General features: G+C 65.6%; 53 protein-coding genes and 6 pseudogenes (2 of these 59 running past the window's edge). 21 read left to right on the top strand and 38 right to left on the bottom strand.

The features are described 5' to 3' along the window. On the top strand, positions 1 to 255 hold the end of the coding sequence (gene acs / locus JN280_RS06795) for an acetate--CoA ligase (protein ID WP_202310954.1). 1710 nt of this gene lie to the left of the window's left edge; 255 of the gene's 1965 nt are visible here — the last part of the coding sequence; its start codon lies beyond the left edge, outside the window; its stop codon occupies positions 253 to 255. A 47-nt stretch (positions 256 to 302) separates the two neighbouring features. On the opposite strand, the pseudogene JN280_RS06790 reads toward acs, so the two are convergent. After that, a pseudogene (locus tag JN280_RS06790) lies at positions 303 to 1158 on the bottom strand (LysR family transcriptional regulator). Positions 1159 to 1245: 87 nt separating this feature from the next. Here JN280_RS06790 and JN280_RS06785 point away from each other — a divergent pair. Next, the gene (locus JN280_RS06785; protein ID WP_202310953.1) at positions 1246 to 1821 is read left to right on the top strand and encodes a DUF4865 family protein; all 576 of its coding nucleotides are present in this window, start codon (positions 1246 to 1248) and stop codon (positions 1819 to 1821) included. A 369-nt stretch (positions 1822 to 2190) separates the two neighbouring features. On the opposite strand, the gene JN280_RS06780 is transcribed toward JN280_RS06785, so the two are convergent. After that, positions 2191 to 2655 carry a thermonuclease family protein gene (locus tag JN280_RS06780; RefSeq protein WP_202310952.1) on the bottom strand — a complete coding sequence of 155 codons (465 nt, stop codon included), beginning with the start codon at positions 2653 to 2655 and terminating at the stop codon, positions 2191 to 2193. Between the two features lie 223 nt (positions 2656 to 2878). Next, the gene (gene purH / locus JN280_RS06775) at positions 2879 to 4495 is read right to left on the bottom strand and encodes a bifunctional phosphoribosylaminoimidazolecarboxamide formyltransferase/IMP cyclohydrolase (protein WP_202310951.1); all 1617 of its coding nucleotides are present in this window, start codon (positions 4493 to 4495) and stop codon (positions 2879 to 2881) included. 381 nt (positions 4496 to 4876) lie between these two features. Between purH and JN280_RS06770 the strand changes: the two genes are divergently transcribed. After that, entirely contained in the window at positions 4877 to 5035 is a 159-nt protein-coding gene (locus JN280_RS06770; protein ID WP_202310950.1) for a hypothetical protein, read from the top strand. Positions 5036 to 5142: 107 nt separating this feature from the next. Here the strand turns inward: JN280_RS06770 and JN280_RS06765 are convergent, their stop codons facing one another. The 6 genes from JN280_RS06765 to pdxR all read right to left on the bottom strand — a co-directional run bounded on the left by JN280_RS06765 (position 5143) and on the right by pdxR (position 9067). Beyond that, a complete protein-coding gene (locus JN280_RS06765) occupies positions 5143 to 5853 on the bottom strand; it encodes a helix-turn-helix transcriptional regulator (RefSeq protein WP_202310949.1) in 711 nt (236 codons plus the stop codon). Next, positions 5850 to 6257: a hypothetical protein gene (locus JN280_RS06760; RefSeq protein WP_202310948.1), complete on the bottom strand. Its 408-nt coding sequence runs from the start codon at positions 6255 to 6257 to the stop codon at positions 5850 to 5852. The genes JN280_RS06765 and JN280_RS06760 overlap by 4 nt, the downstream gene beginning before the upstream one ends. Positions 6258 to 6299: 42 nt before the next feature. Further along, complete coding sequence (locus JN280_RS06755) at positions 6300 to 6668, bottom strand: VOC family protein (protein WP_202310947.1); 369 nt, start codon at positions 6666 to 6668, stop codon at positions 6300 to 6302. A 56-nt stretch (positions 6669 to 6724) separates the two neighbouring features. Continuing rightward, entirely contained in the window at positions 6725 to 7366 is a 642-nt protein-coding gene (locus JN280_RS06750; protein ID WP_244743058.1) for a DJ-1/PfpI family protein, read from the bottom strand. Further along, on the bottom strand, positions 7338 to 7505 hold the full coding sequence (locus JN280_RS06745; RefSeq protein ID WP_202310946.1) for a hypothetical protein: 168 nt from the start codon (positions 7503 to 7505) through the stop codon (positions 7338 to 7340). Before JN280_RS06745 ends, JN280_RS06750 begins: the two co-directional genes overlap by 29 nt. 128 nt (positions 7506 to 7633) lie before the next feature. After that, complete coding sequence (pdxR, locus tag JN280_RS06740) at positions 7634 to 9067, bottom strand: MocR-like pyridoxine biosynthesis transcription factor PdxR (RefSeq protein ID WP_202310945.1); 1434 nt, start codon at positions 9065 to 9067, stop codon at positions 7634 to 7636. A 113-nt stretch (positions 9068 to 9180) separates the two neighbouring features. On the opposite strand from pdxR, the gene JN280_RS06735 reads away from it, so the two are divergent. Genes JN280_RS06735 through JN280_RS06725 form a run of 3 tightly spaced genes read left to right on the top strand, consistent with a single transcriptional unit; the run spans position 9181 to position 10913 of the window. Beyond that, complete coding sequence (locus tag JN280_RS06735) at positions 9181 to 9417, top strand: thioredoxin family protein (protein ID WP_202310944.1); 237 nt, start codon at positions 9181 to 9183, stop codon at positions 9415 to 9417. A gap of 15 nt (positions 9418 to 9432) precedes the next feature. After that, on the top strand, positions 9433 to 10134 hold the full coding sequence (locus JN280_RS06730) for a glutamine amidotransferase (protein ID WP_202310943.1): 702 nt from the start codon (positions 9433 to 9435) through the stop codon (positions 10132 to 10134). A gap of 35 nt (positions 10135 to 10169) precedes the next feature. Continuing rightward, positions 10170 to 10913, top strand: a complete 744-nt coding sequence (locus tag JN280_RS06725; protein ID WP_244743055.1) for a YggS family pyridoxal phosphate-dependent enzyme — start codon at positions 10170 to 10172, stop codon at positions 10911 to 10913. 275 nt (positions 10914 to 11188) lie between these two features. Here JN280_RS06725 and JN280_RS06720 read toward each other — a convergent pair. Then, positions 11189 to 11400 (bottom strand): annotated as a pseudogene (locus JN280_RS06720) (ATP-binding protein); the annotation flags it as partial. Between the two features lie 240 nt (positions 11401 to 11640). Here JN280_RS06720 and JN280_RS06715 point away from each other — a divergent pair. The 3 genes from JN280_RS06715 (at position 11641) to JN280_RS06705 (ending at position 12963) form a co-directional block, all read left to right on the top strand. Then, complete coding sequence (locus JN280_RS06715; protein ID WP_202310941.1) at positions 11641 to 11958, top strand: ArsR/SmtB family transcription factor; 318 nt, start codon at positions 11641 to 11643, stop codon at positions 11956 to 11958. Then, on the top strand, positions 11955 to 12431 hold the full coding sequence (locus JN280_RS06710; RefSeq protein ID WP_202310940.1) for an SRPBCC family protein: 477 nt from the start codon (positions 11955 to 11957) through the stop codon (positions 12429 to 12431). The genes JN280_RS06715 and JN280_RS06710 overlap by 4 nt, the downstream gene beginning before the upstream one ends. 298 nt (positions 12432 to 12729) lie before the next feature. Beyond that, the gene (locus tag JN280_RS06705; RefSeq protein WP_202310939.1) at positions 12730 to 12963 is read left to right on the top strand and encodes a DUF6429 family protein; all 234 of its coding nucleotides are present in this window, start codon (positions 12730 to 12732) and stop codon (positions 12961 to 12963) included. Positions 12964 to 13648: 685 nt separating this feature from the next. Here the strand turns inward: JN280_RS06705 and JN280_RS06700 are convergent. The 8 genes from JN280_RS06700 to JN280_RS06665 all read right to left on the bottom strand — a co-directional run bounded on the left by JN280_RS06700 (position 13649) and on the right by JN280_RS06665 (position 22407). After that, positions 13649 to 14662 (bottom strand): NADP-dependent oxidoreductase, encoded by a 1014-nt coding sequence (locus JN280_RS06700; RefSeq protein WP_202310938.1) that lies wholly within the window; start codon positions 14660 to 14662, stop codon positions 13649 to 13651. 3 nt (positions 14663 to 14665) lie between these two features. Next, positions 14666 to 16282, bottom strand: coding sequence for a class I adenylate-forming enzyme family protein (locus tag JN280_RS06695; RefSeq protein ID WP_202310936.1), 1617 nt, complete (start codon positions 16280 to 16282; stop codon positions 14666 to 14668). 14 nt (positions 16283 to 16296) lie between these two features. Then, positions 16297 to 17478 carry an acetyl-CoA C-acyltransferase gene (locus JN280_RS06690; RefSeq protein WP_202310934.1) on the bottom strand — a complete coding sequence of 394 codons (1182 nt, stop codon included), beginning with the start codon at positions 17476 to 17478 and terminating at the stop codon, positions 16297 to 16299. 12 nt (positions 17479 to 17490) lie between these two features. Continuing rightward, complete coding sequence (locus JN280_RS06685; protein ID WP_202310932.1) at positions 17491 to 18552, bottom strand: phosphotransferase; 1062 nt, start codon at positions 18550 to 18552, stop codon at positions 17491 to 17493. A 16-nt stretch (positions 18553 to 18568) separates the two neighbouring features. Then, positions 18569 to 19786 carry an acyl-CoA dehydrogenase family protein gene (locus JN280_RS06680; RefSeq protein ID WP_202310930.1) on the bottom strand — a complete coding sequence of 406 codons (1218 nt, stop codon included), beginning with the start codon at positions 19784 to 19786 and terminating at the stop codon, positions 18569 to 18571. Positions 19787 to 19878: 92 nt separating this feature from the next. Further along, a complete protein-coding gene (locus JN280_RS06675) occupies positions 19879 to 20607 on the bottom strand; it encodes an SDR family oxidoreductase (protein ID WP_202310928.1) in 729 nt (242 codons plus the stop codon). A gap of 1 nt (position 20608) precedes the next feature. Then, positions 20609 to 21721 (bottom strand): IS630 family transposase, encoded by a 1113-nt coding sequence (locus JN280_RS06670; protein WP_202310926.1) that lies wholly within the window; start codon positions 21719 to 21721, stop codon positions 20609 to 20611. A 56-nt stretch (positions 21722 to 21777) separates the two neighbouring features. Then, complete coding sequence (locus JN280_RS06665; RefSeq protein ID WP_202310924.1) at positions 21778 to 22407, bottom strand: TetR/AcrR family transcriptional regulator; 630 nt, start codon at positions 22405 to 22407, stop codon at positions 21778 to 21780. Positions 22408 to 22666: 259 nt separating this feature from the next. Here JN280_RS06665 and JN280_RS06660 point away from each other — a divergent pair, with 259 nt between their 5' ends. The 3 genes from JN280_RS06660 (at position 22667) to JN280_RS06650 (ending at position 25170) form a co-directional block, all read left to right on the top strand. Then, a complete protein-coding gene (locus JN280_RS06660; protein WP_202310922.1) occupies positions 22667 to 23467 on the top strand; it encodes an enoyl-CoA hydratase/isomerase family protein in 801 nt (266 codons plus the stop codon). Positions 23468 to 23529: 62 nt separating this feature from the next. Further along, positions 23530 to 24333 carry a glucose 1-dehydrogenase gene (locus tag JN280_RS06655; protein ID WP_202310920.1) on the top strand — a complete coding sequence of 268 codons (804 nt, stop codon included), beginning with the start codon at positions 23530 to 23532 and terminating at the stop codon, positions 24331 to 24333. A gap of 42 nt (positions 24334 to 24375) precedes the next feature. Next, a complete protein-coding gene (locus tag JN280_RS06650) occupies positions 24376 to 25170 on the top strand; it encodes an enoyl-CoA hydratase/isomerase family protein (RefSeq protein WP_202310918.1) in 795 nt (264 codons plus the stop codon). 4 nt (positions 25171 to 25174) lie between these two features. Here JN280_RS06650 and JN280_RS06645 read toward each other — a convergent pair whose 3' ends face one another. Beyond that, a complete protein-coding gene (locus JN280_RS06645) occupies positions 25175 to 26263 on the bottom strand; it encodes an acyl-CoA dehydrogenase family protein (protein ID WP_202310916.1) in 1089 nt (362 codons plus the stop codon). A gap of 4 nt (positions 26264 to 26267) precedes the next feature. Next, positions 26268 to 27452 (bottom strand): acyl-CoA dehydrogenase family protein, encoded by a 1185-nt coding sequence (locus JN280_RS06640; RefSeq protein ID WP_202310915.1) that lies wholly within the window; start codon positions 27450 to 27452, stop codon positions 26268 to 26270. A gap of 163 nt (positions 27453 to 27615) precedes the next feature. Here JN280_RS06640 and JN280_RS06635 point away from each other — a divergent pair, with 163 nt between their 5' ends. From JN280_RS06635 to JN280_RS06625, 3 genes are read left to right on the top strand one after another with little or no spacing between them, the layout of a single operon-like run. Beyond that, on the top strand, positions 27616 to 28485 hold the full coding sequence (locus JN280_RS06635) for a CoA transferase subunit A (RefSeq protein ID WP_202310914.1): 870 nt from the start codon (positions 27616 to 27618) through the stop codon (positions 28483 to 28485). After that, positions 28482 to 29276 (top strand): hypothetical protein, encoded by a 795-nt coding sequence (locus JN280_RS06630; protein ID WP_202310913.1) that lies wholly within the window; start codon positions 28482 to 28484, stop codon positions 29274 to 29276. Before JN280_RS06635 ends, JN280_RS06630 begins: the two co-directional genes overlap by 4 nt. 22 nt (positions 29277 to 29298) lie before the next feature. Then, positions 29299 to 29784: a nuclear transport factor 2 family protein gene (locus tag JN280_RS06625; protein ID WP_202310912.1), complete on the top strand. Its 486-nt coding sequence runs from the start codon at positions 29299 to 29301 to the stop codon at positions 29782 to 29784. A 2-nt stretch (positions 29785 to 29786) separates the two neighbouring features. On the opposite strand, the gene JN280_RS06620 is transcribed toward JN280_RS06625, so the two are convergent. From JN280_RS06620 to JN280_RS06595, 6 genes are all read right to left on the bottom strand, one after another. Continuing rightward, entirely contained in the window at positions 29787 to 30557 is a 771-nt protein-coding gene (locus tag JN280_RS06620) for an SDR family NAD(P)-dependent oxidoreductase (RefSeq protein WP_202310911.1), read from the bottom strand. Then, the gene (locus tag JN280_RS06615) at positions 30547 to 31428 is read right to left on the bottom strand and encodes an SDR family NAD(P)-dependent oxidoreductase (protein WP_202310910.1); all 882 of its coding nucleotides are present in this window, start codon (positions 31426 to 31428) and stop codon (positions 30547 to 30549) included. Before JN280_RS06615 ends, JN280_RS06620 begins: the two co-directional genes overlap by 11 nt. 39 nt (positions 31429 to 31467) lie before the next feature. Beyond that, the gene (locus tag JN280_RS06610) at positions 31468 to 32799 is read right to left on the bottom strand and encodes an FAD-dependent oxidoreductase (RefSeq protein ID WP_202310908.1); all 1332 of its coding nucleotides are present in this window, start codon (positions 32797 to 32799) and stop codon (positions 31468 to 31470) included. Continuing rightward, positions 32796 to 35342 carry a branched-chain amino acid ABC transporter ATP-binding protein/permease gene (locus JN280_RS06605; RefSeq protein ID WP_202310906.1) on the bottom strand — a complete coding sequence of 849 codons (2547 nt, stop codon included), beginning with the start codon at positions 35340 to 35342 and terminating at the stop codon, positions 32796 to 32798. The genes JN280_RS06610 and JN280_RS06605 overlap by 4 nt, the downstream gene beginning before the upstream one ends. After that, positions 35342 to 36217 (bottom strand): branched-chain amino acid ABC transporter permease, encoded by an 876-nt coding sequence (locus tag JN280_RS06600; RefSeq protein ID WP_202310904.1) that lies wholly within the window; start codon positions 36215 to 36217, stop codon positions 35342 to 35344. The genes JN280_RS06605 and JN280_RS06600 overlap by 1 nt, the downstream gene beginning before the upstream one ends. A gap of 131 nt (positions 36218 to 36348) precedes the next feature. Then, positions 36349 to 37545 carry an ABC transporter substrate-binding protein gene (locus tag JN280_RS06595; protein WP_202310902.1) on the bottom strand — a complete coding sequence of 399 codons (1197 nt, stop codon included), beginning with the start codon at positions 37543 to 37545 and terminating at the stop codon, positions 36349 to 36351. A 214-nt stretch (positions 37546 to 37759) separates the two neighbouring features. Here JN280_RS06595 and JN280_RS06590 point away from each other — a divergent pair, with 214 nt between their 5' ends. The 5 genes and pseudogenes from JN280_RS06590 (at position 37760) to JN280_RS06565 (ending at position 40598) form a co-directional block, all read left to right on the top strand. Continuing rightward, complete coding sequence (locus tag JN280_RS06590; RefSeq protein WP_202310900.1) at positions 37760 to 38068, top strand: YciI family protein; 309 nt, start codon at positions 37760 to 37762, stop codon at positions 38066 to 38068. A 76-nt stretch (positions 38069 to 38144) separates the two neighbouring features. Beyond that, a pseudogene (locus tag JN280_RS39335) lies at positions 38145 to 38825 on the top strand (IS630 family transposase); the annotation flags it as partial. Positions 38826 to 39163: 338 nt separating this feature from the next. Further along, a pseudogene (locus tag JN280_RS06575) lies at positions 39164 to 39535 on the top strand (hypothetical protein); the annotation flags it as partial. A 154-nt stretch (positions 39536 to 39689) separates the two neighbouring features. Then, a pseudogene (locus JN280_RS06570) lies at positions 39690 to 39869 on the top strand (ISL3 family transposase); the annotation flags it as partial. Positions 39870 to 39885: 16 nt separating this feature from the next. Next, positions 39886 to 40598 (top strand): IS5 family transposase gene (locus JN280_RS06565; RefSeq protein ID WP_446720715.1). Its coding sequence is split into 2 segments (ribosomal slippage): positions 39886 to 40174 and positions 40174 to 40598, totalling 714 coding nucleotides; the frame shifts between segments, so codons are not numbered across the junction. 110 nt (positions 40599 to 40708) lie between these two features. Here JN280_RS06565 and JN280_RS06560 read toward each other — a convergent pair. The 3 genes from JN280_RS06560 to dctP are packed head-to-tail and all read right to left on the bottom strand — an operon-like array spanning position 40709 to position 43532. Continuing rightward, positions 40709 to 42022, bottom strand: a complete 1314-nt coding sequence (locus JN280_RS06560) for a TRAP transporter large permease (RefSeq protein WP_202310894.1) — start codon at positions 42020 to 42022, stop codon at positions 40709 to 40711. Next, the gene (locus JN280_RS06555; protein ID WP_202310892.1) at positions 42022 to 42519 is read right to left on the bottom strand and encodes a TRAP transporter small permease; all 498 of its coding nucleotides are present in this window, start codon (positions 42517 to 42519) and stop codon (positions 42022 to 42024) included. Before JN280_RS06555 ends, JN280_RS06560 begins: the two co-directional genes overlap by 1 nt. 56 nt (positions 42520 to 42575) lie before the next feature. Continuing rightward, positions 42576 to 43532: a TRAP transporter substrate-binding protein DctP gene (gene dctP / locus JN280_RS06550; RefSeq protein ID WP_202310890.1), complete on the bottom strand. Its 957-nt coding sequence runs from the start codon at positions 43530 to 43532 to the stop codon at positions 42576 to 42578. A gap of 182 nt (positions 43533 to 43714) precedes the next feature. Between dctP and JN280_RS06545 the strand changes: the two genes are divergently transcribed. Then, the gene (locus JN280_RS06545) at positions 43715 to 44707 is read left to right on the top strand and encodes a LysR family transcriptional regulator (protein WP_202310888.1); all 993 of its coding nucleotides are present in this window, start codon (positions 43715 to 43717) and stop codon (positions 44705 to 44707) included. 54 nt (positions 44708 to 44761) lie between these two features. Here the strand turns inward: JN280_RS06545 and JN280_RS06540 are convergent, their stop codons facing one another. From JN280_RS06540 to JN280_RS40250, 9 genes and pseudogenes are all read right to left on the bottom strand, one after another. Beyond that, positions 44762 to 46216 (bottom strand): aldehyde dehydrogenase family protein, encoded by a 1455-nt coding sequence (locus tag JN280_RS06540; protein WP_202310886.1) that lies wholly within the window; start codon positions 46214 to 46216, stop codon positions 44762 to 44764. Between the two features lie 36 nt (positions 46217 to 46252). Continuing rightward, the gene (locus tag JN280_RS06535) at positions 46253 to 47017 is read right to left on the bottom strand and encodes an SDR family NAD(P)-dependent oxidoreductase (protein ID WP_202310884.1); all 765 of its coding nucleotides are present in this window, start codon (positions 47015 to 47017) and stop codon (positions 46253 to 46255) included. Between the two features lie 15 nt (positions 47018 to 47032). Continuing rightward, the gene (locus JN280_RS06530) at positions 47033 to 49144 is read right to left on the bottom strand and encodes a hydantoinase B/oxoprolinase family protein (protein ID WP_202310882.1); all 2112 of its coding nucleotides are present in this window, start codon (positions 49142 to 49144) and stop codon (positions 47033 to 47035) included. Between the two features lies 1 nt (position 49145). After that, a complete protein-coding gene (locus JN280_RS06525; protein ID WP_202310880.1) occupies positions 49146 to 51251 on the bottom strand; it encodes a hydantoinase/oxoprolinase family protein in 2106 nt (701 codons plus the stop codon). Positions 51252 to 51267: 16 nt separating this feature from the next. Next, entirely contained in the window at positions 51268 to 52242 is a 975-nt protein-coding gene (locus tag JN280_RS06520) for an ABC transporter permease (protein WP_202310878.1), read from the bottom strand. Further along, the gene (locus JN280_RS06515; protein WP_202310876.1) at positions 52239 to 53762 is read right to left on the bottom strand and encodes a sugar ABC transporter ATP-binding protein; all 1524 of its coding nucleotides are present in this window, start codon (positions 53760 to 53762) and stop codon (positions 52239 to 52241) included. Before JN280_RS06515 ends, JN280_RS06520 begins: the two co-directional genes overlap by 4 nt. A 1-nt stretch (position 53763) precedes the next feature. Then, a complete protein-coding gene (locus tag JN280_RS06510) occupies positions 53764 to 54813 on the bottom strand; it encodes a sugar ABC transporter substrate-binding protein (RefSeq protein WP_202310874.1) in 1050 nt (349 codons plus the stop codon). Between the two features lie 313 nt (positions 54814 to 55126). After that, positions 55127 to 56026: a LysR family transcriptional regulator gene (locus tag JN280_RS06505; protein WP_202310872.1), complete on the bottom strand. Its 900-nt coding sequence runs from the start codon at positions 56024 to 56026 to the stop codon at positions 55127 to 55129. A 180-nt stretch (positions 56027 to 56206) separates the two neighbouring features. After that, positions 56207 to 56349 (bottom strand): annotated as a pseudogene (locus JN280_RS40250) (flavin reductase family protein); it runs 409 nt beyond the window's last position.

The raw sequence follows: 56349 nt of genomic DNA, 5'->3' as shown, positions 1-56349 counted from the left end.
AAATGGTCGGAAGAATTGCGCAAGGAGCTGATCGCCCATGTCCGCAAGGAGATCGGCGCGATCGCCGCGCCCGACAAGATCCAGTTCGCGCCCGGCCTGCCGAAGACACGCTCGGGCAAGATCATGCGCCGCATCCTGAGAAAGATCGCCGAGGACGATTTCGGCTCGCTGGGCGACACCTCGACCCTCGCCGATCCGGCCGTGGTCGACGACCTCGTCGCCAACCGTCAGAACAAGAAGGCGGCCGCCGCCTGACGACATCCGCCGGCCGGCTGCCTATCGGCGCCGGCCGGTTGTTGCTTTCATGCCGCAAGGCTCCGGAAGGCGGCCGACAGCGTCTTCACCATGTCGCGCGATCGTCGGTCGGCCAGTCGGGCATGCAGCATGATGTCGACTTCAGGCAAAAGCGGCAGGCCGAATTCGGCTCCCACCTCAACCGATCCTGGCGGCGCGACCCGCCGCGCCAAAGCGGCCACGGCGAGGCCGGCCGTGACGGCCGCCCCCAGTGCCAGCACACCGCCGCCGACGAAGACCTCCGTCCAGGCGAGGCCGGCGCCGTCGAGGGCGTTCAGTGCCATCGCCCTTATGCCGCAGGGCGCCGCCAGCGACGCAAGCCGCAGGGGCTCGCCCGGCATGTGCCGGAACGCCGGCGAGGCATACCAGCCGAACGGCTCGGCGAGCAGCTTCTCGCCGTCCGCCCGTCCGTCGCCGCGCCTGACGATGACGGCGTCGAGATCGCCGCGGTCGTGAAGGCCGATGAGCTCGTTCGACGCAGCCACCCTGATCTCCAGGACCAACGTCGGATCATGGGCGTTCATCCGGCCGAGCAGAGAAGGCAGTTCCGGCCCGGCGACATGGTCGCTGATCCCGAGCTTCAGCCTTGCCGGCGGCCTGCCGGCAAGGCCCGTCAGGGCGCGGTCATGCGTGTCAAGCAGTTGCCGCGCGGCCGAGGAACACGCCGCCATGGCCGGAGAGGCGGACCTGGCGCGGCGTACGTTCAAGCAGCCGGCAGTCGAGCCGCTCCTCCAGCCGCTTGAGCTTCAGGCTGACCGCGGCCTGCGACGTCTCCATGGCTTCGGCCGCGCGCGTGAAGCTGCGGAGATCGGCGACCAGGACGAATGCACGGACGGTATCGATGTCGAGCGCCGGGCCAATCATTCCAATTTCTTATTTCTGATATATCCAGTCATATGCTTTCATAATTCATGGCACTCGGCAATGCTTCGTCCAGCGATGGAGGTTCCGATGTTCATGATGCAATACACCCACCGGCTGCCTGCCGATTACGAGATGGGCCGCATCCGCGAACGTGCCGGTCTGCTCGGCAAGACGTGGGACGATACGAAAGGCCTGGGCTTCAAGGTGTTCCTCGCACAGGAGCGCGGCAATCGTGGCGCGGTCGGCAACAGTTATGCCTCGCTTTATCTCTGGCTCGAGGACGAGGCCGCGGTCGACTTCATCGCCGACGATCGTTTCAAGGCGGTGACCGGGACGTTCGGGCGCCCCGCGATCGAGACCTGGCTTCCGTTCGCCCTGCATCTCGGCCGCGCTTGCGAGGCTTCGGCGCTGCACCGCGAGGACCTGCCGATCGATGCCGGAGCGGATATTGCCGCCGTCAGGCACGCCGAAGGCGAGCGTAACATGGCCCTTGCGCGTCGCGCCGGCACATTCGCCGCCATCACCGCGATCGATTTCTCGTCATGGCGGCTGTCACGTTTCCTGCTGTCGGCCCAGGCCGTCGATCGGCCGGGAAACGGCCTTGTCCATGAGGTCCTGCATCTGGCGAAGCCGGGCATGCCGGCTTTGCTTGCGGCCGCGTGAACGAAATCGATCCGACGTTCCACCCGAACAATGGAAGGGTCACCGTTGCAGCCGTGTCTTTTGGTCTTGCGCAAGACGCTCGGACATCCCAAGTTGCTGGTGTGTCCAACAGATCGAAAGGAGGTGATCCGATGTCGAGTGATTTCGTTTTCCAGAACGTGGCCTCAGCGGATTGCCCTTTCGGGAAGCAGCCTTCCTGAAACAGAGCATGACGCGCGGTCAGTGATCGAGGCAGATCACGGCTGACGGCCGCGCCACGGACGAAAACACGGAAAGGCCGCCGGCTTCGGGAATGAAGCGGCGGCCTTTCTCTTTCCCGGGATCGAACCGGCGACATATCGGGCACGCGACCCGCAGCAGCAATCGCGGTCAGCGGCACCAGCCGCCGCGCTTGCCGCCGCTATAGGGGCGCACCAGCGCCCGGGCGAGCAGGGCCGGGCCGACGGAGAGACCATCCTGCGTCGCGACGTCCGCCAGAACGCGCCCGTAATATTTGGCGCCGCCGATATTGCTGAGCCGGATCGATGCGCCAGTGATCAGAGCGTCGAGTTCGTCGCGGGCCAGCAGTGCCGCCTCACGTTCCTTGCTGCAGCGGGCCTTCATCTCCGGCGCGTCGATGCCGCGGATGCGGATATTCACCGTCACGGAATGGCCCGGCCAGACATGCGCTTCCGCCAGGAAGGTGTCACCGTCGATGACCTCGATGACGGTGGCCTCGACCGGTCCCGGGAACGGCCTGCGCCGCGCAGCCTCGGCCGGGACGTGCAACGCGACGAGGGCGGCCGCCGCAGCGACCATTCTTCTCGTCTCCAGCCGCCGCGTGTTCGCCGCCATTCAAGGATTTTGTTCCTATATGACGGATCAGGCAATGCTGCGAGTGGAACCGCAGCTCACCATCCCGCAGCGACCATTCCGCGGTGCTTCAAAGCGCGTTGCGAATGTCGGGCGGCCCGCTGCTCAAAGAGCTCCGTCAGGAACGGGATTCACGCGACCCGGCGCGGGTTCTGGATTGAGCTCTTCATCATCAAACGGCTGCGCGCTCCGAAGAGCCATGCCTTCAATGCCGGAAGTGGCGGACTCCGGTGAAGACCATGGCGATGCCGTGTTCGTCCGCTGCCGCGATCACCTCGTCGTCGCGCATCGAGCCGCCGGGCTGGATGACTGCCGTCGCGCCGGCCTCGATCGCCGACAACAGCCCGTCGGCGAAGGGGAAGAAGGCGTCGGAAGCGACGACGGATTCCTTTGCGAGGGACTCGCCGAGACCCGCCGCCTTGGTGGCGTCGTCCGCCTTGCGCGCTGCGATGCGCGAGGAATCGACGCGGCTCATCTGACCGGCGCCGATGCCGACGGTCGCGCCGCCTTTGGCGTAGACGATGGCGTTCGACTTGACATGCTTGGCCACGCGGAAGGCGAACTTCAGGTCGGCCATCTCGGCCGCAGTCGGTGCCCGGCGCGTAACCACCTTGAGGTCGATACCATCGACCACGGCATTGTCGCGCGACTGCACGAGGAGCCCGCCGGCCACCGACTTCACCGTCATGCCGGGAGCGCGCGGATCGGGCAGGCCGCCGGTGAGGAGGAGGCGCAGGTTCTTCTTCGCGGCGATGATCGCCTGCGCTTCCTCGCTCGCCTCCGGCGCGATGATGACTTCGGTGAAGACCTTCACGATCTCTTCGGCAGCCTCGGCGTCGAGCAGGCGGTTGACGGCGACGATGCCCCCGAAGGCCGAGACCGGGTCGCAGCGCAGCGCCTTCCGGTAGGCCTCCACCAGCGATTCGCCTTCGGCGACGCCGCAGGGATTGGCATGCTTGATGATCGCGACCGCGGCGGCCGCCGAGGGATCGAACTCACCCACGAGTTCGTAGGCGGCGTCGGTGTCGTTGATGTTGTTGTAGGAGAGTTGCTTGCCCTGCAATTGCCTGGCCGTGGCAACGCCCGGCCGCTTCTCGCCCGTGACATAGAAACCCGCCTGCTGGTGCGGGTTCTCACCATAACGCATGACATTGTCCAGCTTGCCCGCGAAGGCCCGCCAGGTCGGGTGCTCGACGTCGAGCGCCTCGGCGAACCAGCCCGATATCGCCGCGTCATAAGCGGCGGTGCGGGCAAAGGCCTTGGCCGCCAGCCTCTTGCGGAAGTCGAGCGACAGGCTGCCGAAGTTCATCTCCAGCGCGTTGACGACGGACGCATAGTCCTCGGGATCGGTGACGACCGCGACATAGGCATGGTTCTTGGCGGCGGCGCGCAGCATGGCCGGCCCGCCGATATCGATGTTTTCGACGACCGAGGCATAGTCGGCGCCCGAATGGCGCACCTCCTCGAAGGGATAGAGATTGACGATCACGAGGTCGATCGGCGCGATGCCGTGCTCGTTCATGGCCGCGACATGGTCGGGGTCGCCCCGTACCCCGAGCAAAGCGCCATGGACGGAAGGATGCAGCGTCTTGACCCTGCCGTCCATGATCTCCGGAAAACCCGTCAGTTCCGACACGTCGCTCACCGCAATGCCGGCCGCGGCGATCGCCTTCGCCGTGCCGCCGGTGGAGACCAACTCGACGCCGGCATGAGAAAGAGCGGCAGCAAATTCGACGAGGCCGGTCTTGTCGGAGACCGACAGAAGCGCACGGCGGACCGGAACGAGATCGGGCGCGGGAATGTTCTTCGATGCGACCGCCATGGCGGAGTTCCCCTATATACCGTATCGGCCCGAGAACCAGGGTTCGGAAGGCGCGATGCGTGGCTTCAAACCGCTGGAGCGCCCATTGTGCTCTCCGATGAACACGCCACGCTCCAGCCTTCGCGCGCGGCCTAACACATGAACGGCCGAAGCGAAACGGAGAAAGCCAAGGGCATTTTGAATGCGCCGCCAGATTGAGCCTTTCCAACGCCACCGCATCGTGTTCGGATCGCTTTCCCCGTGGTTCACCACGGCGCATTCATGCCTCGTCTTAAAGACGCGATAATGCGATACCCGGACTGACAGACCCGCGTCGTCCTGTAAAAAACTGGGAATTTACAGGACAAGCCTGTTTTTCGGCGGCGCGCGAGCCATCGACGAATGATGATACTCGTCGCCGTCAAACGAACTTCAACGGACTGGCCGGACGCACTTTTCGAAGTTGAAATGATCCGTCAGAAAATCGGCGAGGCCGGCCCTGTCGTCAATGGAAAAGCAGGCGGGGCAGCAAGAAGTGATGCGATAGGTTCCAACCTTTGACCGTCGTGCCGCCCCTCACACCAACGGCCGGAGGTCGTGTCGACTGTGCGCTTCTCTCCCGACCGGCGAAGGGTCGCCCGGCCTCGCAGGATAGGAAGGGCGCAACGCTAGGTGCGGCGCTGCGCCTGATCAGGCCCCTCGCCCCGCTCTAGGCTGCGATAATAGTCCGCGAGCATCTTGCCGCGCTCCGGGCGGAAGGTGCGTCCGGCGCATTTGACCGAACCGATGCGGTCGATGCGGAAGGCCCGGAAATCATTACGCATTTCGCACCAGGCGATCAGCGTCCAGACCTTACCCCAGAACCACAGGCCGAGCGGCCGCACCTCGCGGGCCGTGCCGCGCCCTGCCTCGTCGCTGTAGTCGAGTTCCAGCACGTCGCGTTTCTCGACGGCCCGTTCGATCAGGTCGATGGCCTCGCGATCGGCGTCGGTCACCACCCACATCGGCGTGTGGATCTCGGTGCGGGCGATACGGTCCTTCTCGGCGTCCGGCAGGACCGCGCCGATCTTGACCAGCGCCTCCTCGGCGGCGCGCGCCATTGCAGCCCCTCCGAAAGCGCGCACCATGCGGGCGCCGGCGACCAGGGCGACGATCTCATCCCTTGTGAACATAAGCGGCGGAAGGTCGAAACCCTCCCTCATCATGTAGCCTACGCCCGCTTCGCCATCGATCGGCACTCCGGTGGATTGGAGATCGGCGATGTCGCGATAGATCGTGCGTTCGGAAACCTCCAACCACACACCGAGCTTCTGCGCAGTGACGAGGCGCCCGCCACGCAGATGCTGGACGATCTGGAACAGCCGGTCGGCGCGTCTCATGCGGGCAGGCCCTCTTCACGGCGTCTCTGATGCACGAACTCGGCACCGAAGGAGAGACGCCCGGTTGTCGGTGTGGCGGCGTCGAGCACGCGCCAGAATGGCGTGATATCTTCGAGAGGCGCGCCGCGCTCAAGAGCCTCATGCGCGGCCTCCGCGACGGTCCGCAGATGGTAGCCGGTGTAGATCGGGCAGGTCACCTCGGTATCGTGACGCTCGGCCAGCATCTTGCGCATGGCCTTGACGTCGACATGGCTACCCCGCGGAATGGAGCGCATGAACTCGTCGACCAGTTTCGGCGTGGGCACGAGCATGATCTCGCCCGCCTTCATGCCGGCGATGCTCATCGGCGCCGGCTTGATCTCTACACGGGCCGGCGCGTTGAACTTTTCGGTCCAGCTCTTCATGGTCAAAAGCCTTCGACTTCGGCCGGAATCCGGCTCCGCCGCTCAGACGAACAACCCGAAGCTGTTGCCGTCGGGGTCGATACAATAGACGAAACTGCCTGAAGGCACAGCAAGGATCGGCGAAACCACCTGGCCGCCATTCTCCTTCACGCGTTCCATGGCGCTCTCGAGCGGCGCGGCGACGAAAAGGTGGACCGTGGGCCCCGTCCCGTCCCCGGCCGGCTTGCCCGGATAGAGATGACCGGCCAGTTTCTCGTCCTCGCTCGGAAAGATGGCGATCGGATTGGGATCACCCTCGATGACGGGGATCTCGGTCTGCAGCACGGCGCCGTAGAACGCGCGCGCCCGATCGAGGTCGCGCACCGGTATCTCGAACCAGGCCGATGCGCGGGCGGGCACGTATGACGTCATCGCATGGTCTCCTCTTCGGACTGCATCTGTCGCATGATCCTCCTGACAGCATTCTGTCAGGAGGATTGGCGGGAGACGTACTCCCTGGCAAAGATGGTCGGCATGTGCGCGAGCTGCGCTTCTTCTTCCGGAAACAGCGTCTCAAGATATCGATGCGCAAAGGTTCCAGGTGCGGAACCGGGCGCAGACACCACGTTCCTGTCGGCGACGGCATGCGGCACGTCCTGGTATAGCGCGGCGCCCGCATAGCCCGGTAGCTTCTCCAGTAGCCAGGAACGACCGTTGCTGGTGTGGCGGGCCGCGGCGAACAGGCCGGCGCGCGCCAGCGGCAGGGTGCCGGCACAGATACCGCCGACGACTCCGCCGCGCGCGACGACGGCCTTGATAAGCGCCGATATGTCGGGCGCCTCGGCGGTCGGCCACAGTTCGGAGCCCACCACCGCGATTGCGTCGAGATCGCGATTCTCGCCGGCATCGAGACACAGGTCCGGGACGAGGCGGAAACCGCTCGCCGACACCACCTGCTCTCCGGAAGGCGAAAGCGAAAGGGTGCTGGCGCCGAACCACTCGACCGCGGACGCGGCCAGCAGACCGTATTCCCAATCGGCGAAGCGATCGATGAAGACGAAGCCGATTGTCTTCGACGCCATGGCCGGCATCCCGTTCCGCTCAGGCGCGCCGTGCGCGACGGGCGGCATAGGCGTCTGGCCAGCCGATGTCTTTGCGGATTTCCCTGGGCAGCGAGCTGATGAGCTGCTCGGTGCGAATCTCCTCGCGCATCCGCCTTATCCGGTGGAAATAGTCGCGGGCGATCCCGATCGGATTCAAAGCGTTCATGACAAGTCTCCCTGACGTTACGGCAGCACTATCGCACACCGCTCCTGACAGCAGTCTGTCAGGAGCTGACAGGCCCCGCGCGCCCATGTCATTTCCCGGAACCGCTGCACTCCTTCGGGAGACGCGGCTCAGGGACAGGCGCTTGCGAGCAGCTCGACGGCGTGCTTCAGCTCAGTTGCGTTCAGGCTGCCGAAACCGACGCGGAAGGCTTCCGGCGGATTGGCCGGATCGAGAGCGAAGCGGATGCCCGGCATGACGGAGAGGCCGAGCGCTGCAGCCTTGCCCGCCCAGCTCTCGGCGCTCAGGCCTTGCTCCAGCCGCAGCCAGAGCGCCAGACCGCCGGCGGGAACTGTGAAGGACACCTTGTCGCCGAGCGCCTCCGTCAGCAGCCCGGCCAGACAGGCCCGCCGCTCGGCATAGATGCGCCGCGCCTTGCGCGCATGCCGGCGCATCGTTCCATCCTCGATCAGCGCGGCGAGCGCCTGTTCCAGCGGCTGGTCGCCCTGCCGGTCGATCGCCTCGCGCCGATCCGCCATGCGCTGCAGGAGGGCACCGCTCGCCACCGCGTAGCCGACCCTTATGCCTGGTGCGAGCAATTTGGAAAGCGAGCCGACATAGACCACGCGAAGCTCCTGGTCCGCACGTGCGGCGAGCGGCAGGACGGGACGACCGTCGAAGCGGTATTCGTGGTCATAGTCGTCCTCGATGACGGTGAGGCCATGGCGACGGGCGATCTCCATCAGCTTCAGCCGACGGCCGGCGCCGAGCGTCACCGTGGTCGGATACTGGTGATGCGGCGTGGCGTAGACGGCCTTCAGCCCCGGCTCACTCAGCGCAAGCTCCGACAGCCGCCCGATATCGAGGCCGCCGCCGTCGACCGGAATTCCGACGATCCGTGCCCCGGCGGCGCGGAATGCCGCCCAGGCCAGCGGATAGCCCGGGACTTCGACGGCGATCGTCTGCCCGGGCTCCAGGGCGGCACTGGCCGCGAGAAAGAGCGCCATCTGGCTGCCGCGCGTGACCAGCACCTCGTCGGCCGAGATGACGAGCCCGCGCTCATCCCCAAGATAGCCGGCCAGGGCCTGCCGGAGCGCAGGGCTGCCCCTGACATCGCCATAGGACCCGGCTGCGAGGAAAGCCGGTGCGGCGAGCGCCCGACGAAACGCCCGGGCGAGATCCGCCGATGGAAGCAGCCTCGGATCGGGCGACCCGTCGCAGAAGTTGATCGTCGGCCTCGGCGTCGTGGCCCTTGTTTCCACTGGGACCGCGCGGCGCCCGCGCCCCGCAGCCGCGCTCAGCTCGGGCAGGTCATGCGCGACGAAGGTGCCACGCGACGGTTCGGCGACCAGCCAACCTTGCATGAGAAGCTCGTGATAGGCGGCGTCCACCGTATTGCGATTGAGACCAAGGCTTCTCGCCAGCCCACGCGTCCCGGGGAGCGGATCGCCCGGCTTCAGCCGGCCCCGCTCGATTTCGGTCACGATCGCGGCGGCGAGCTCGAGGAACACGGCCTGCCTGCCGTCTCCCTTCAGCTCGATCGCGATGGCATTGCCCCTGATCAAACCGGCCTACCTCGTTTGGCGAAACCGGACCTTTTGGACCAGCCGGCGAAGGGCTATCGCATGTTGCCTGTGCCGCGGCAAGCCCGCCGCGGAAAACCCAAGGAGGATTTGAAATGGCCGAGAAAGCCGTCTTCCACCATGCTGGTTGTGCCGTCTGCGTCGATGCGGAACGCCGTTTTGCCACCGCACTGGACAGCAAATTCTACGATGTCGATGTGGTCCATCTCGGGCAGGACAAGACACGCATCGCCGAGGCGCAGGCGGCCGGCGTCAGGTCGGTTCCGGCCTTCGTGATCGACGGCAATTTCTATCACATCAATCACGGGGCGGACCTGTCGGCGCTGCGCTGACGGCAGGGGCGAGCGATGAAGACGGCGGTAGCGATCAGGCACGTCCATTTCGAGGATCTCGGCACGCTTGAGGCGGTCCTGGCCGGGGCAGGCTACAAGCTTCTTTATCACGACGTCGGCGTGGTCGATCTGTCGGCCATCGATCCGCTGAGGCCGGACCTGCTCGTGGTGCTTGGCGGCCCGGTCGGGGTCTATGACGCCGACGCCTATCCTTTCCTCGACCTCGAGAAGGACATGCTGGCAATGCGGCTCGCCGCCGGACGCCCGACCTTCGGCATCTGCCTGGGCGCCCAGCTGATCGCCGCGGCGCTCGGCGCCCGGGTGGCGCCCACCAGCCTCAAGGAAATCGGCTTTTCGGAGCTTGCCCTGACGGCGGCGGGTAGCGCCGGTCCGCTTCGGCATCTCGAAGGCACCGCGGTGCTGCACTGGCACGGCGATGCCTTCGCCATCCCCGACGGAGCGTCTCATCTCGCGGCGACGGCTGCCTGTGCGAACCAGGCCTTCGCGCTGGGCCCAAACGTACTTGCCCTGCAGTTCCATGCCGAGGCGCAGGCTTGCACGGGCCTGGAGCGCTGGCTGATCGGCCACGCGGCCGAGCTTGCGGCATCAGGCATCGACCCACGCACCATCCGCGCCGATGCGGCCCGTTTCGGTCCCGCGCTGCGCAAGGCGGCGCGCGCCATGTTCACGGAATGGCTCGAAGGGCTGGATGCCTGAAACGGGCGATGCGGAAGGACGACGGAAATAAAGCCATGAGCAGCATTGCCGACAATCTGACCAGGCTGCGTGGCCGGATCGGCGATGCGGCGGCGCGCTCAGGCCGCACTCCCGACGCGGTGCGGCTGGTCCTCGTGACCAAGACCGTGCCGCCCGAGCGGGTGCGCGAAGCGATTGCCGCCGGCCAGCGGGATCTCGGCGAGAACAAGGTCCAGGAAGGATGGGGCAAGGCCGAAGCGCTCGCCGGCGAGCGCGTCCGCTGGAGCATGATCGGCCATCTGCAGAGCAACAAGGTCAAGGACGTGCTGCGTTTTTCCGACGAGGTACAGTCGCTCGACCGGCTGTCGCTCGCCGTGGCGCTGGAGAAGCGCCTGCAGCATCTCGGCCGCGGGCTCGACGTTCTGGTTCAGGTGAACACGTCCGGCGAGGCCAGCAAATACGGCCTCGCGCCGGAAGAGGTACCGGGCTTCCTTTCCGATCTCGCCCGCTTCGACGCGCTTCGCCCACACGGCTTCATGACGCTGGCGCGCTTCACGCCTGACTTGGATGAGGTGCGCCGCTGTTTTCGTGTGCTGCGCGCCGTCCGCGACCGGGCCCGGCAGGACGCGCCGCAGAGTGGGGCGCTCGCCGAACTCTCCATGGGCATGTCCGGGGATTTCGAGATTGCCATCGAGGAGGGCGCGACGACCGTGCGTGTGGGCCAGGCGGTGTTCGGGGCGAGGCAGCTGCCGGACTCCCACTACTGGCCCGATGCCTTTCCGGCGGTCGTCAAGGCCTGACGGACCGGGGCAGGTGCGCGGCGCGGTCAGAACGGACGAGCGGCCCAGCCTGCGCGGGGCGCGCGATCACGGCTCATTGGCCATTCCGGCGGGTGCCCGGCTCCACCGCTCCTTCTGCTTCCTTTGATCGGCTTGGACGCTGTCCACTGACTGGAAATAGAAAGCCTTGGGCTGAGCGCGTATTCCAGTGATGCTGGACGGTGATTCCGATCTGAAGCCGGACAGTCGGCGTGCCTATGGGCCGTTTGGAGTTTTGGCCGGAACGCAGTTCGCGGTCAAGCCAGGGTCGTTTCCGCAGTGGTCGCGGAGCGCCGCTTTCGCATGCCCTCGCCGCTGAGTTCGATGCGGTAAGCGTTGTGCACGAGGCGGTCGAGAATGGCATCGGCAATGGTCGGATGTCGATCATGTCGTACCAGTGATCGACGGGCACCTGGCTGGTGACGATGGTGGACCGCCTCTCGTACCGGTCCTCGATGATTTCCAGGAGGTGCGCGGCGCTCGACATGACGCGTCCCTTCGAGGCCGTGGCGGCCAAAAGATCGCAAAAGAGTCGAGCAGGGAAGGAAGCCGCGATAGGGCGGAAGCGCCCCGCGTCGGGCGAGGATATGCGGCCCGGTTCTGATATATCAATCCCCTGGCTCGGTATATTTCCGCGCGGGAACCATACATATATCAGGACTCTCATATACGCCTTGCGCACATAATAAGTATGTGCTTATCATAAGCTATGAATTATGATTATGCAGGCATGGTGGCGCTGGCCGACCCCACAAGGCGCAGGGTTTTTGAACTGCTCGCAGAGAGACCGCGTTCGGTCGCGGAACTGACCCACCTGCTGCCGGTGTCGCAGCCGGCAGTCTCGCAGCACCTCAAGGTGCTCCGGGAAGCCACCCTCGTTCGGGCCGAGGCGCGCGGGGCCAGCAATATCTATCACCTCGACCCGCATGGACTTGGGCTGATGCGTGCATGGATCGACCGCATGTGGGGCGATGCCCTGGAAGCCTTCCAACGGGAAATCAACCTGACTCAGGAGGAGAAGCCATGACTGTCGTGATCAAGCCGGCGCCTGTGAAGAAATCCGTGACGGTCGACGCGCCGATCGCGCGCGCCTTCGATGTGTTCACCGCAGGGTTCGGCCGATGGTGGCCGGCCACGCATTCGATCGGAAAGTCGCCGATCAAGAACGCGATCATGGAGCAGAGGACCGGCGGGCGCTGGTATGAGATCGGCGAGGACGGCAGCGAGTGCCAGTGGGGCGAGGTGCTGGCATGGGAGCCTCCGACGCGGGTGCTTCTTGCCTGGCGGATCGGCATGAACTGGCAGTTCGATCCCAATCTGTTGACGGAGGTCGATGTTCGCTTCACCGCGCTCGGCGGCGAGAGCACTCGGGTCGACCTCGAGCACCGGCTCCTCGAAAACATGGGCGAGGAGGCCGGGACGGCGCGCGAAGTCTTCGAGTCCGAACGCGGCTGGGGCAACCTGCTGGCGGCTTACCATGCAGCGGCAGAAAACAGTTGATCGACAGGGATGACGCGAGGACGCTGAGCTGACATGCCGCGTCCAGGACCAGGCTTGGCCTATCCGGCCGCGCCCGGATGATGCTCAGCGCTCGTTCCGGGACATGTGGCCCATCCTGCCTGCCCGGCTTTCGAGCCAAAGGGGCGCGAACGCACCTTCGTCGCCTCCGGCGGCCGATTTCATCGACCGCTGGTATGGCCTGGGCTGCTGGAATATTCTGCGCTGCCGAGTTGCCAGGATTTGGGCGAACATCCGGCGAGGGCTGCGGGCGGCACCGCTTTTCGCGTAGAGGGTTTGCATGGAGATCGACAACGACAGAATCGATGATGCGGCCCTGGGTCTGCTTTGGTTGACGTTGCATGATGACAGGCGCGCCTGGAGGGGGCTGGATTGGGACGTCCTGGATCGCTTGTACGAGAAGGGGTTGATCATGAATCCGGCAAACAAGGCGAAGTCGGTGGTTCTGACCGACGAAGGCCTGCGGCGTTCGGAGGAGTTGTTCCGTATGCTGTTCACGCGGCCGGCGCCATAAGCGCTTGGCGGGCAGCGTCGCAGGCAGGACCTGTGCCTTGCCGTGCCATGCTTCCCGTCCGATCGGGACCGGGTGCGCTACACCTTTTCCGCGATTCCAATCCGCTGCGAAACCGTCGACGGGACGATGGTGCGACGTTCCGCGAGCGCGCCACCGTAGGCTTACCGCAGGAACACCTATCGACCAGTTCAAACGCAAACGGCCCGCCGGGAAGGCGGGCCGTTTGCGATCGGTTTGGTTGCGGGGACTCGCAACACCCGATTCCTGCGATTGGTTGAGGTGGCTGTTCCGCGGTTAGCGGCCTAGCTTTTCGACGTAAGTCCAGTTCGAATCCCTCCCGCTCCGCCATTTCAGACCAGAAATGGGCACTGATACCTCACTCGTGCCCGTCAATCCTCAGCAGCTCATACCCCCTTGTGCGGCGAGTGCCCGCGGTTGTGGTAAAACCCACCCATCGCGCCTATGGGACGCTGCTTGGGATCGTCGATCCTCGCGGATAGCCACCTGGAAGACGAAGGACTTCGAGGGCTTGTTCGACCGCGCGCGGCCCATCGTGGGCCATGGGGGTTTGTGGCATCCAGACGCGGCCGCAGGGCTTCTCTGCCTTGCCTGACCTTCTTCTCGCACGCGACCCTGCGTTTGCTCTTGCCAAACAACGAACTCTCGAAGCCGTGAGATATGTGACTCAGATCTTGACCATCGCCTTGCCGAAATGGCGCCCGGCCAACATGTCGATGAAGGCTTGGGGAGCGTTCTCGATCCCCTCGGTGATATGTTCGCAGTGCGTGAACAGGCCAGCTTGCGACCATTCCAGCGCCTTGCACACGAACTCCGGAATCCGGTCGAAATAGCGGGAAGCCCGGAAGCCTTCGATCCGCAGCGATTTGTAGACGGCGGGCCAGAGGCTGGGACCAGGCAGGAAGCCGTCGTCGCGGCTGTATTCCGAGACCAGACCGCAGACGATCACGCGCCCGTCCTGATTCATGCGGTCGTAGACGGCGCGCAGGATGTCGCCGCCCACATTCTCGAAGCCGACATCTACCCCGTCAGGACATGCGGCATCGAGCTGCTCCAGGAAATCCGCCGCCTTGTAGTCGACGCATGCATCGAAACCATAGGCATCGACGACGGCGCGACATTTTGCGGCTCCCCCGGCTATACCGACCGCACGAGCGCCCAGGATCTTTGCGATCTGGCCAACCGCGGCCCCGGTCGCGCCGGCCGCGGCCGAAACCACCACTGTCTCGCCCGGCTTTGGGCGGCCCAGTTCGACCAGGCCGACATAGGCGGTGAAGGATGATAGACCGAGCAGACTCAGCCACCGCGGCAGCGCCGCGCGTTCCGGATCGATGCGCCGCGCCTCCGAACCCTGCACGGTGGCATGGCTCTGCCAGCCGAACATGCCGAACACATGGTCGCCGGGCCGGTGCAGCGGACTGCGCGATTCCAGCACCACACCCAAGGCCGGCGACGGGATAGTGGCGTTGAGCGGAACGGCCCCGGCGTAGGCCGAGACCTCGTTCATGCGAGGCCGCAACGCCGGATCGAGCGAAAGATAGGTCGTCTCCACAAGGATCTCGCCCTCGTTTGGAATAGCGATAGGGGCTGTGGCGATATGAAAATCCTCGCGCCTCGGCTGACCCAGAGGCCTCGCGGCAAGCCTGACGTGCGTCGCAGATCGCACGGCCGCGATATTCATCGGTCAGTCTTTCTCGGCCACAAGGCGGGACCGCGCCTCGGCGGCTAGGTCGGCACGGCGCACTTTTAGCGACGGCGTGCGCGGGAAAGCTTCGAACAGCAGCAGGAACTCCGGCCACTGATAGCGTGGCAGGCCAGCTCTCTGCAGATGCGCGCGAATTTCCTCTAGATCGAGCGCATGGCCGGGCTTCAGCCGCGCGCAGGCGCAGACCCGCTCGCCCAGCCGGTCGTCCGGGACGCCGACGACGGAGAGTTCCGCGATCGCCGGATGCGTGCCCAGCGCCAGTTCGATCTCCGCCGGCTGGATCATGATGCCACCGCGCCGGATCATCTCGGACGCGCGCGCGACGAAGGTCAGGAAGCCGCCCCCGTCGAGCCGGCCGCGGTCGCCGGTCGCGAACCAGCCCTCCGGATCGATTGCCCGCGCCGTGAGATCGGGTCGCGCCTGATATCGCCGCAGGCGGTTGGGCCCCCGCAGGAAGACGTTGCCGACCTCGCCCGGCCCAACCGGCCGGCCATGTTCGTCGAGCACTTTCATCTCGGTTCCCGGCAGCGTGCGGCCGTCCGAGCCGAACAGGCCGGAGTCGGCGTCGCCGGGTGCGCACGTGCAATGTCCCATCGATTCCGACATGCCGTACATCGGGAGCGGCACGCCGCAGAACAGGCCTGCCGCCTTGCGCCGCTGATCGGCGCTTGCGCCCGCCAGGATCGCGCGGCTGAGCGAGCTGAGATCGAAGCTGTCGAGGTCGTCCCGGATCAGCGCGTCGTAGCAGTGTGTCGGCATCAGCAGCGTGTAGGTGATGCGTTCGCGCTCGATGATGGAGAGGCAGGTTTCGACATCCCATTTGCGCATGAGCACGGTGGAAGCCCCGGCGAGGAAGGCCAGCATCGCGCCCAGCACGGTGCCGCCGACGAAGCCGAACTCCAGGGCGACGAGCACCCGGTCCGAAGGGCCGACCTTGTGGAACCTGGCCAGTGCCTCGGCCGCGAAGCGCAGCGAATTCCCGCTGTGGACGACGCCCTTCGGCGCCCCGGTCGAACCCGAGGAGTAGAGCACGATCGCGTCCGCGTCGGGCGACGGCGGATTTGCGGCCAGGGGCGCAGCGGCGAGACAGTTCGTCCACGGACGAACTTTGGCATGATCGCCCGCGCTATCGGCATCCACGACGAAGGCCGCTTTCACCGTTGGCGAATTGGCGAGCACGTGCGTGATCGTCGGGCCGGTGTTGTCCTCAAGCAGGATCAGCGCCTCCGCCGCAGCGCTGTCGGCCACGGCGCAGATCTGCGCGGGCGAGAACATCGGCGGCAGCGGAATCGAGACGAAGCCTTGGGAATAGCAGGCAAGCAGCGAGGCAAAGGCATCGATCGAATTGCGCGCTTGGACGATGACGGCGGCACCCGGCCGGACGCCTGCCGCAGCAAGGCCTCCGGCTATGCGCTGCGCACGCGCCAGGAGTTCGGGCAATGTCAGGACATGGTCGCCTTCCCGCACCGTGGCGGCTCGGCCCGGCCCCTGCGCGGCGGAGACAAAGCTCGCCCACAATGGTTCGGAACGCCATGAGCCCTCCGCGTACCAGTCGGGCTCGCCTGAGAGTTCGGTCGTGTCGGCCTGCGTGGTCATCGCTGCGCCTCTCGCTACAATATCTCGAACAGACCGGCAGCCCCCATTCCGCCGCCGATGCACATGGTGACGACGCCGTAGCGCGCCCCGCGGCGCTTGCCTTCGATCAGCACATGACCCGCCATCCGGGCGCCGCTCATGCCGTACGGATGGCCGATCGAGATCGCGCCGCCGTCGACATTGAGCAGTTCGTCGGGAATGCCGAGCCGGTCGCGACAGTAGAGGACCTGCACCGCAAACGCCTCGTTCAGCTCCCAGATGCCGATGTCATCGATCGTCAGGCCATGCCGTTCGAGCAGGCGCGGTACGGCGAAGACCGGCCCGATGCCCATCTCGTCCGGCTCGCAGCCGGCGACCGCCAGACCGCGGAAGACGCCGAGCGGCTCGGCGCCGCGGCGCTCCGCCTCCGCCTCGCTCATCAGCACGCAGGCGCTGGCGCCGTCCGACAGCTGGCTGGCATTGCCCGCCGTGATGGTGCCGTCCTGGCGCACCGTCTTGAGCCCGGCAAGGCTCTCGGCCGTGGTGTCAGGGCGGTTGCCTTCATCCTTCGACAGAACGGTCTCGCGCTGGCTCACGGCTCCTGTCGCCTTGTCGGCGACCGACATCGTCGCCTGCATCGGGACAATCTCGGCGTCGAAACGGCCAGCCGCCTGCGCATCGGCCGTGCGCTTCTGGCTGGCGAGGCTGTAGGCGTCCTGTCGTTCGCGCGAGATCCCGTAGCGCGCCGCGACGGTCTCGGCGGTGTCGATCATTTGCATGTAGAGCGCGGGCTTGTCGCGCAGGATGTCCTCATCATTCCAGCGGAAGAGATTGTAGTGCTCGTTCTGCACCAGGCTGATCGATTCCACGCCGCCGGCGACCGCGATGGGAACGCCGTCGAGCGCAATGGCACGCGCGGCGTTTGCGATCGCCTGCAGCCCCGACCCGCACTGGCGATCGACGGTCGTACCGGCCACCTGGACCGGCCATCCCGCCCGGATCAATGCCTGCCGGGCGACGTTGAAGCCGCTGGTACCCTGCTGCTGCGCACAGCCGAGGACGACGTCCTCCACCTCGTCCGGCGCTATCCCCGCGCGTTGGATTGCATGGCCGATCGCATGCGCCGCAAGCGAGGGCGCTGAGGTAGCGTTGAAGGCTCCGCGATAGGCGCGGCCGATAGGAGTGCGGGCGGTGGATACGATGACGGCGGCTGGCATGATTCAAGTCCCTTAGTTGCGCCCGTCGAGACGGGTCTGTTCCCAGGCCATGTCCGCCGCCTGCGCGGCGAGCTTGCCGACCTCGAGCGCATTGGCGTTCGAGGCGGTCCCCTGAAGCGCCCTGCTGTAGACGCCCTGCAGGATGGCCGCCGTGCGAAACAGCGAGAAGGCCAGATAGTAGTGCCAATGGTCGATGCCCTTGCGCCCAGCCGCGGCACAATAGGTGGCGACATAGTCGGCTTCGCTCGGGATGCCCGTCGCCACATAGTCCAGGTCGCGCAGGCCGCCGATACCGGGGAAATCCGGATCGACGCGGTACGGCAGGCAATTGTAGGCTAGGTCGGGCAGCGGGTGGCCGATCGTCGCCAGTTCCCAGTCGAGCACTGCCAGCACCTTGGGCTCGGTTGGGTGCAGGATCATGTTCTCCAGCCGGAAGTCGCCATGCGCGATCGCCGCCTCGTCGCCTTCGGGGATGTTGCGGGCGAGCCACGGCATCACCTTGTCCATCGAGGCGATCTCGTGGGTCCGCGTCACCTCGTACTGCTTGGTCCAGCGCGCGACCTGGCGGGAGACGTAACCGGTCGGTTTGCCGAAGCCCTCGAGGCCGACGGCCCGCCAGTCGACCGTGTGCAGTCTGGCCAGGGTCTCGGCCTGGACGTCGTAGACGGCGCGGCGTTGGCCCGGCGACAGACCGGGCAGCGTCAGGTCGCGGATCACCCGGCCTTCGATGCCTTCCATCACGTAGAAGGGTGTGCCTATGACGGACGCGTCCTCGCACAGGACGATCATGCGCGGCACGGGAACGTCCGTTCCGGCCAGCGCCTTCATCACCTGGTACTCGCGCTCGACCTGGTGCGCCGATGGCAGCAGCACGCCCGGCGGCTTCTTGCGCAGCACCCAGACGCGGTCATCCGACTGGATCAGGAAGGTCGGATTCGACTGGCCGCCGCGAAACTGTGTGACGCTCGCTGCGCCCTGCTGTTGGGGAATGTGCGGCGCCAGGTAGTCGAGCAGACGCGCGACCTCGAACTCATGGCCGCTGCGGATTGGAGTCGTTTCGTCGGCGAGGCTCATCTTGCGTGCCGCCCGTTCACCACGGCTTTGCCGGAAGGTCACGCCCGAGTTCCATTTTGGCGATCGCGGCGAGATGCACCTCGTCCGGACCGTCGGTCAGCCGGACCGCGCGGGCAAACGTCCACGCGTCGGCGAGACCGAAATCCTCGCTGACGCCGGCGGCGCCATGCACCTGTATCGCGCGGTCGAGCACGCGGAAGGCCATGTTCGGCGCCGCGACCTTGATCTGGGCGATCTCGCTGCGGGCGGCCTTGTTGCCAACCTTGTCCATCATGTTCGCCGCGTGCAGCGTGAGCAGACGCACCTGGTCGATCTCGATGCGCGACAGGCCGATCGCCTCGCGCACCATTCCCTGGTCCGCCAGCGGCTTGCCGAAGGCGACACGCTGGCGGGCGCGGGCGATCATTGATTCGAGTCCCCGCTCGGCCACGCCGATCATCCGCATGCAGTGGTGGATGCGGCCGGGGCCGAGACGGCCCTGCGCGATTTCGAAGCCCCGTCCCTCGCCGAGCAGCATGTTCCCGACAGGCACCCGCACGTCCTTGTACTCGATCTCGAAATGGCCGCAGGGAATGTGCTCGTATCCGAACACTTTCAGCGAGCGGATCAGGCGCACGCCCGGAGTGTCCTTCGGCACCAGGATCACGGAATGCTGCTGGTGGCGCGCGGCGTCCGGGTTGGACTTGCACATGACGATGAGGATCTTGGTGCGGTTGTCGCCGGCGCCGGACGTCCACCACTTGCGCCCGTTGAGCACGTAGTGATCGCCATCGCGAACGCAGGAAAGGCTGATGTTCGTGGCGTCGGAAGACGCGACGGCGGGCTCGGTCATCGAGAAGGCGGAACGAATCTCGCCGTCCAGCAGCGGCTTGAGCCACCGCTCCTTGTGCTCGTCCGTGCCGTAGCGCTCCAGCACTTCCATGTTGCCGGTGTCAGGCGCCGAGCAGTTGAAGACCTCCGGGCCGATGTAGGAACGCCCCATGATCTCGCACAGCGGCGCATATTCCAGGTTGGTCAGGCCGGCGCCGTCATGGCTCTCCGGCAGGAACAGGTTCCACAACCCTTCTTCCTTCGCGCGCCGCTTGAGCTCGTCCATGATGGCGGGACTGTCCCAGCGGTCCGCGAGTTCCGCCTGCTGCGCCTTGTAGACGCTCTCGGCCGGATAGACGTGCTCCTCCATAAACGCCTTGACGCGCCTTTGCAGGTCTAGGGACCGTTCGGAGAACTCGAACATCGACTGGGCCTCCCCCGTAATCGCAACCAATGATCGGGGAGATTCCTACGCAATAAAAAGGCAACCGTCTAGTCGGTTGTTTATAATTTATGTCAGATGGCCGTCAGTCCGCCGTCGCTGACCAGCTCACTACCGGTGACGAAACCGGACAGTGAAGACAGCAGGAAGACCGCCGCGCCCGCCACTTCTGACGTCAGCGCCAGCCGGCGCATGGGGTTGCGGGCCGCCGCGACGCTCTCCGCCGTCAGGGCCGGGTTTCTGATGTCTGCAACGATCGTGTCGGCCATGTTGCCGGCCATCAGGCTGGGGTGAAGCGAGTTGCACCGGATCACCGGGTCGAAGCGGGCTCCGTGCAAGGCGACCGATTTGGACAGGATCCTGACGGCACCCTTCGACGCCGTGTAGGCGATGTGGTCGGCACTTCCGACCAGCCCGCCCGTCGAACTGACATTGACGATCGACGCGGCGGTGCTCTTGCGCAGGAGCGGCCAGGCCAGCTTGCAGCCGAGAAACAGGCCGTCGACATTGACCGACATCACATTGCGGAACGCGGCAAGGTCCGTCGTCTCGACATTGCCGACATGAATGATGCCGGCATTGTTGACGAGTCCGTCGAGCCGGCCGTGCCGCCTGTCGATCTCAGCGCATACCTCGCTCCAGCTGGCTTCGGACGTGACGTCGTGCGCGGCGTCGATCGAGCCGTCCGGTTTGAGATCGGTGGCGAACGGCGTCCCACCCTGTTCCCGCACCGCCGCCACGATCGCGCTGCCCAGGGCGCCCGAGGCGCCTGTCACGAGTACGATCTTGTCCTTGAGCAGCATGCTAGTGTTCCGACTCCAACGCTTGGTTCCTGCTCTTGGCGGCGTCAAGAGTAGCGCGGGCGCGGTGGACTTTGGCGAGGATGACATCGGCGCTCTTGGTCCACACGAAGGGCTTCGGGTCGGCGTTGTGCGCGTCGAGATAGTCGCAGATAGCGGTCTCGAGCTGGGCGACGCTCGTGAAGACGCCGCGCCGGATGCGCTTCCTCGTGATCTCGGCGAAGAAGCGCTCCACCTGGTTGAGCCAGGACGACGACGTGGGGATGAAGTGCAGCTTGAAGCGCGGATGCTTGGCGAGCCAGTCCTTCACCGCCTGGGTCTTGTGGGTGGAGTAGTTGTCGACGATCAGGTGCACGTCCAAGGACTTCGGTGTGTTGCGGTCGATGGTTCTGAGGAAACGGATGAACTCCTTGGCCCGATGCTTGGGCTGGCATTCTCCGATCACCGCGCCAGTCTTCACGTCGAGCGCGGCGAACAGCGTGGTCGTGCCGTGGCGCTTGTAGTCGTGGGTCATCGTGCCGGCGCGGCCTTTCTTCATCGGCAGGCCGGGCTGGGTGCGGTCGAGCGCCTGGATCTGGCTCTTCTCGTCCACGCAGAACACCAGCGCCTTGTCCGGCGGGTTGAGATAGAGGCCGACGACGTCGGTCACCTTTTCGGCGAACTTCGGATCATTCGACAGCTTGAACGTGGTCACCAGGTGCGGCTTCAAGCCCGCCTCCGCCCAGATGCGCTGCACGCTCCTGTGGCTGATGCCGACCGTCCTGGCCATCGTCCGCGCGCTCCAGTGCGTGCCGCCGCCCGGCGGCCGCTCCTGCGCCGTCTTGGTCAGCACGGCGAGCTTCACCTCCACCGAGAGCGGCTTCTTGCGCGCCGGCCGCGTCTTGTCGCGCAACAGCCCGTCGACGCCGGCCTCGATGTAACGCTCTTGCCAGCGCCACACGGCGGGCTTCGACTTCCCCGTGCGCCGCATGATCGCCATCGTGCCGAGCCCGTCCGCCGTCGCCAGCACGATCTCGGCCCGCCAGGCCGCCTTGCGCGACGTGTTGCGATTCGCCACAAGCCGCTCGAGCCGAGCCCGGTCCGCCGGGCTCACGTAAATGCAGATGTCGTTCCTCATGGCCGCACACTGACTGATTTGCGGCCCGAAGGGAATCATTTGTTAGCGCCTGAACACTAGCGCTGCACCGCGATGCCGCGCGCGAAGATCTCGAAGCACTGCCTCGCCACGAGTTCCGGATCGGGGTCCCGCGACGGCCGATACCACTGGTAAGCCCAGTTGCAGATGCCGAAGAAGCACAGGGCGGTCAGCCGCACATCACCGCGAACAAGCACACCGGCGTCCATTCCATCGGACAGGACCTTCATCACGAGTGCGGTATAGTCCTGCCTTTCCTTGCGGATCTTGGCCTGCTGTTCCTCGCTCATTTCGCGCTGATGCTCGAAGAACGAGCGCACCGTGCCCGGGGAGTCCCGCATCTGGGTGAATATGTCCTCGTAAACGCCCCGCAGGATCGCCAGGCAGTCCTGCCCCTCGCGCACGCGTTCGGCCATGTTCTCGCGCATGCGCACGATCATGGACTCCTGCATGTTGAACAGGATCTCGTCCTTGCCCGTGACATAGTGGTAGAGTGTCGGCTTCTTCAGGCCGGCCGCTTCCGCGATCATCTCCATGTTGACGCCGTGATAGCCGACCCGGTCGAAAAGATGCGCTGCTTCGCGCACGATGTCGCTCCGCCTCTGGCGGGTGAGTTCGATGTCGACCTTGGGCCCACGTTTTCGCGGCGCCGGCTTTTCGGTCATCATCGTCCCGTCCCGATCTTGGCTTGAATCGTTCACCGACACTGCCTTCCCTTCTTTTCACCCCGACAGATAACAGGGAAATTATAAACCGTCCAGAAAGTCGAATTAATCCGGGCGTGTCTCCGTACGTATCATTGCCGTCCTGCGCACTTGACAACCAGTCTCTTTGTCGGCATTCATAGACCGACTAGTCAGTCGATCATATAACTCCGCCTAATTCGGACCCTCGAAGCAGGCGCCAAGGAACGCACAGGAGAGGAAAATGAACCAGATTGTTACCGAGGATGTCGTCCAGTATGAGGTGAAAGGTCCTGTCGCCACGATCTGGATCAACCGCCCGCATGTGAAGAATTGCGTGAGCCCCCGCGTGCTCGACCTGCTTGGCGAGTTCGGCCGCCGGGCCGAAGCGGACAAGAGCGTCAGGGTCGTCGTCTTCCGCGGACGCGGCAACACCTTTTGCGCTGGTGCCGACCTGGGCCAGCTGGTCGGCCCCGCCCTGCACACCACCGTCGACTCGCTCGATCTCGCGCAGCAGTCGGCCCGCACTTACAATCACTTCTTCAACATGAAGAAGCCGACCATCGCCGCGGTCGAGGGCTACGCCGTCGCCGGCGGATTCGAGCTTATGATCTCGTGCGATTTCGCACTTGCCACCACCACGGCGCGCATCGGCGATTTCCATATTCGCCGTGCGCTGTTCGGCGGCGCCGGCCCGATCTATCGCCTGCCGCGCTATATCGGTCTGCGCAAGTCCAAGGAGCTGATGCTGACCGGCAAGCTGCTCAGCGGAACCGAGGCGATCGAATGGGGCCTGGTCAACGATGTTTCGGAGCCGGATCAATTCGACGCGCTGATCGAGAAGTTCTGCGAACCGCTGATCGACAAGAGCCCGTTCTGCATGTGGATGACCAAGGAAGCGATCAACCGCGGCCTCGACGCCGATACGGAATCGCTGATTACGCTCGAGACCATGACCTGCAACGTCGTCCACCAGTCGGCGGACGCCAAGGAAGGCGTGAGCGCGTTCCTGGAGAAGCGTCAGCCGACGTGGATCGGCAGGTAGAACCCTTCCTCCCGTAGGCCCCGCGCCATATCTGCGCGGGGCCGCTTTTTCGAGGAACGGCAATGGCGGACGGTGACGAATTCAGGCCCGGCTTCTTGGCGGGCCTTGCCTCGCTGAAGGGGCGCACGGCGCTCATCCTTGGCGGACACGGAGAACTTGCCCGCGCGATGGCGGCGGCGCTTGCGGACCAGGGTGCCAGCATCGTCCTGGCGGCCCGCAAACTGAACCAGTGCCAGGCTCTGGCGGACGACATCGCGGCGACGTTCGGAGTCGAGACCGTCGCGCTCGCCTGCGACATCTCCGACGAAGCGCAGGTCAAGGCCGCGGTCGCGGCGGTGCAGGAGCGCTTCGGACGGCTGGACATCCTGGTCAACAATGCCGGCGCCTCATGGTCCGGCGCACCCGAGACGATTCCGCTCTCCGGCTGGAACAAAATCGTCGACGTGAACCTGACCGGCGCCTTCATCGCGGCCCGCGAGGCAGCCAGGCTGATGATCCAGCAGGGCAAGGGCGCGATCATCTTTGTCGCCTCGACCGGGGGACTGACATCATTCACGCCCGAGCGGGCCCAGATCGTGCCCTACACGACGACAAAGGCGGCGCTCATCCACCTGACGCGGGACCTCGCCGCGCAATGGGCGCACCGCGGCATACGCGTTAACGCCATCGCGCCGGGCCAGATGCGCTCGGGTCTGACGTTGACCGTGCCGGACGACATCGTGGAGCAGATGCGCACCGACATTCCGATGAAGCGGCTGGGCGATCCGAGCGAGCTCGCCGCCGCGGTGGCCTTCCTGGCCTCGGATGGCGCAAGCTACGTGACTGGCCAGACGCTCGTCATCGACGGCGGCCTGACACTCACCTGAACAGGTCGGCCACCCGCCGGCGGAACATGACCGGGAGGGATCATGAACTACGACCGATACGAGGCCATCGAAGTGAGCCGCGAAGGGCGCAAGCTGACCCTGACACTGAGCAATCCCGCAGCGCTCAACGCAGTCACCGCCAGGATGCATGCCGAGTTGTCGACCATTTTCATCGATGTCGGCCAGGACGACGAGACCGATGTCGTGGTGCTGACCGGCGCCGGCAAGGCCTTCTGCGCCGGAGGCGACATCAACTGGATGCAGACACTGCTCGACACGCCGGGCGGCATGGCCGGCATCGGCATAGAGGGCCGGCGGATCATCCATTCGCTGCTCGATCTCGACAAGCCCATCATCTGCCGGATGAACGGCGACGCGATCGGCCTCGGTGCGACCCTTGCCCTGTTCTGCGACGTGGTGATCGCCGACAGGAATGCACGCATCGGCGACCCGCACGTCCGCGTCGGACTGGTGGCCGGCGATGGCGGCGCGGTAATCTGGCCTCAACTCGTCGGCTATTCCCGCGCCAAGCAGTTTCTCATGACCGGCGACCTGATCGGCGCCGAGCGGGCGGAGGCGATCGGCCTCGTCAACATCGTCGTGCCGTCCGACAAGCTCGACGAGGAAGTGGCCCGCTTCGCGGATAAGCTTCTCCGTGGCGCGCAGCACGCGATCCGCTGGACGAAGATGTCGGTCAACATCGGTCTCAGGCAGCTCGCCGATTCCGTCCTCGAAGCTTCACTCGGCTATGAGGTCGCCTCCAGCATGCTGCCCGACCATCGCGAGGCGGTCGCCGCCTTCCGCGAGGGGCGGCGTCCTGCCTTTGGTCGCCGATAGATCCTCAGTTCGCCAGTCGCTCGAGGTGCCTGTGGCGGTCGCCGCCCTCCTGGCGCAGCGCCCACAGGCGCCTGTACCAGTGGCTCACGACCAACTCGTCGGTCATGCCGATGCCGCCGTGTATCTGGATCGCTTCGTTGCCGACCCGATGCGCCGCGTCGCAGGCAGTGATCATGGCCGCCGACACCGTGCGCGCACGCCCTGGTTCGCCTGAAGCGCAGGCCAGCGCCGCCGCCGCTGCCAGCGAGCGGGCCTCCTCGCAGGCGATCCACATATCGGCCATGCGGTGCTGGATCGCCTGGAAGCTGCCGATCGCCACGCCGAACTGTTTGCGGGTGCGGGCATAGTCGACGGTCGCGGCGATCAGGGCATCCATCAGGCCGACCATCTCGGCAATCTGCGCCGCCGTGGCGAGGTCGGCGGCGCGTTCCAGCGCAGGGAGCACGGGAGCGTTCTGCAGACGCGACGCAGAGGGCACTGCACAACCCGACAGCACGATGTCGACCGCCGGCATAGCGTCGATCCGCGGCCGTGGCGATCGCGTGACCCCATCGCTCCTCGGATCGACAAGAAACAGGGCCGGTTCGCCGTCGACGATGGCGCTGACGACAAGCACATCCGCCTCGGCCCCGAACGGCACCATCGGCTTGACGCCGTCCAGCAGGTAGGAGCCGTCTTTGGCGACGGCCGTCATCGTGATTGCCGCCCGATCGTAGCGCGCCGCAGCTTCCAAGTCAGCGACGGCAGCGACGGCTTGTCCCTCGGCAATGCGTTGCAGCAGGGGCGCCGCTAAGTCGGAAGGAGCCGCTTCGGCGATGAGTGCCGCGGCGTGAATCGAACTTGCAACGATCGGTTCGGGCGCAAGGGACGGAGCCAGCGCCGCCAGTGCGACCATCGCCTCGACCGCTCCTCCGATGCCCCCCATTTCCTCCGGAATGGCGAGCGACAGGACGCCGAGTTCGCCCAGCCGGCGCAGCCGCGCACGGTCGAATGCCAGCCGGTGCGGCGACGGGCCGATACCATATTCCTGCTCGGCGAAGCGCTTGACCGACCCGCCGAAAATGTCCTGTTCGCTCGAGATCAGACCCTGCACGTCGTCATACTCCCAGCAGGCTGCGGCCAATGATGCCGCGCTGGACCTCGTTAGAGCCGCCATAGATGGTAGCCGCCCGTGCCGCGAGCAGCCGCGCGACCACCCCGTTGCGTCTCACCTCCGCCGGGTCGGCGTCCCCCGCCTTCATATGCGGGTCGTAGCGCGGGCCGGCGGGGCCCAGCACGTCCATCGCAAATTCGGTCAATGCCTGTTCCAGTTCGGAGCCGCGTATCTTCAGCATACTGACGGAAGCCGGCGTCGGGCCGCCGTCGGCGGTGCGCACGATGCGCAGCGCCGTCCACTCCAGCGCCATCAGCCGCGCTTCGAGTTCGGCCAGTCGCTCGCGCACCCAGGTCCTGCCGGACAGCGGCGCACCGCTTTCGCGCAGATGGTCGAGCCCCTCGCGGATCAGCCGCAGCGTGCGTTTCTGCTTGCCGATCTCGGCCACCAGCAACCGCTCGTTGCCGAGCAGGAATTTCGCGATTGTCCAGCCGGCATTCTCCTCGCCGACGCGGTCCGCGACAGGCACGCGCACCTCCTCGAAAATGACTTCGTTCAGGTGATGGCGTCCCTCCATCGACACGATTGGCCGCACGGTGACGCCCGGCGCCTTCATGTCGATCAGCAGGAAGGAGATACCCGCCTGAGGCTTGCCTTCGGCCCGCGTGCGCACGAGGCAGAAGATACGGTCGGCCCAATGCGCCATCGTCGTCCAGATCTTGCGCCCGTTGACGACATAGTGGTCGCCGTCGCGCACCGCGCGGGTCTTCAGGGAGGCGAGATCGGAGCCCGCATCGGGTTCGGAATAGCCCTGGCACCAGAAGGTGCTGGCGTCGAGGATACCGGGAAGGTAGCGCCGCTTCTGCTCCTCATTGCCGAATTCGCACAGCACCGGCCCGAGATAGTTGACGCCGAAGGGTAGCAGCCAGGGCGCCCCGGCCAGCGAGCATTCCTCGTCGAAGAGATAGGACTGGAGCGCGCTCCAACCCTTGCCGCCGTGGGATTTCGGCCAGGCACCGCACAGCAAACCGCCCGCCGCGAGTGTCTGCTGCCAGCCGACATAGTCGGCGCGATCGAGATCGACGCCCGCCTCGACCCTTTCCTTGAGCGAACGGGGCAGAGCCCGCGCGCAGAAATCGCTCACGCTTGCGCGGAACGCCTCTTCATCGTCTGTCAGTGGAAAGCGCACTCCGTCCTCCCGTCGCAGCACCTCGATCCTATTCGAATAATATTCAACCGTCCAGTCGGTTGCATTATCTTTACGAGTGACGGATTTGTCCCTAAGAGTATTCGACACGGCAGCGGCAAAGGCGCAAAGAGACCGTGGGCGAGGAAACCATCCGGAGCATTGCGTGGCGGACGACACCGGCAACCTGACAAAAGACCGTGCGGCGCTCGGCAAGCTGACCGACGCCTCGAGCGCGCTGCGCCCGTTTCTGCGGGACGGCATGTGCATCGGACTCGGCGGCTTCGGCCTGGATCGCAAGCCGATGGCGCTGGTGCGCGAAATCGCCGCCTCGCCGGTGCGCGGGCTGACGCTCGAAACCTTCGCCGGTGGGCTGGACGTCGAAGTACTGCTGGCGGCCGGCAAGGTGGCGCGGATCTGCGCTTGTCATGTCGGGCTCGACCATTTCGGCCTTGCGCCCCTGTTCCGGACGGCGCGGCAATCCGGCGGCGTCGACTTCGAGGAATGGTCGGAGTGGACGCAGCTCGCGGCCTGGCGTGCCGCCGCCGAAAAGGCCCCCTATGCAGTCGTTCCCCTGGATCCGGCGACCGACCTGCTCAGGGTCAATCCCCATATTGCCCCCGCCCCCGCCCTTTTCGGCACGGAACAGGCCTTCGCCGTCCGCGCACCGGCCTTCGATCTCGCCATCCTGCATGCCGAAGCGGTCCATCCCGAAGGCTGGGCGATCGCCGAAGGCGACATCTATCTCGATCCCATCCTCGCGCGGGCGGCGAAACGGGTTGTCGTATCCGCCGAACGGTTGATCGACGACGCGGAACTTGAACGTCGCCATCGCGACGTGCACCTGATCGGCGCGGTCGTCGACGCGGTCGTCCTCGCGCCCGGAGGCGCGCTGCCGGGAAGCTGCCTGCCGAACTACATGCTCGATTTTCCGACAATGCGACGCTACGTCGAAGCATCCGCCGCCGGCGCAAGCGCGGCCGATTTGTCGGCCATCGCCTTGTCCCGGCTCGAACGTGCGGGAGATGAACCATGAGCCGCGCCGACCGCCTGTCCTGGACGATCGCCCGTCACGCCAGGCACCTTCCGGCAGGGACCGCATTCACGGCCTCCTCGTCGGCGACGCTCGGCGTGCGTCTCGCCCAGCAGCTTCTGGGCTGCCGCCTCAGCCTGTGGGGGCATGGCGGCGCCTACGACCCGGCAGGCATTCTGTCCCTGAATGCCCGCCCCTGGCTGTTCAACAAGAGGCCCCACGCCCGCGTGACGCTTCCCGGCGTGTTCGACACGCAGTCCGAACCGCATGCGCTCCTCGCCACGCCGGCGCAGGTCGACGGCCGGGCCAACGCCAATCTTTCCGGCCTCGGCGATCCATCCCTGCCAAAGGTGGCTTTCGGCGGCACCCGCGGCTTGCCTGACGCGCGTGCGGTCCATTTCGTCCTGCCGGTCCATTCGGCGCGGCAGTTGGTCGAGAAGGTCGATTTCGTCTCAACCTGCGCGGCTACCCGCGACACGCCCTCGCTCCTGTTCACCGAACTCTGCGTGATGCGCTGGTCGCACGAAGCCGGCGCCTGGACGCTGGAAGAGATCGCAGCTGAGATCGATATCGACGGCCTGCGCGAAAGAACCGGTTTCGACTTCATCGTCTCGGACGGACTGATGCCGATCGAGGACATGCCCGACGCGGCGCGCGCGCTTCTACCCGACATTGACCCGCTTGGCCTGCGCGACCTCGATTTCATCAGCGACCGCCCCCAGTTGCTCGACGCATTCCAGCGCATCTACGAGGCCGAAGCCGATCTGGTCGGCCGCGATCGCGTACCGCGCTGATATCGCCTCAGGAGAGGACACGATGGACGATCTCAATCGGATGCTGGCCGAGCGCGCCTGCGAGAAGCTGACCTATTCATACGCAAACCTGCTCGACGCCTACGAGCACGAGAGCTTCCTCGCAATGTGGACGGAAGATGCCGTGCTCAACATGCTCGGCCGCGCTTATGAGGGGCCAAAGAGCATTCTCGCCTGGCTCGAGGCGCGCGAGCAGGATCTGGTCTGCCGGCATCTGGTGACCAATGTCATCGTCCAGGCGCTCGACGAGGGGAGGGCGACCGGCTTCTGCTACACGATCGCCTACCGCGCCCGCGGCTGGCGTGACCGCGAGCCTGGCCCGCTGGAAGCCCCTCCGTTCCTCGTCCAGTACCAATCCGAATTCCGCAGGCATCCCGTCCGGGGCTGGCTCTTTTCCCGGCGCGACGTCTCCGCCGCTCTCGTCGGTGCCGAGCAGCTGGCCGCGCTGCAGGCCGGCCATGGTCTGCAAGCGCACAGGACGAAGACTTGAGGTCAGACGGCGGTGAAGCCGCCGTCGATGACCAGTTCAGTCCCGTTGACATAGCTTGCGGCATCGGAGGCGAGGAACAGGATGCCGGCTGCGATTTCCTCCGGCTCGGCCAGCCGCCCCTGCGGCACGGTGCTACGACGTGCGTTGCGCGCCTCCTCGCCGGTCTGCTTCGACAGCGGCGTGTCAACGAAGCCGGGATGGATCGAATTGGCCCGCACCGGCTTGCCGGCTGCCGCGCATTCGATCGCGGTCGCTTTCGTCAGCAGGTGCACGCCGGCCTTGGCAGCGCTGTAGGGTCCGGAGCCGACGCCGGCCACCAGGCCGCGGATCGAGGACATGTTGACGATCGAACCCTTGCCCGACTTCTCGAGCAGCGGCATGGCGTTACGGGTTCCGAGAAAGACGCTGTCGAGGTTGATCGCGATCACCCTGCGCCATTGTTCGAAACTCGTGTCGAACAGGCTGCGCAACTCGCCCCAGCCGGCATTGTTCACCAGCACGTCGAGCTTGCCGAACGCGCTCTCGACCTCGCTCAGCGCGGCGATCCAGTCCGCCTCGGAGGTCACGTCGAGCCGTATCCCGCAGTGGCCGCTTCCGGCCAGGGCATCGACGGTGTCCTTCAACGCAGCCTCGTCGATGTCGCACAGCACGACGGTCGCGCCCTCGCTTGCGAAAGCGCGCGCTGTGGCGGCGCCAATCCCCTTTGCGGCGCCCGTCACGAGCACGATCCGGCCACCAAACCGCCCACACGGCATGATCTCGTCACCGGCCATTCACGTCGCCCGTGGCAAGCGCCAGCAGATCCACCGGCGTCGGGTTTCGGCGCTCCAGCATGTCTTCCATGCGGACGCGGATTGCGCAGTCGAACGCCGTTGTCGTGACCAGATAGAACTGCCGACGGATCATCGCCTCGATGACCATCGCGGCGACGGCATCGGGATCGAGCCCTCTGGCGGTGACGGCGTCGGACGCCGCCTGCATCGCCGCGATCTCGTCCGACCGCTCGCTCTTCGGCCGTAAGCCGGCCGGGCGATTACGCTCCGACGTGCCGATAGCGGTTCTGACCACACCGGGACAGAGCGCGGTCACGCCGATGGGCGAGCCCTCCTCCGCCAGCGATGAATACAGGGCCTCCGTCGCCCGCAACGCGGCGTGCTTCGACGCCCCGTAGACCGGCGAACCGGCCCCGCCATAGAGCCCGGCCACCGAGATCGTGTTGACGATGTGGCCCCACCCGCCCGCCGCACGCATGCGCGGCACGAAGCTGCGGATGCCGTGGACGACGCCCATCAGGTTGACGTCGATTGCCCACCGCCAGTCCTCGACCGAGAACTCCCACACAGGCCGATAGCGGCCCGCCGGAACGATGCCGGCATTGTTGCAGACGACATGTGCGGCGCCGAACGCGTCATAGGCGCGGACCGCGAGCGCTTCCACCGCCTCGCCGCTGGAGACGTCGGTCACCAGCGTCTCGACCTCGTTGCCGTCCGCACGCAGCTTTTCGGCCAGTGTTTCCAGGGGTGCTTTTTCGATGTCGGCCAGCACAAGCCGCATCCCTTCCCGGGCGAAGCGCAGAGCGAGCCCGCGCCCGATACCGCTGGCCGCACCGGTCACGACCGCGACCTTGCCTTGAAACTCTATCATCGCCGATCTCCTGAAGGCCGAGGCGTGGAGGCTTGCGCCTTAGTACCCGGCCGTGCGCATTGCGCGAAATGCGAATGTCGAGGCAAGTGCCAGTCCGCCGCTGTAGCCGCGGCGGAAAACGTTGCCGACATCCGCGCCCGCAACGTAGAGACCCCCGATCGGCTCGCCGAACGGATCGAGCACACGCGCCTTGGCGTCCGCCAGCAGGCCGCCGAAGGTGAAGGTGATCGCCGACACGACCTCCAGCACGTAGTAGGGCGCACGGTCGAGCGGACGGTCGTGCGCCTCGCGCGGCGGCACGGCGCGCTCGGGCTCGGCACTCATCTGCCGGTTGAAGGCGCTGAGCCCCGCGACGCAGGCCGCGCCGTCGAAGCCGAGCCTGTCGGCGATGCCGGCGATCTCCTCGAGCGTCACCGCCCTGCCGCCGCGCGCGCCGGCGTCGATGGCGATCTGGAAGCGGTCGAGCGGCTCCGCGCCCGCGACGGGCGGCACGACCGCATGATCATCCTGCACGCGCTGATCCCAGACCAACAGCGCGCTGGCGCCCGGCTGGCGCAGCGTCAGCTGCGAACTGGCGTGGTCGTCATCGCTTTCGTCGACGAAGCGTTTCCCGGCGCAGTTGAGCAGCACGCCGTGGATCGAATGGTACTGCGTGTATTTGACGAAATCGGAATCGGTTCGGAACGGCACCGGAGTTGCGACCAGATGGCCGTAATAGCCCGTATTGGGTCCGGCCCACGCGCCGCCGGCGGCGATGCCAAGCGACAGGCCGGCTCCGCTGCTCGTGAGGTTGGAGCGGAGGCCCATGACCCGCGCGGCCGGGTGTATGTGCCGGGCGCGCAGCTCCGGATCCCCCTGAAATCCGCCGGTCGCAATGAGAACGCTGGCGGCGCGCAGTTCGGTCTCGCCGTCGGCATGGACGGTAACGACGCCGGCAACGCCACCGTTTTCGCGAAGGATTTCGCGCGTGCCCGTGTCGCGCACGACGATGCCGCCGGCCGCCTCAACCTCGGTGACCGCCTTGCGCAGATGATCCTGCATGTCGATCTGACAGCCGCGGCCGTAGAGCACCTTCTGGGGCGGCCGCATGGAGATGCCCCGCGCGCGCATCCAGGCAAGCACTTCCGGATATTCCTCGATGATCACGGCGTGAAGTCGCGGGTCCCCATCGTCGTGCAGGTTCATCTGCGCCAGCGACGTGGCGGTCCAGACGTAGCCGCCGGACAAGGCGGCCGAACCGCCGATGTCCGCCGCCTTCTCGACGACGACGACCTTCGCACCCTTGCCCGCAGCGCGGGCGGCAGCCGTCATGCCCGCCATCCCGCCGCCGACCACGACGAGGTCGCAGTCCAGGCATTCGCGCGTATTCAATGCGCTTCCTTTCCGATGTAGCCGCTGACCAGCGCAGCATTGGCCTCGTCACCCGTCGGCGGGCCGGAATAGACGACCCGGCCACGGTCGAGAATGATCATGCGGTCTGAATGGCGCACCGCATTCGTCGCCATCTGCTCCATCAGCAGGATGGTCACGCCCTTGCCGTGCAGTTCGGCCAGCTGCTCGTAGACCTGCTTGATCAGGATTGGAGCAAGACCCATGGAGGGCTCGTCGATGATCAGCGTCTGCGGCTCGGCCATCAGCGCCCGCCCGATGGCGAGCATCTGCTGCTCTCCGCCCGACAGCGTGGCGGCCGCGCGGCCGAGATCGTCGCGCACCGCCTTCGGCAGGCCCTCGGCCACGGCCTTCACGCGGGTGGCGATCTCCTCGCGCGAGGCACCCGCCGCATAGCCGCCCAGCAGCAGGTTCTCGCGCACCGACAGTTGCCCGAAGAGCCGGCGGCCCTCCGGGACCAGGCTGATGCGCTGTTCGCGCGCGCTGCCGTTGAGCGGCGCGCCATTGGCGGCGACCTTGCCGGCACTGGGATGGATCAAGCCTGACAGGATCATTGCCAGCGTCGACTTGCCGGCACCGTTCGCCCCGAGGACGGAGACGAAACTGCCCCTGCCGATGTCGACCGAAACCTTGTCGAGCGCCAACACGCCGCCGTAGCGGTGCAGTACGTCCTGCGCCGACAGGACCGGTAGCGCCGCAGGGACTTCGACGCGCGCGGCCTTGTCGAGGGGAACGCCCGCTGTCTCGGTCAGGCCGAAATAGGCTTCGCGCACCTTCGGATCGTTGCGGATGTCCTCCGGTTTGCCGCGCGCGATGACGCATCCGAAGTCGAGCACGACGATGTTGTCGGCCAAGTCAAAGATCTCGTGCACCGCGTGATCGATGATCAGGATCGTAAGCCCCGCTGCCTTCAGCTCGCGCAGCATCCGACGCAGCTTGGTGCTCTCTTCGGTGTCGAGGCCGGAGAACGGTTCGTCCATGGCGAGGAACCCGGCGCCACCGGCTATCGCACGCGCAATATCGGAGACTTTTTGGATGCCGAACGGCAACTCGCGCGGATAGCTGTCGGCGACCTGCTCAAGTCCGAGGCCGGAGATGATGCGCTCGGCGACCACGTCCGGATCGACGAGCTTCGCGCCCGCATTGCGCCGCGCCGACACCCCCTGTCTGGCGACGACGCGCAGCATGTCGCCGATGGTCAGTTCGGAGAAGAGTTCGGCGTGTTGGAAGGTCCGGCCGAAGCCGGCCTGCATCCGCTGCCACGGAGACAGCGCCAGGAGGTCGCTCTCCCCGAGCTTGATGCCGCGCACCGTCGTGGCGGTATAGAAACCCGAGAGCACGTTAAGCAAGGTGGTCTTGCCCGACCCGTTCGGGCCGATCAGACCGACGACGTTGCCGGACGGAACCTCAAGCGAGACGTCCTGCAGGGCCTTCACGCCGCCGAACTGCACGCTCAGGCCATCGACCGAAAGCGCCAGGCCCGAGACCGGAAGGACGTCCGCGACGAGCGCGGCCAGGTCGTGCGCCTGCCCGATCGACAGTTCGAGCTCCCGGTCGCCGCGGCGCTGGCGGGGGGCGATCATCTCGATCAGCGATGGCACGACGCCCCGGCGCAGGAAGAGGAGGACGCCCACCATGGTAATCCCATAGACGAAGGGGGCGACATTGTTGGTGCCGCGGGCGAATTCGGGAACCAGCACGATGAAGGCCGCGCCGAACACCGCCCCGATCAGCGAACCGGTACCGCCCACCACGGTCGAAACCAGCATCTGCACGCCGGCATTGAGCGAGAAGGCCTCTGGGTCGAGATAGCTCATCGCCACAGCCATCGACACACCCGAGACCGCCCCAAGCGCAGCGCTGATGGCGAAGGCGATGGCATTCTCGCGCGGCGGAACGAAGCCGACGGCCATCGCGGCGGTGCGCTGGCTCTTCACGGCCAGCCAGCGGCGTCCGATCGGACCCTGGACTATCAGATCGACGGCGAAGAAGGCGAGCGTGGCGATGATGATGCAGAAGCCGGCAGCCTGGGACAGCCCGATATTGCCCTGATAAAGGATCGATGGGATGGGCGGCACAGCGATGCCCTGCTCACCCCCGGTGAACTGGTTCCAGTGGCCGATCAGTTCGAAGGCCGTCAGGCTTAGCGCCAGGGTCAAGAGCCCGAAATAAAGGACGGAGAAACGGCCCGCCGCCATGCCGAGCACGTATCCGACTGCACCGGCGACGATGATCGAGATGACGATGATCGCTTCCATCGGCACGCCTTCGATGCCGAGATTGACCGCCATATAGGCACCGATCGCGGTGAAGGCGGTGTGGCCGATCGGCCAGATGCCGCAGAAGCCGGCCAGCATCGACACTGCCATCGTCACGACGGCGAGATAACTGATCGCGACGATGAGGAAGGTATAGTATTCGCCCGTGAGCTTCAGCGGGCCGGTCGCCGCCCAGGCGGCGATGCCGACGAGAAAGATCGCAGCGAGGCGCAGGAGCCGGCTCGACCTAGTCGCTTTGCCGGCCATCACACACGCTCCTTGCGCAGCACCCCCATGAAGCCGGCCGGCCGGATGAACAGCACGGCGACGATCACGGCGAACACGATCGTGTCGCGGTAGTTGGCCGAAATGTATGTGCCGGCCACGTTGTCGAGCACCCCGATGATGAAGCCGCCCAGCACCGCTCCCGGCATGCTGGTCATGCCGCCGAGGAAGACCCCGGCGAAGGCGCGGAACAGGGGGGCATGGGCGATATAGGGATTGAGCGAGGATTCGGCCGCCAGGAACAGCATGGCGATTGCGGCGAGTGCGCAGCCAAGGAACCAGGCGATCGTGGCGATCCGCCCCGTCTTGAAACCGAGCATGCGCGCGGCAAGCGGATCCTCCGCGCTGGCGCGCATGGCGATGCCGAACGGCATGTAGCCGAAAAACCAGGCGACGAAGCCCATCGCGATCAGCGCGACCACGGACGCCGCTATCTTGTTGAGCGAGATCGGGACGCTGAACACGTTGATCCAGCCGTCGACCAGCGGCGGGAAGGCACGCGCCTCATGGCCCCAGAATGCCCCCATGGCAGCCTGCAGTACGAGCCCCAGCCCGATCGTGACCACCAGCGCGACGAACAGAACATGATGCCCATGGCCGAGCGGCCTGATCAGCACGCGCTCCGACACCGTGCCGAGCACGCCGGCAACGACGATGGCGAGCAGGAAGGCCAGCGCTACCGGAACGCCGGCCGTGATGGCTGACAGCGCCACGAACACGGACACCGTGCCCATGTCGCCAATGGCAAAGTTCACCGTATCGGTAGAGCGAAAGATGATGACGATGCCGAGCGCAAGAAGCGCATAGGCCGAACCGTTCGCCATCCCCGACACGACTACAGAGATCAGGTCGCCCAAAGAACCCTCCAGGGAAATTGTCTCAGCCGGAGCTTATGTGGTGGTGACCGTACTGGCGACCGCGTTTCGCCGCCGCCAGATTTCCGTCCGGAACCGCCGGGCCCGATGCCCGGCGTCCTCCGCCGTTGCGCCTATTTGAACGAGTCCGTGTCGATTGCATCGCCCGCAGATTCCCACTTGCCCGCCTTGATGGTCATCGGGTTGAGGAAATGCCCGCCGAGCGGCTTGTCGGACGAAAAGGTCACCGGCGGGAACACGCCAGAGTCATACGCCTTGAGCTCATGGAAACCTTCGATGAGGGATGCACGCGTCAAGGGCTCCTTGGCCTTCGACAGCCCCTCGACGAAGATCTTCGCCGCGCCATAGCCGAGGAAGGAGACGAAATCCGGCTTCTGGTCGGGGAAATATTTCGCCAGGCGGTCGCGATATTCCTGCGCCGCAGGCGTGTCGGCGAAGGGAGACGTCGTCAGCGAGGCCGCTTTCAGGCCTTCGACATACTCGCCGCCGAGTTCGATCGTGGCGTTGGCGACATTCGGTGCGTAGGTGTAGAGTTGAACGTTCGATCCGGCCTGGCGCAACGCCTTCGAGAGCAAGGCGACTTCCTGAAGCAGCTGGATCGAGACGATCGCTTCCGGATTCTTGTTGATGATGCCGCGCGCGATCGGGCCGTAGTCCGTGGTGCCGATCTTGACGGCAAGCTTTTCCACGGTCGCGCCGGCGTCAACCGCCTTCGCACCCGGCTCGACATTGTTGACGACGTTCTCGAACGCGGCCGCGGCGCCGAAGACTCCCAGGATCTTCTTGTGACCGTCCTGGACCGCCCAGCGGCCCAGCGCGTTGGCCTGATCCTCGTAGAGGACGTGCAGACCCAGGAGGCCCGGTGTCGGTGTCGGCTGATACCAGTCGAGCGCGCCGCCATAAGGCAACAGCATGGGCAGTTTGTGCTCTGCGACTGCGAACGGGAACGTTGCGGCGGTCTGCGCCGTGCCGTGCGGAATGACGGCGGCAAGAATGTTGTCGCTGGTGATCAGCTTGCGGGCTATGGCGATGGTCTGCTGTGGATTGTAGGCGCTGTCCTCGACGAGCCATTCGATCTTCCGCCCGCCGACGCCGCCGGCATCGTTGACGGCGTTGATGAGGGCATCCGCGCCGGCGCGGATCGGCACTCCGTAGACCGCAACCGGGCCTGTCAGCGCGATCCAGCTGCCGACCTTCACACTGTCGGCGGTGACGCCGGGCGCCTCCTCGGCCGCGGCCGGGCTCATCGAAATGCCGAGGCCAAGCGCCGTGGCAAGCGCGAGCGACCTGAAGGAATTCAGGTATGTCATCAAATCCTCCCCTGTGGTTGTTATTAGACCAACCAGACGGTCTATTAATTATTCCAGTCCGGTGCGGGCGTCAAGCTCGGACGCTCGATAAATATATGACCGACTGGACGGACGGCTTTTTATACAGTAAGGCTCTCGAGCATCGACGGTCGGTTCCGGCATCCCCGCGGCGGTTCGCACACCGGCCAAGACCAAGCGATTGGGATAGAAACCCATGCCACATTTTGCTGCAATCGGCTTCGACCATCCGCCCCACTCGATGCACCTGCGCGACCGGCACCGCCCCGAGCACCGCCGCTTCGTCCTCGACAATGTCGCACCGATCCGGATGACGGGCGCGATGCGGGACGCGCATGGCAACCAGTGCGGCACCATCTACGTGTTTGAGGCCGGGTCGGAAGCCGAAGTGTGGGAGTGGGTGCGCAACGAGCCATTCTATGTCAACGGCGTCTATGAAACGATGCGCGTCGTCGAGTGGTCTCCAGCCTACAATCTACTTGAAAAGCGCGATTGGCCGACTTGACGAGGTTCCCGGCACTTTCGCAGTTTGGTCTCATCTCCCTCCGGAGAACCGATCAGGCGGCAGGTCAGTCGCCGTCATTTCCGCCGAGCGCGGCATGCGGGCTGCGCCCTCGACGGTGTGGCTGTTCCTCGACCGGCGCGGCATCACGAAAAAAAAGACGGCGCACGTCGTCGAGCAGCAGCGCGCGGACGTCCTTCGCCGCCGCATGGTCTGGTTCGACGGCCAACTCGATCTCGATCCCGAGGGACTGATCTTCATCGACGAGACCGCGGCATCCACGAAGATGGCCCGGCTGCGCGGCCGTGCTTCATGCGGCGAACACTGTCGGGCGGTCGTTCCATACGGCCATTGGAAGACGACCACCTTCACCGCCGGCCCGCGGCTGTCCGGCATGGCGGTACCGATGCTGCTCGACGGCCCGATAAACGGCGCTGCGGTTCCCAGCCTATGCCGAGCAGGTTCTCGCACACGAGTTTCGCCCCGGCGATATCGTGGTCATGGACAATTTGCCGCCCCACAAGATCAGCGGCGTGCGCGAGGCCATCGAGAGGGTCGGGGCGCGGCTCCTGTTCCTGCCGCCCTACTCGCCGGACTTCAACCCGATCGAGATGGCTTTCTCGAAGCTCAAGGCCCTCCTGAGGAACGCCGCTACCAGAACCGCCGACGAACTCTGGTCGGCCGCCGCCGACTGCCTCTCAGCCTTCACCACCGAGCATGCCGGCGCCACTTCGAGGCCGCCGGATATGACCCGGATTAAGACGAATCTGCTCCAGCTCTTTGACTGACGACAATGGGGGCGCAAAGCTGCCTTCCGTATGCGGAAGTGTGGGCGTCGTCGTCAGCCCTGCACGTTGAAGATATCTACTCGAAGATCCTGGCTGACGGGACTTCGTCAACAAACCCGGTCGAACAAGATTGTGGTTTCTGCGAGTGCCGGCGGCCTCAGAGAGGAATAGTGAAACTGAAGTGCCCATTTCCTACGTTCATGGCCCGCCATTTGCCGCCGATTGCCCGCTATTGCCGCCGATCACCGCACCCCCATCAAGCAACATAGCGAACTGCCGATTCTACGCTCTGACCCGATTGATCTCGACCCAGCGATGGACCTGGTTCAGCGCAATCAGTGATAGCGGACACCTGATCGAGCACAAGGAGGAGCGGCACGTTCTGTCGAAGTGGGGCAATGATTTGCGCCAGAGCTACCGGACGCTGGCGCAGGCGGCTGGCGTGTCGGAACTGGACATCCACCTGTTGATGAACCACTCGCTGCCTGGCGTGAATGCCGGCTACATCACGCGCGACAGCCTGCTACGCGATCATTTGCGCAAGCAGCAGGGGCGCATCTCGAAGGTCATCGTCGACAGTGCGAAGGGCAAGGCCGAGGGGCCGGACCTGAGCTGGCTTCGTCAGGCGAAGGTGGCCACGCTACCGGTGCTGCCTGAGGAGGCGATGAAGGCGGCCGCCTAAGCAGCTGACCAGCGGACAGTCGAACTCGCTCATGTTGGCGAGCAACGGCGCGCCGGGCATGAGCTTGGCGAATTCGCGGAACATCTCGACCGTCGCCAAAGCCTCGGGAAAAATCGACGATGCAATCGAATCCGAACTCATTCCGATCATGCGGTTCGCCCGTGTCTTGCGCAGAGACATCGATGCCGTCAACAACGCCATCGAACTGCCCCGGGGCAACGGACAGGCCGAAGGCCAGATTAACCGCCTCAAGGCCCTCAAGCGCGCAATGTACGGCAGGGCAGGCCCCGAATTGCTGAGGGCACGAATGCTGCCACCGCGCCACACAAAGTGAGGAAGAGCCAGATTTCTTGCTTGGCCGTGAAGGTCATGTCGGCGGCACCGCCAAGGATAACCGGCTGTTCGTGGAGGCGGTCTTGTATCGCTATCGGGCGAGGATCCCGTGGCGGGACTTGCCGGAGCGGTTCGGTCACTTCCTGGCCATTCATACGCGCCATACACGCTGGAGCAAAAGCGGGGTCTGGCAGAAGGTTTTCGAACTTCTCGCCGAAGACGCCGACAATGAATACGCCATGATCGATTTGATCATCGTCCGCGCCCATCAACACAGCGCCGGCGCAAAAGGGGGGACCGGGAACGCGAAGCCATAGGGCGCAGCAAGGGTGGGCTGAGCACCAAAATCCACGCCCGTTGTGACGCCTTGGGCAACCCGACCGGCTTTCATCTGACGCCTGGCCAGAAGCATGATCTGTGCGGAGCCGATGCGCTTTTGCCTGACCTGTTCGACAAGATCACCGCCTTCATCGCCGACAAGGCATTCGATGCCAAAGAGCGGGTGCTCGATCTGCTTCAAGGCGCCGGTGTCGAGATCGTCATTCCGCCGCGGTCAAATCGAAAACAACCACGCCGCTACGACACAGAGCTCTACAAGGCCAGGCATCTCATCGAGAACTTCTTCGCAAAGCTCAAACAGTATCGTGCCATCGCAACCCGCTACGACAAGCGCGCAACCAACTTCCTCGACGCCATACTCCTCGCCGCAGCCGTCATTCTCCTCAACTGATCACAGGCCCTAGTTTAGCAACCCTTATTCGACCCCACAGAAATCACCGGTCTCCTTGAACACCGCGCGCAGTTCGCAGTTCGCGATGCCGAAGGCGCGCCAACCGAAAGCTACCGCATGAGGTCGGGCAGGGCCGTCACGAGTTCGGGCACCGCGATCAGCAGGCAGGCGACCAGGAGCGCTGCCGCGATATAGGGCACCGAGGCGTGGACCACGTCTGCGAGCGTCACGCCGCGCGGCGCAACGCCGGCCAGAACGAAAAGCCCTATCCCGAAGGGCGGGGTCGCGAGGCTGATTTCCAGCATCAGCAGGATGAGGATCGCCAGCCAGATGGTGTCGAAGCCCAGACCGGCCGCCAACGGAAAGAATATCGGTCCGACAAGCATGATGATCGACACCGATTCCATCAGCATCCCGAGCACGAGCACGATCAGCAGCATGCCGGCGAGCACCCAGAGTGGATGAAGCGACAGCGACGTCGCCCATCCGATCAGGCCGCCGGATGCTCCCGACAGGGCGAGGATCTGGCTGAAGGTCGACGCGCCGACGATGATCAGGAAGACCATGCCGGTCACCCTGACCGTTCCAAGCACCGATTTGCTTATGCTTTCCCATGTGAGGGAGCGGAAGGCGGCCGCCAGCATGAGCACGCCGAGAACACCAAAGGCCGCTGCCTCGGAAGGCGTGGCGATGCCTAGAATGATCAGCCCGACGACCATGAAGATGACGCCCGCCATGGGCAGGACGTTTGTCGCGAAGAGGCGCAACTTTGCGCCAAGCGGCGCCGGTTCGACGTCATAGTGCGGCGCCGCTTCGGGATCGCGCCAGACTGCGTAGGCGATGATGCCGACATAGGCCGATGCCAGGAGGAGCCCGGGAACGATCCCGGCGATCAAAAGCTTGCCGATATCGACCTGCGCGATGCTGCCGAGCAGGACGCCGAGCGCGGACGGCGGAATCATGATCGCCAAGCCGCCCGTCGCGATGATCGGCCCCATGGAAAGAATCGGCTTGTAGTGGCGGACCTGCATCTGTGGCAGCAATGTCGATCCCAGCATCGCGATATTGGCGATGCTCGAGCCCGATAACGCTGCAAAAAGCGTGCCTCCGCCCACGGTGAGATAGGAAAGCCGTCCGGGGACGCGCCCCAGCAACCGGTCGATCGCATCGAACACGCGAAGCGCCACACCGGTGTGGAAGAAGAGTTCTCCCATCAGCAGGAAGAGAGGAACCGGCACGAGCGTGAAGGTGGTCACCGACGTCGTGGCGTTGGCGACGAGCTGCAAGACCGCGACCTCCCCACCGATGAAGACCAGCGCGCCGACCAGGTTGGCGGCGAGGAAGGCGAAGGCCACCGGCATGCGCATGGCCATGAGGAAAAGGATCGTTCCGACCAGGAGGCCGCCGGCTTCATACCACGCCATCAGAGCGGCCCCTGCGAGACGTTCGACCTTTCGTACATGTCCTCACCGCGGATGATGAAGCGGGCGAACTCGGTTGCGCACAGGAGGGACCCTGCCGCCAGAACCGCATAGAGGAACCAGCGCGGCAGGATGATCGAGCGGATGTCGACCTCTCCACGGGCGGCCGTGTCGATTGCCATGACGACGGCGTACCACGCCATCACCAGCGAAATTGCGATGCACAGCAGCACGACCGCCACACCCAAGGCGCGCCGGAAGCGCGCTCCGGTGAAGGTGGTGATCACCTCCACCCAGACATGTCCCCGCTCGCGGATGACGAGCGGCGCCGCCGCCATCACGGCGACGAGCATCGCATATTCGGAGAACGCGCTCGTCCAGGAGGGCGAGCGCAGACCGACATTGCGCATGACGACGTCCAGGATGATGGCGAGGAAGGTGGCGACCAGAACGCCGCCGGCCAGCCAAGCCATCGCCTGGACGAGCCGATCGTGAGCCATCGCTAGCGTTGCTCCAAATTTGCCCAATGGACCCTCCTGCTATGTGCCCCCGCCGGCTATTCGGCGTAGAGCTTTTCCCTCAGCGCGGCGGCATGGGTGGCGTCGCGCCCTTCCAGCCGGGTCCAGACAAGATCGTGCGCGATCTTGCGGTGCGCCGCCGGCTCGGCCACTTCCACGGTCTGCACCCCGGCCTGCTCCAGGATCTTCGCCTCGTTCTCGGCGATGGCGGCGAAGTCCTTCTGCGTCTGCTCCTCGTGCACGATCGCGGCCTCGGTGATGACCTTCTTCGCCTCCTCCGACAGCCCGTCCCACTTGGCCCCGTTCATCATGATCACCAGGTCCAGCTGCCAGACCGGAGGGGCAACGCGGTATTTCAGGAACTTGTGGACCCCGATATCGGTGAAGCTGATGCCCGGCCAGCCGAGGCCGCGGACGACACCACGCTCGAACGCCGTGAACATCTCCGAGGTCTGCAGCATGACGTTATTGCCACCGAGCGCCTCGAACCATTCACGGTATGCGGGCGTCGACCGCATCTGGATGCCGGTCAGGTCGAGCGAACCGCTTGCCGCCATCTTCGGCTCATCGACCAGGTAGACGTAGAAGGGCACGTCGCCGCTCTGCCAGCCGATGAGTTCGGCATTCAGCTTTTCCCGCCAGATGCCGTTCAGCATCGCCGTCGCGCCGTTCTTTCGGGCCTCGACCGGGCTGACGGTCGCACCGAACAGGGCGTCGGCCTCCGGGACGGTGCCGTTGTAGTAGGATGCCGGCCCCATCTGCATGTCGAAGACGCCGTTGCGCAGCGCGGTATCCTGCTGCTGCGGGGGGATCACCTCCGGCCCGCCCACAAACTGGATGGCAACGACGCCCTCTGCCGAGCGGTTCACGCGATCAATGAACGCCTGGAACTGCTTCGTGAATTCAAGGTTCGCGGGAAAGGCGGAAATTGCTCGGAGTGTGACCGCTTCCGCCTGCGCGGCAGCGGACAAGGACGACAGGATGGCGAACGCCACGGCGGCGCGCAGGAATTGACGCATGGATTTCCTCCCAGTTGCGGCCGATGCATCCGGCCGCCCGCGCGAAGTCCTAACGCGACACAAACATAAATAAAAATATCTTATTCTTGCACGTCTCATAGCCAACTGCCTATGCTATGATTTTGCCGGCACACGATCGGGAAAAGGAGGGCAAGGCCATGCAGCGGCTGTTTGCATCGCAGGCGACGTTGCACAAGCTCGAGATTTTCTGTCTCGTCTGCCAGCTGCAGAGTGTTACGCGGGCGGCCGAAAAGATCGGCGTCGCGCAGCCCGTCGTGACGGCCCACCTGCGCTTCCTGGAAGACAAGCTCGGCGTCCGCCTATTCGCCCGGCAGGGTCGGCGTGTCGTCCTGACGGAGGCAGGCGAGAGGGCGTTGTCGTGGGCCACCGAGATCGTCACACGCACGCGCGAGTTCGAGCGCGAGCTTGGAGTACCGAGTTCCGACCTGGCGGGATCTGCCGTGCTTGCCGCGTCGATGACGGTGGCCTCGTACAGCCTGCCGGCGACGCTCGCGCGCTTCAGCCATGAGAATCCCGCTTCCACCGTTGCGGTCGCGATCTCGAACCCCCAGGGCGTCACCGACGCGGTCAGGAGCGGCGCATGCGATTTCGGGGTCACAATTCTCGACCCGAGGCACGACATCGACGGGCTGGTTGTGGAACGACTGTGGGAGGAACAGCTAATCCTGATCGCGGCTGCGGATTTTGACGGGATCGGCCCTTCGGCAACGGCCGCGGACCTTTCGTCCATTCCGTTCGTCAGCGCCCCGCGCAATCAGGTGCGGCGCGAGATCGAGGAGGACGCGCTGCGCGCCTACGGCATCGTGCGCGGGAACGTCAGGCTTGAACTTGGCCATCCCGAAGCGATCAAGCAGGCCGTGCGCAGCCACGCCGGCGTCGCGTTCGTGATGGAGACGTCGGTTCGGCACGAACTGGCCGGCGGCCAGCTTCGGCACGTCGAGATGGCGCATGTCAGCCTGCCGGTTCCCACGTTCCTGGTCTACCGGCGGGGGAAGAGCTTCTCGCGCTTCCAGAAGCTGCTGCTCGACTTCCTGCGGGAGGAACTCGACCCGATGACGCCACCTGCCCCCCAGGTGCAGTCGGCCAATGCGCCGGCAATGGCCGCGCGGCGTGGATCGCCGCGCGGTTAGGCGCAGGCCCGGCGGAGGCTGCCGGCCGTCGCGGGGTCCGTCGTCCGCTGCGTCTCACCTCAAGACGATGTTGATGGTCTTGAGTTCGGTGTAACTCAGCATCTCCTCGATGCCTTCCTCCCGCCCGACGCCGGAATTCTTCATGCCGCCGAACGGTACGCCGAGATAATGCGCCGAGCAGCCGTTCACCCAGGTATGGCCGGAGCGGATCCGGCGGACCATGCGCAGCGCGTCGTTGATGTTGTTGCTCCAAACGGCGCCCGTGAGGCCGTATTCCGTGCTGTTGGCCATCTCGACCGCCTCCTCGAAGGCCTTCCAGCGCCCGACGGACAGGATCGGCCCGAATACCTCCTCCTGCCAGATCCGCATTCCCGGCTCGACACCGGCATAAACCGTCGGCTGCACCCAGAAGCCGCGCTCGAAATCCGCCCCGGCGGGACGCCCTCCGCCCGTCACCAGTCGCGCGCCGTCGGCCCTGGCCGCGTCGAAATAGGACAGCACCTTTTCGTATTGCATGCGTGAATTGACTGGCCCCATGCCCGTCGAAGGGTCTTGCGGATCGCCGAGGCGGATCGCCTTCACCTTGTCGGCCACGAGCGCGAGCACCCGATCATGGATATCCTCGTGCAGCAGAAGGCGCGAGGTCGACCCGCAGGATTGTCCCTGCCAGGCGAAATTCATGCCGCGGACCGCCGCGTCCGCGACTGCGTCCGGATCAGTGTCCGGAAATGCGATAAGGGGGTTCTTGCCACCGAGTTCGAGCGTGACGTGCTTGACGCCGGCATCGGCCGCGGCGCGCTGGATCGCGCGTCCTGTGATCGGCGAGCCGATGAAGGCGATGCGCTTCACCAGAGGATGGCGGACCAGCGCGTCGCCCGCGGTCCGGCCGTCCCCGGTGACGACGTTGAAGACGCCGGCGGGCAGCGTCTCGCGCGCCACCTCCGCCAGGATCATCGCCGACAGGGGGCTGGTCTCCGGAGGCTTCACGATGACGGAATTGCCGGCCGCGAGCGCCGCCGCAGTGCGCGCGACCGCGAACATCAGCGGATGGTTGAAGGGCGCGATGCGGACGACGACGCCATAGGGCTCCCGCACAGTGAGGTGCAGGTTCTCGTGGGTGGCCGGGATCGTCTCGCCCTTTAATTCATGCGTAAGTCCGGCATAGTAGTCGAGGCTGTCGACGGCCATGCCGACATCGCCGCGCATGGGCGTTATGGTGTTGCCGGTGTCGGCGACCTCCACGCGCAGGATCTCGTCAGAGCGCGCGCGCAGTGCCTGCCCGAAGTCGCGAAGCATTCGGCCCCGCGCCAATGGCGTCAGCTCCGCCCACGCCGGCCAGGACGCGTCGGCGGCCCGCACGGCCGCGTCGGCATCGGCAGCCGTCGCGCGCGGCACGCGGCCGATCACTTCCTCCGTGGCGGGATTGATCGATTCGTCGAAGGCGCCGTCGCTGGAATGCTTCAGCTCGCCGCCGATCAACATCCGGTCGAGTTGGGTAGCGTAAGGCATGCAGGAACTCCGTATGAGGTAGACCGACCTGTTCAGTCAGTGCGTGATCATGCCGCCGTCGACGTTGAGCAACTGGCCGGTGATCCAGCGGGCTTCCGCGGACAGGAGGAAGGCGATCGGAGCGGCGATGTCGTCCGGCGCTCCTGCCCTGGCGAGGCATTGCTGGCGGATCATCGCCTCGCGCTGCTCGGGCGTGACGGTCTTGCGCTCGATCTCCGTGAATGTCGGCCCCGGCGTCAGCGTGTTCACGCGGATATTGTAGCTTCCCAGCTCGCGCGCCATCGCCCGGCTGAGCCCCATCACCCCCGCCTTCGAGGACACGTAATGCGCATAGTTCGGCCGGCCGAAGAGAAGGGTCGACGAGGCGATATTGACGATGGAAGCGCCTTCGGCTTCGCGCAGCGAGGCCAGCGCGGCGCGTGACATGTTGAACACGCCCTTCAGGTTGACGTTCTGGACCCGGTCCCACTCGTGCGGAGGGATCTCCCAGAACGGACGCATCTGCAGAGTGGAGAAGATCGAGGCGTTGTTCACCAGGCCGAATACGCCTCCGAACGCGGTGTTCGCGGCGGCGACAACATCGGCGCAGCTCGCCTCGTCCGAAACGTCGGCGGGCGCGAAGATCAGGCGCCCCCGGGCGCCGGCGCCCTCGGCGACGACCGCGCGACCGCCAGCCTCGTTGCTGTCGGCGATGCAGACGTCAACGCCTTCCGCGGACAGCATCAGCGCCAAGCGGCGGCCAATCCCTTGGGCGGCGCCCGTGACGATCACGCCGCCACGCGCGGGAAATCTCGATGCCATGTTGCTAGTTCTCCTTCAGGCGCTCAGCGCGATCGTGTGCAGGGATTCCGCGTCGTGTCTGGCGACCTCGATTTCGAGCATCGTGCCGCAGTCGCCGCAGATATGCTCGCGCAGCTCGAGTTCGGCATGGGTGCGCAGGTGGGGACCGTAGTCCTGCGCTGGCACGACGCGGGTGACGGCCTTCGCCTTCCAGTTGCCGCTCGCCGCGCCGAGGTCGCAGCCGCAGCCGCACCTGAAACGGCCTTCTCCGATGTGCAGTCCGGTGGCGGACGGTTCGACCGACGGCTTTCGGCCCAGACGACCGGCGCGGATCGCCGCGCGCCGATCGGCGGTGGCTTTAGCGTCGATGTCGCCGTCCGCCAGTACGACGCCATATTGTCGTTCCGCCGCCCCTTCGCTGACATGGCCGTTCATGATGTCTGCGAGCACAGCAATCGGATCGCGCTTCAGCGGATCGCCGTAGCCGCCCCCGCCCTGGAACGAATAGCCGAGCACGTCTCGCGCGGAGAGCGCCATGTGCCCGGGCTTGGGGCCCAGTTCGTCGACGCCGGCCCGCAGCATCTCGTTCGCCGACGCGGCCAGGGCGGCGATGGATGCGGCGTCGCCTGCATCGCGCCTGATGAAGTTGCGGCCGCAAGCCCCGGGCTGTCCTCCGAAGAGTCCGATCGAATTCGGGACCTCGACGCCGTGGCCGAGCAGCATCGCATGCAGGCCTGCGGTTTCGTACGGGACGAGCGCCAGCGAGGTGCCGGCACCGCCGCGCATCTGGCCCGGCCCGCCGGTGTCGGGCACGAAGCCGCGATACAGATAGAGATACGGACCGTTGGCCTCGTTCGCCTCCACATTGGCGATGGCCGGCCGCGGCACACAGTAGTCGCCGGAACCATCGAGGCCGTCATGATCAGGAAAGGCGCCGCCGCCGCCGGCCGTCGAGTCGAGCAGAAACGTGCCGAATGGCTCTCCGTCGCGATCCTGTCCGGCCAGCGTCATGACCATCATGTGGCCCTTGGTGACCGCCTGCCCCTCCTCCTCGTGGGCCGGCGAGCAGGCCACCATGCGCGACAGCGCCGCAACGACCACGTTCTGCACAATCCAGGCGGTAGAGATGGTGCCCGACGAGATCGGCGCGGGCCAGGATGCGTTGCAGAGGATGCCCTCCGGCGCGACGAAGTCGACGGCGCGGATGACGCCCTCGTTCCAGCGGATGGTCGGCGCGAGGATGGGCAGCAGCCCCGTCAGAGCGGCGCCACGCATACCCGAGAAGGTGCAGTTGATGAAGCCGGGCGCCTGCGGCGAGGTTCCGGTCATGTCGAGCGTCAGCGTGTCGCCCGTCTTGGTCGCCGTGACGACGACCTCATAGAGCCGGTTCTCGTGTCCGTCATGCTCGATGTAGTCGCGCGCCCGGTAGACGCCGTCGGGAAGCTCCGAAAGCGTCTGCCGCATCTGGCGCTCGGAGATGTTGATCTCCTCGGCCATGATGGAAGCGACCGTGTCCGTGCCGTACTTGTCCATCAGCGCCCGCAGGCGCTCGGCAGCGACATTGTTGGCGGCGATCATGGCCTTCAGGTCGAGACCCAGAACATGCGGCAGCCGGGTCATGCCCATGATCATCTGCCAGAGGTCCTGGCGCAGCAGGCCCCCCTCGACGAGCTTGATGCCGGGAAGGAGCATCGCTTCCTGCTGAATCTCGGTGGCGCCGATTGCCCAGGATCCGAAACTCATGCCGCCAACGTCGAGCTGGTGGGCGCAAGAGCCCGCCCAGGCGACCTGTCGGCCCTCGTGAAAGATCGGAGCGACGATGGACACGTCCGGCTGGTGAATGGCGCCGCGATAGGGATCGTTGAGAACAAACATGTCGCCCTCGCGGATGCCGGGATTCTCCGAGAAATTTTCGATGATCGACCGGATCACGGTCGACATCGTTCCCGTGTGGAAGATCACCTGCGGTCCCATCGTGACGATGGACCCGTCCGGCAGGTAGAGCCCGTTGTTGAAGTCGGTCGCCTCGGTGACGACTGGCGAGCCGGACACCGATTTCAGCGTGATCGCCTGCTCCTCGGTGATGGCCGCGAGCTTGTTGCGGACCACCTCGAAGGTGATCGGATCGATGGCGGGTGCGGCGTTCATCCTACGCCTCCACTTTCTGTTCGATGGTGATGTGGGAACCCTCGTCGAGCCGGGCTCTCTGGCCTGCGGCGACGAAGACGGAGGTTTCGGGATGCTCGATGACCGCCGGCCCCTCCAGTTGGAAGCCCACGGGAAGTTCACGCCAGTTGTAGACGGCAGTCTCCATCCAGCGCATCTCGACCGGTTCGAAGATGCGGCGGCAACCTGCGGCCGGCCTGCCCTGCGCGATCTCCACCTTCAGTTCCGGCCGGCGCGCGGCGCCGAAGGCCTCGACGCGGACATTGGTCAGCTCGATGCCCGTTTCGCGGAAGGCAGAACCCTTGCCGTAGGTCTGCTCGTACGTCTCCTCGAAGCGGGCGACGAGGTCTTCCAGCACCTTTTCCGCCACCGGACCCGCGGGAAACGGGATCATCAGGTCGTTGGTCTGGCGCCGGTAGCGCAGGTCGGCCGCCCGCAGGAGCCTGATGTCGCCCGGCGCCACGCCGGCGCGCTCCATGGCCGCGCGGCAGTCCGCCTCAAGGTCTGCGAAAGCCGCGCCGATGGCGTCGGCATCGAGGCCGTCGCTCAGCTTGCGCGGCCCGCCGCCGCCGCGCATCAGCATCGCTCGCTCGCGGGAATACTGCACGTCGGCGGCCAGCGCGCCGAAGGCCGAGTGGGCCATCGAGGTTGCTGGCACGACCATTTTAGGAACGCCGAGTTCGGCCCCATAGCCGGCACAGTGCACCGGGCCCGCCCCGCCATAGGCGAAGATGACGAAATCGCGGGGGTCGTGGCCGCGGCCGATGGTGACTTCGCGAAGCGTGTCTGCCATCTGCGCGTCGACGATGCGCCGGATGCCGGCCGCCGCCTCTTCCGTCGACAGACCAAGCGGTACCGCGATCTTGTCGTGCACGGCCTTCGCCGCGGCCGCCCGGTCAAGCTTCATCTTGCCGCCGAGGAACGTCGCCGGGTCGATGATGCCGAGCACCACGTCGGCGTCCGTGACAGTCGGCTCGGTCCCGCCGCGGTTGTAGCAGGCCGGCCCCGGCCAGGCGCTGGCGCTGTCGGGCCCGACCTTGAGCTGCCCGTCAACGACGCGGGCGATCGAGCCGCCACCAGCGCCGATGGCGCGCACCTCGATCATTGGCTTGGCGATGTGGAAGCCGCCCGCCTCGTGATTGAGCGACATCAGCGGCTTCTCGTCGACGACGATCGCGACATCGAACGACGTGCCCCCCATGTCAGTGGTGATGAGATTGCGGTAGCCGAGCCGCCGCGCGAGGTGCACGGAACCCATGACGCCCCCGGTCGGGCCTGACGTCACCAACGTCACCGGACGCTTTGCCGCCTCCGCCACCGGCATCACGCCCCCGGCTGAATTAAGGATCGAGAACGCTCCTTTGAAGCCGCGACCGCGCAACATCTGCTCGATGCCGTCGAGATACGAGACCACCTTCGGCGCGAGGTAGGAGTTGAGTGCCGCCGTCGCGGTGCGTTCATATTCGCCGATCACCGGCGCGACGTCGCTCGAAAGCGTCACATAGGAGCCGGGTGAGATATCCCGAATGATCTCGCCGGTGCGCCGTTCGTGGTCGGGATTGCGGAACGACCAGAGGAAGGCGACCGCGAAGGTCTGAACGCCTTCCTCCAGCAGCGCCCGCACCGCTGCCTGGACGCCCTCCTCGTCGAGTTCGACCAGCACCCTGCCGGCATGATCGACCCGCTCGCGGACCTCACGCACCAACGCGCGCGGGACGATCGGTTGCGGATAGCGGCGGTGCGAGTACCAGCCGAGCCGGCTTGCCGGGACGCCGGCCGTGAAGCCCATCAGACGCTGGATGGCGAGCGTGTCGCCGAACCCACGGGTGGCGAGAAGCCCGGTGCGCGCGCCGTCGCGCTCGATCACGGCATTGGTCGCCTGCGTTGTGCCGTGGCCGAACGAGGAGACGCGCGCCAGCAGCGCCTCCGGCGATAGGCCAAGCTGCCCGGCCGCGTTGCTGATCGCGTCGAATACGCCGACCTCCAGCTCGCCGGGCGTCGAGAGCGCCTTCGTAGTCGTCAGCCTCCCCTCGTCGTCCACCAGCACGAGGTCGGTGAATGTACCGCCTATGTCCACGCCCAGATGCATGAATTCCTCCACCGATCTATCGGGTTGCGGCGGCCGCGCGGACCGCCATCCACCGGGCCAGCGCGACTGCGAGCAGCAGAGCGCCGCCGTTGAAGAACTGCTCGACATAGAAGGCCGCACCGAACTGCTGCAGGCCGCTGATGCCGGCTGCCAGGGCATAGACCGCGATCACGGTGCCCCAGGCGTTGAATCGGCCCGGCCCTGCCGGCGCCGCGCCGAGGAAGACCGCTGCGAAGGCCGGAAGAAGGTAGTTGAGGCCGACGTTCGGATTGGCCGAGCCGAGGATGCTGGTCGACAGCACGCCCGCCAGCGCGGCCAGGGCCCCGGCGGCCACGAAGACCTGCACCGTGATGCGCTCGACCGGGATGCCGATCAGCCGCGCGGCCTTGGCGTTGCCGCCGATGGCATGACAGCGCCGCCCCCAGTCCGTGTAGCGCAGCGCGGCCCACATCAGGGCGGCCACCACCATCACGTAGACCAGCGGCAGCGGCACCCCAAGCATGCGGTCGCGCCCCAGCGACAGGAAAAAGCCCGGCATCTGCCCGAACAGCGACGAGCCACCCGTATAGAGCTGAGCGATACCCTGCACGACGATGCCCGTTGCAAGCGTGGTGATGAAGGCGTTCAGGCCGCCGCGTGCGACTAGGAGACCGTTGACCAGGCCGATCAGCATGCCTGCCGCGACCACTGCGGCCCCCGCCGCCAGCGGCGGCACGCCGTGATGGATGATCAGGCCCGCGCAGAGCGATTGGGCCAGCGCCAGCGTGAAGCCGATCGACATGTCGAACTGACCGCTGATGAGCGGCAGTACGGCGGCGAGCGCGAGAAGCGCCAGCACCGCGTTTGTCGAGGTGATCATCTGCGCGTTGGCGAGTGAGAAGTAGCTCTGCGGCAGAAGGATCGAGAAGATCGCGACCACCGCGATCAGCATCAGGAAGAGCGAATTCGCCCAGAGCGCCTTGCCAAGGCCGCTTCGCGCGGTCGGGTTCATGGCGTCGGCCCCCGGGCCGCCGGAGCCGTATGCGCCGCGCCGCCATGCGCTTCCAGGAACAGCCTGTCCCATGTCGCGTCCTCTCCCTCCAGCGTCGATGCGATGCGTCCGTCGCGCACAACCAGCACTCGGTCCGCCACGGCCATGATCTCCTCGAAATCGCTCGATCCAAAAAGCACCGCCGCTCCGCGCGCCACCGCCCCGCGCATGACGTCGTGCAGTTCGGCGCGCGCCCCCACGTCCACCCCGGCCGTCGGATCGACCAGCACGAGCGCCTTCGGGTCGGCCATCAGCGCCCTCGCGAACAGCACCTTCTGCTGGTTGCCCCCCGACAGCGACTGGATCGTGGCTTCCGCGCAGTTCCGCGGGCGAACGCCGAAATTGCCGACAAGCTCGTCCGTACGGCGCAGCTCACCGGCAAGGTCGGGCCAGCCGGCTGGCCCATAGATGGCGTCGGCAAACAGGTTTTCCCGGACGGTGCGCTCCGCGAATGCGGCCCGGCTGCGCTCGCCGAGCACTACTTCGAGGCCGGCGGCGCGGCTGTCGGCCGTGCTGCCTGGAGCAATCACGCGCCCGTCGATCTCAACGCGGCCGGACGCCGGCGCGTCGATGCCGGCGGTCATCGCGCAGATGGCGTCGTAGCCGGAGCCGATGATGCCGGTTATCCCGAGAACCTCGCCGGCCGCGACGGCAAAGTCGATGGGTTGCTCAACGACGCCCCCGCGCAGCGCCCGCGCCACGAGGCGGACACGCCCATGGGCGGAAGGGGCGGCGGGCCGTTTCAGCGCCACGCGTCTTCCCGCAATCCACTCCACCACCCTGGCCATGTCGACCGAGCCGACATCGGCGGTGGCGATGTTGCGGCCGTCGCGCAGGACGGTCAGCCTGTCGCAGAGCTGGAACACTTCCTCCAGCCTGTGCGAGACGTAGATGAACGCGACGCCGCGCGCCCTCGCCGCCCGGATCGCCTCGTGAACCCGCGCCACGTCGGGGCTCGGCAGCGCGGCCGTCACCTCGTCGACGACGATCAGCCTCGCGTCACCCTCGAGCGCGCGCGCCAGCGCCAGGATCGCCCTTTCCGCCTCCGGAAGGTCGCCGACCAGCCTGGACGGATCGATCCTCATCCCGAGCCGTGCAAGCTGGTCGGCCGCGCGGCGGGAGGATGCGCGATGATCGATCAGGCCATTCCGCCGCTCGAAGCCGCCGACGAGAGCCATGTTCTCCGTGACGCTCATCGTGTCGATCAGACCGAAGTCCTGATGGACGAACCGGACTCCCGCCCCCGCGATGTCTGCAGCGCCGAACGATTGCGGAAGCGGCGCGCCAGCGACCTCGAACGCGCCGTCGTCGGGCGAATGCACCGCCGCCAGCAGCTTGATGAGCGTCGACTTGCCCGCCCCGTTCTCGCCGAGCAGGGCGTGGATCTCTCCCTGGACGATTTCCAGGTCAACGCCGCGAAGGGCGATCGCGCCGCCGAACGCCTTGGTCGCGCCGCGCACCGACAGGACAGGGGCGGACATGTCATTTGCCCCAGAGCGTCCGGAATTCGGCCTTGTAGTCGATGTCGCCGAGCCATCCTTCCGTGTCGGGCGCGTTGTCCTTGTCGATCAGCCGGTCGATGACGGTCACGTTGGCGGGCGCTGCTCCCGCGAATGCGCGCACAAGTTCGTCGGCAGCCTGCCAGCCCATCCATTCCGCCGGATCGGCCACCGTCATGGCGTACTCGCCGGCACGGATGGCCGCGACGGTCTGCGGATCGCCTTCGTAGGAGCCGAGCCTCACCGAGCCGATGCGGCCGGCTTGGCGCACGCCCTCATTGGCGAAGAAGCCGTTGGAATCGAAGGGCGCGATGACATAGTTGGCGTCGGGGTGCCGGCTCAACGCCGCCGCCACGGCGCCCGGGAGGCGCTGCGCCATCGTCGCCAGCGTCGATTCGACGGCTTCCACGATCTCGCAGCTGGCGCAACTGGCGATGCTCTCCCTGAAACCCGCTCCTCGCTGTACCAGCTCCGGAAAGATCGGATCCTCGACCAGAACGATCTTCGCCGTTCCGCCTGAATCGACCTCGACCCAGTCGGCCGCGAGCGCCCCCTGCGCGACGTGGTCAGGCCGCACATAGGCGAAGACGCTATCGGCTTCCTCGGGCTTCGGATTGAAGACGGAGACCACGGAAATTCCGGCCGCCTTTGCCTGGGCAAGCGCGTCGCCGACCAGCATCGGCGGGACGGCCGCGAGCACGATGCCGTCCGCCTTCGCCGTCACCGCCGAGAGGATGCCGGCATTCCAGGCGGCCGGGTCGCCGCGGCCGTCGATGACGCGGACATTCCACCCGAGCACGCCGCCCGCTTCCACGACGCCGTTGGCGGCGCGGACACAGCCAATGCCCTGCGATGCGCAGGTGATGACGAAGATGTTCCTGGATCCTTCGGCCTTCACGGGTTCCGTTGGCCCCGGCCACGCGCTCTTTGGCTGACGCGCCACGTCGACCACCGATTTCGCGTCCTGCGCCGAAGCGCCGGCGGCGATTGCGAGAACGCTGACGAACGCCAGCATTGCCTGCCTGACAGCCATTATCTCCTCCTCCCGAATGATCAGTTCGCTTGTCAGAGAAGAGGTACTCCTGGGCCTGCTTGCGAGTCCAATATATAGTTCTTCGCAAATGCATAGCCTCAGGACTATGGTACTTCTGGACGGCACCGGGAAGGCGCGCCTCGCCTCCACCGAAGCGGAACTTGGCGGATAGGCAACATGCCATACGTGCGAATCGGGGCTGGTGTCCGTCGAAATCGGTGTCGGCGGCGAACAGCGAGCGTCTCTGCTCACCGACAGGGCAGGCAAATATGGGCTTCTCGGCTGCTCTCGCATCGCCGCAAGAGGCACCGAACTAGTGAACTTTCCAGCTCGTTGCCGCCTTCGCTGCAAGCTTGTCGCGAATCTCCGCGCCGATTTCGGAAATGCACTGGCTTATCCATCCAAACTCGGGATCGCTTGTCTTCGCACCCGAGAAAGCCATGTCGACAATCACTTCGGGCAGATCGAAGGCGATCCGTATCTCCCTGATGTCGTGAAGCTGCTTGAAGACGTCGGCGAAGGTTTTGGGAACCACCGCGACCAAATGCGATGAGGATATCATCGATGGAACCGACATCACGTTGCTGGTTTGCGCTGCATAGTTCAGTTCGACCCCGATCTGGCTGAGATATCCCTTGACCCGCCGGTATATTGGAAGCTGGATATGCTCCAGCCGGCTGAACTCATGTTTCGAGAGAGTCAGGTCGCAGGCCGGGTGCCTGCTGCCTGTAATCACCACGTATGGCTCCCTGAAAAGCGCAAAACGGTTGGCACCCGTCCAACCCTCCAAGAGATCACCAATAACCAAGTCCAGCCTGTCGGTCTGGAACAGTTCGACGGCCGTCTGACTGTTCATCTCTTCCGCGACGATCTTGATACCAGGCGCTATTTTCAGGAATTTCTGTTCCAATATTGGTAGAAAGAACACGCTCGCATATTCTACAAACCCAAGTCTTAGATCATACTTGATCGACTTCGGGTCTACCGCAGTCGAGAACGTGGAGAAGATCTCATCGAGAGCCTTGTTGATCGGATCGAATATTTCGAGAGCGGACCTCGTAGGCTCCATACGGTTCGCTATCCGAACGAAAAGTTCGTCATTGTAGTGCTCTCGCAATTTCTTGAGCGCCTGGCTTATAGCCGGTTGTGTCAGGCCCAGTTCGTCCGCCACGCGCGTCAGGTTGCGATGCAGCATCAGCGAACGGAAAACCACGAGCAGATTCAGATCGAGACGTCGAAAGTGCATAACTTGGACAGAGTGTGACCATTGGAAGTCTAGGCATCACCTGTCCAAGGGTAGCCCAACTCGCTTGACGTGACCAGATTGGGTGTCGGCGGTCCGCGCCCGGCCTCCTTGTCCAGACGCTCGATGAGGCAGCAGTCGTGCGCTGTTTCAGCCGGATTCTGGCGAAAGCTTGCGGAACCGGCTGCCATGAAAAACCATCGGCACAACTTCGGGATGGCTATTGATCATGTGAATCTTCATGACGATAAGTTCGTGATCACCCGCATAGAACGAAGCATGGATCGAACATT

Origin of the sequence: Mesorhizobium sp. L-8-10, from assembly GCF_016756635.1 — a bacterium.
Taxonomy (GTDB): Bacteria; Pseudomonadota; Alphaproteobacteria; order Rhizobiales; family Rhizobiaceae.
The sequence above is the reverse complement of the archived record's forward strand: the minus strand, read 5'-3'. Positions and strand labels throughout refer to the sequence as shown.

Coding starts and splice junctions, on each gene's coding strand:
- JN280_RS06705 (WP_202310939.1), top strand. CDS start 12,730: ATGGAGATCGACAACGACAGAATCGATGATGCGGCCCTGGGTCTGCTT.
- JN280_RS06605 (WP_202310906.1), bottom strand. CDS start 35,342: ATGGCCGGCAAAGCGACTAGGTCGAGCCGGCTCCTGCGCCTCGCTGCG.
- JN280_RS06760 (WP_202310948.1), bottom strand. CDS start 6,257: ATGAAGAGCTGGACCGAAAAGTTCAACGCGCCGGCCCGTGTAGAGATC.
- JN280_RS06510 (WP_202310874.1), bottom strand. CDS start 54,813: ATGGCTGTCAGGCAGGCAATGCTGGCGTTCGTCAGCGTTCTCGCAATC.
- JN280_RS06730 (WP_202310943.1), top strand. CDS start 9,433: ATGAAGACGGCGGTAGCGATCAGGCACGTCCATTTCGAGGATCTCGGC.
- JN280_RS06545 (WP_202310888.1), top strand. CDS start 43,715: ATGCAGCGGCTGTTTGCATCGCAGGCGACGTTGCACAAGCTCGAGATT.
- JN280_RS06765 (WP_202310949.1), bottom strand. CDS start 5,853: ATGAGACGCGCCGACCGGCTGTTCCAGATCGTCCAGCATCTGCGTGGC.
- JN280_RS06710 (WP_202310940.1), top strand. CDS start 11,955: ATGACTGTCGTGATCAAGCCGGCGCCTGTGAAGAAATCCGTGACGGTC.
- JN280_RS06530 (WP_202310882.1), bottom strand. CDS start 49,144: ATGAACGCCGCACCCGCCATCGATCCGATCACCTTCGAGGTGGTCCGC.
- JN280_RS06785 (WP_202310953.1), top strand. CDS start 1,246: ATGTTCATGATGCAATACACCCACCGGCTGCCTGCCGATTACGAGATG.
- JN280_RS06650 (WP_202310918.1), top strand. CDS start 24,376: ATGAACTACGACCGATACGAGGCCATCGAAGTGAGCCGCGAAGGGCGC.
- JN280_RS06630 (WP_202310913.1), top strand. CDS start 28,482: ATGAGCCGCGCCGACCGCCTGTCCTGGACGATCGCCCGTCACGCCAGG.
- JN280_RS06520 (WP_202310878.1), bottom strand. CDS start 52,242: ATGAACCCGACCGCGCGAAGCGGCCTTGGCAAGGCGCTCTGGGCGAAT.
- JN280_RS06625 (WP_202310912.1), top strand. CDS start 29,299: ATGGACGATCTCAATCGGATGCTGGCCGAGCGCGCCTGCGAGAAGCTG.
- JN280_RS06660 (WP_202310922.1), top strand. CDS start 22,667: ATGAACCAGATTGTTACCGAGGATGTCGTCCAGTATGAGGTGAAAGGT.
- JN280_RS06525 (WP_202310880.1), bottom strand. CDS start 51,251: ATGCATCTGGGCGTGGACATAGGCGGTACATTCACCGACCTCGTGCTG.
- JN280_RS06670 (WP_202310926.1), bottom strand. CDS start 21,721: ATGAGGAACGACATCTGCATTTACGTGAGCCCGGCGGACCGGGCTCGG.
- JN280_RS06515 (WP_202310876.1), bottom strand. CDS start 53,762: ATGTCCGCCCCTGTCCTGTCGGTGCGCGGCGCGACCAAGGCGTTCGGC.
- JN280_RS06695 (WP_202310936.1), bottom strand. CDS start 16,282: ATGACCACGCAGGCCGACACGACCGAACTCTCAGGCGAGCCCGACTGG.
- purH (WP_202310951.1), bottom strand. CDS start 4,495: ATGGCGGTCGCATCGAAGAACATTCCCGCGCCCGATCTCGTTCCGGTC.
- JN280_RS06685 (WP_202310932.1), bottom strand. CDS start 18,552: ATGAGCCTCGCCGACGAAACGACTCCAATCCGCAGCGGCCATGAGTTC.
- JN280_RS06725 (WP_244743055.1), top strand. CDS start 10,170: ATGAGCAGCATTGCCGACAATCTGACCAGGCTGCGTGGCCGGATCGGC.
- JN280_RS06590 (WP_202310900.1), top strand. CDS start 37,760: ATGCCACATTTTGCTGCAATCGGCTTCGACCATCCGCCCCACTCGATG.
- JN280_RS06750 (WP_244743058.1), bottom strand. CDS start 7,366: ATGCCGCCCGTCGCGCACGGCGCGCCTGAGCGGAACGGGATGCCGGCC.
- JN280_RS06560 (WP_202310894.1), bottom strand. CDS start 42,022: ATGGCGTGGTATGAAGCCGGCGGCCTCCTGGTCGGAACGATCCTTTTC.
- JN280_RS06655 (WP_202310920.1), top strand. CDS start 23,530: ATGGCGGACGGTGACGAATTCAGGCCCGGCTTCTTGGCGGGCCTTGCC.
- JN280_RS06745 (WP_202310946.1), bottom strand. CDS start 7,505: ATGAACGCTTTGAATCCGATCGGGATCGCCCGCGACTATTTCCACCGG.
- JN280_RS06595 (WP_202310902.1), bottom strand. CDS start 37,545: ATGACATACCTGAATTCCTTCAGGTCGCTCGCGCTTGCCACGGCGCTT.
- JN280_RS06755 (WP_202310947.1), bottom strand. CDS start 6,668: ATGACGTCATACGTGCCCGCCCGCGCATCGGCCTGGTTCGAGATACCG.
- JN280_RS06620 (WP_202310911.1), bottom strand. CDS start 30,557: ATGGCCGGTGACGAGATCATGCCGTGTGGGCGGTTTGGTGGCCGGATC.
- JN280_RS06665 (WP_202310924.1), bottom strand. CDS start 22,407: ATGATGACCGAAAAGCCGGCGCCGCGAAAACGTGGGCCCAAGGTCGAC.
- JN280_RS06540 (WP_202310886.1), bottom strand. CDS start 46,216: ATGCCTTACGCTACCCAACTCGACCGGATGTTGATCGGCGGCGAGCTG.
- JN280_RS06675 (WP_202310928.1), bottom strand. CDS start 20,607: ATGCTGCTCAAGGACAAGATCGTACTCGTGACAGGCGCCTCGGGCGCC.
- JN280_RS06615 (WP_202310910.1), bottom strand. CDS start 31,428: ATGATAGAGTTTCAAGGCAAGGTCGCGGTCGTGACCGGTGCGGCCAGC.
- JN280_RS06780 (WP_202310952.1), bottom strand. CDS start 2,655: ATGGCGGCGAACACGCGGCGGCTGGAGACGAGAAGAATGGTCGCTGCG.
- JN280_RS06715 (WP_202310941.1), top strand. CDS start 11,641: ATGAATTATGATTATGCAGGCATGGTGGCGCTGGCCGACCCCACAAGG.
- JN280_RS06735 (WP_202310944.1), top strand. CDS start 9,181: ATGGCCGAGAAAGCCGTCTTCCACCATGCTGGTTGTGCCGTCTGCGTC.
- JN280_RS06535 (WP_202310884.1), bottom strand. CDS start 47,017: ATGGCATCGAGATTTCCCGCGCGTGGCGGCGTGATCGTCACGGGCGCC.
- JN280_RS06690 (WP_202310934.1), bottom strand. CDS start 17,478: ATGCCAGCCGCCGTCATCGTATCCACCGCCCGCACTCCTATCGGCCGC.
- JN280_RS06680 (WP_202310930.1), bottom strand. CDS start 19,786: ATGTTCGAGTTCTCCGAACGGTCCCTAGACCTGCAAAGGCGCGTCAAG.
- JN280_RS06700 (WP_202310938.1), bottom strand. CDS start 14,662: ATGAATATCGCGGCCGTGCGATCTGCGACGCACGTCAGGCTTGCCGCG.
- JN280_RS06555 (WP_202310892.1), bottom strand. CDS start 42,519: ATGGCTCACGATCGGCTCGTCCAGGCGATGGCTTGGCTGGCCGGCGGC.
- JN280_RS06770 (WP_202310950.1), top strand. CDS start 4,877: ATGATGATACTCGTCGCCGTCAAACGAACTTCAACGGACTGGCCGGAC.